The organism is Cupriavidus sp. 01L45 (assembly GCF_056399885.1).
The window spans coordinates 114,185-156,353 of record NZ_JBFTSG010000008.1 but is presented as its reverse complement, the minus strand read 5'-3'; the positions used below and the strand labels follow the sequence as shown (position 1 = coordinate 156,353).

The window sequence follows — 42,169 nt, the reverse complement described above, 5'->3', positions numbered from 1 at the left end:
GCGCGAATTGGGTGCCATGCGGCCCCAAATCGGGCTCAAACCACCCCCGCTCTCCCGCATCGTGAGAGTCGGATGTCAAACAAGCGCTGACGCTCCGCTTAGCGGCTATTGATCAGCGATTCCCTAGATGCGCGGAGCACGCGGAAATTGTAGACATCCTCAATACAGGCCACGCTCTCGGCTTGGCTTTGCGCGCACAGCCGGGGCTAGTCGACCGCCTCGGAAACGTCATCTGTCGCGCCATCCTTACCTGACAGCGCGGCAAATGTCGATTTTGGCTTGGCGCTACGCGCAGGCCGATGCCGTTCTATCGGATGGCGAGGCTGAATGGCTAGAGTTTCGGTTGCAACGAAAGCGTCAAATTCCACGTTAGTCGTCGTCTCCATGGTGGCCATGGTATCCCTGGTGCCTGTGGCCCCAATACTCCGGACGATAGTATCCACCATGGTACCCGCCATCGTACGGAACCACGACGCAACCGCCGAGCAGCGTAGATGCGGCAATCAGCAATGCGAGAAAGGGCTTCATGGCGTTTCCACTAGTGTTGACAAATGCGGAGAGGCCAAGCCGGCATTCCAGCTAACTGGCACTCTCCAAAAAGCTCCTGCACTCGAGCTTCGTCGCGATGGCCTTTGCCTTGGCAACGTACCCCCCCCCGTCCGCTCGATGGGAGCAGCTTACTGCTTCTTCGTCTTGTCTACATTGGCACTGGTTGCAGCCTTCGCAGCGTCGGTCTGTGTTCCCGGCTTCGCAACATCCGCCTTGGCCTTCGCCTTGTCGGAATCACTCGTTGCTTCAGTCTTCGCCATACCAGCCTCTGTATTGGCGGCCTTCATCTTGCTCGGCTTGTAGTGGGTGTCCTTGGCGGCAGACTTGTTGGCGTCAGCTTTTTCGTCAGCCTTCTCCTTGCCGGCGCTGGCTTGAGTCTTTGCCACATCGCCCTGCGCGCTGACACTCTTCTTGTTCTTATCGGCTTTCGCCTGCGTGGCGCTCTTCTCCTTGACGACCTTTACCTGGTCTTTCGTCGCCTCGCCTTGCGGCTGAGTCGCGGAAGCCGGCACACCAGTCTGCGCGAATACAGTACCGACGAGGGCTGCGGAGGCGAGAGCAACGAACAGCTTCTTCATGAGATGAACTCCTAGGGAATTTTAATAGCTCGGCAATGCACCGCGCTTACAGGCAAAAACGGTATTGCCCCAAGCCGAGTTGACCCACAACTCGTGACAATCCGTAAGTTCTGAAACAGGCAAACCTGATTCGCAAGCGTGGCCGAATGTGCCTCCACTCTCAGCGCGGGTTCCTTCGTCCTTTCGGAAGTACTCCGACCCCGGTCCCACGCCGAAAATGCGCGGCTATGTTGTAGCCCGCCCCAATCCGGCTGGACAGCAAGCGCCCCCACATCGCGTTACAGAAAGTAACCGTTGTACGAGTCCGCTAATACACCATTGAACCAAGCCGGCCTAGAGTCTCTGTAAGAGGAAACGGAGTAAACCATGCGAAGGGTCGCAGCACTTTTGATACTTGCCGGGGTGACCGGACTTGCCTCGAACGTTGCTCAAGCGCGGGTGGACGTAGGTATCGGCATCGGCATCCCATTGCCAGCGGTTGTCGCCCCTCCCCCTGTCTACTACGAGCCTGCGCCGGTGGTTGTCGAGCCCCCGCCTGTGGTAGTTGCCCCGGGCTACTATTACGACGACTGGCGGACCCGTGCCTGGCAGGAGCGTGCGTGGCGGGAGCAGCGCTGGCGCGAACGCGAGTGGCGCGAGCGCCGACGCGAATGGCGACGCTGGCATGACGACTACGATGACTAAGATGGGTGCGCGCTATGCTCGTGGTTAACAGCGGGAACGCCAAGGCGTTCGTCATCACTCTTTGGATTCACAAGTAATGCTATGAGGCCGCGCCGTGCGACCAAGGCAGACTTTCGTGATGTGGAAGCATTGCTTCGGTCGTGCTCGCTGTCCGTTGGCGAAATACATAGCGAAGCGGTGCAATTTCATGTCAGCCGAGGCCGGACCGGCCTTCTTGGGTGCGCCGGTATCGAAGATACTTGGCGACCGTGTGGCCGTACCCCCAGAATTGCTGGCTTTTCGTGAATTTTCCGACACCAGTGTCAGCACTGCGGCAGCCATGAGGGTCGAACTCTAGCGTCTGCTTCCGCATGTATCGCCAGCTTTCTCCGTGCCTTCGAGCATTGGCTCACGGCAGGACGTGGCGGATATCCAAGCAATATGTCGCAGGAGTTCAACGGCTGCTATTAGCTAACCAGATGAGTGTTAGTGGCGCCATTTCGAACATAACGTCCGCTGCACTATTCCTCGCCTCGCGCCTGGACCGCTAATATTGAACGCCTTAATTCTGATATAAACGATTCTTAATTCCCACCCTGGACACTCGCCAAGTTCTGAGCCCAGGAAAATGAGACCAGCTCTTGTTCAATCCGCGAGAGGCGCACGCAGAGACCCCCCTCCCTGCATTTCGTCTGTTGCTATTTCACAAAACGATACGCAGGTCGGCAGTTTGTGACGTAGAGTTCAAGCGCTTTCTTAAGATTGTCATGAAGCGTATTGCAGTCAGCGGTTAGCAAGTACCTTAGTCCGAGGTCATGACACTTGTTGGGCCCTATGGAGCGCTGCAGCAATCAAGAACCGGAGTGATGGAGGGAAACATGAAAAGCACGTATGAGCGATAGGTCGAGGATGAGTGCCGAGCGTCTGCGGTGTGAGCGTTCATTGCCGACTCGTCGCAAGCAGACCAAACAGCAATCACCCAACTTAAACTTGAGCGATGAAGAACATGCTTGATGGTACTGGCCTTTCGCTGTGCGTTGCCGAACATGAAATCGTGCCTGCCAATGATAGTGACACCCGTTGCGAGGCAATCGATGAGACGGACGCCATCCCGACCACGAACGCCCCCATGGCCGCTGCGCCAGCATTGTTTGCCACGTACCAGATTTGCTGCCGGGCGTTGAGTCAGGACTCAACCCTGAGCCCGCTCGAACAGCGTGTTGTCTTTCTCGTACTCGCGGTTGCTAGTGGCCGCAACTACGATAGGGCGGCATCTGGCGAGGCCGCCTGCATCGCCAGTGAGACATTTGGAAAGATAGTGGCGGCAATCCGTGCCGGCAAGCCTCTGGCCGATGCCCGGCTTCGCGCCCTCGTCAGCTTTACACGGGCCATGTTCATCCATCGCGGTCGCCCTAGCGAGCATGAGGTCAAGACATTTTTTCATGCTGGCTACTGTGAAAAAAATATTCTGGACATCATTCTGGCAATCGCGGCGAATACGCTAGACAGCTATACCAGCCACGTATTCCATTCGAAAGCCAGCGGACCCGCGTTGTCGGTCGGCTAGCAGGGTCGCTACAGTATCGTCAAAATTTCCTGGCAGGGCCGAAGGCATGTACAGCAAGTTGTAGCCTCAATCACGGCCCTGGAAACAGCTTCGCATGATTACACCGCCCCGGAGTTTGGGAGCGGCTGTGTCGTATAAATGCCAAACAACCTGTTTTGCGTTTGAAGCGGGCGCCTGATAGCATTTTGTCGGCAACCATCGCCGATGGCCGGGACAAGTAAAGTTACACCCGCCTAATCTAATCCAGAGAAAAGAATGAAACGAATCGCAATCATTGGAGCACTTGGCGGTGCACTACTCGTAATCGGTTCCATTGCGCAAGCGCATGTAAACGTGGATATTGGAATCGGCGTTCCTGGCGTCGTCTACGCAGAACCAGCGCCAGTCTATGCGCCCCCGCCGGTGTACGCAGCACCGCGGCCAGTCTACGTTTCTCGCCCTGTGGTCGTGATTCCTGCGCCCGTCTACACCGCCCCCTACTGGCGGAAACGCGATAATGACGACCACCAAGGCGAGCGGCACTGGCACGGGCGGGGCCGCCGTGAGCACGGTGAACACCGCCGGCACGGGCACGACGACTAACAGAAGAAACCGCCCCGCAAGACAGGGACAGACTCGCGCCTATGGGCGAAACGGCAGGGCAAAGAGAGAGACCGCGCTGCAAATACAAGGGCATCAGGATGCCGCTTTCTACCCAGGGATTCCGCGTGAGGCACCGCCTCGCGCGAATGCGGATAGGCTCGGCGCACAATCCGCAACGACAGTTGCGCTGCTTGTCCCACTCTGAAAGAGGTTCTGACGCAAGACAGTGGCCGACCGTTGACCCTTGACGGCTTCGGAGGCACGGCCCTTGCTGAGCCTCTAGGTTGACGCAGCAAATGGCAAGGTACCCTCAAACACGGCCCCATTGAGAACCTTGGCATGTCGGCCATGACGATGTCATTCCCGGTGAAGGATAAAGCGAGCCTCTCCAAGCCGAAGGAAGGCGATAAGGTCAATGCGACCTTCGATAAGGTCAACAGTGGCGCTACAGTTATCCGCATTGAACCAAGGTAAGACCAGGGAGCGCGAGACGCCAGATATCAATGCCGCGCCCACGGCTAAATCGCAAGGCCCATCAACCGGCGTGCGCCGCGCGCCAGCTCCCTCCTTAAACGACACTCTGGCGCAAGGCGCTAGCCTACCTAAGCACTTTACGAGTTCTAAATATTGATTTTTATAGGACTCTTGCTGAGGAAGAAGTTTTTAGCAAACGTAGGTATCGAGTTTAGCCATTTCCCGCCCGAGTTAGCGCTTTCCGGCCTGCCAGTGCCGAGCCCCGCTGCCGCACGACCACATTCCAACGGGGTCTCGCGCCACCTAATCGAAGCTGCTTCAGCCCAGTGCTGCGTCCACCGCTGTGGCAAGTTCAATCGCGGTCCCGTCCAAACTTTCACGGCCTTTCGCCAAGCTGGTGAGCAGCCGCGCGTGCAGCAAGTCGGCCAATGGCACGGGCACCGTGACCCCCTCGCATTGACGGACCCAGGCCTTAGCCTGACTCAACGGCCACCTGGTGGGACGATTCCCAAACTTGTGTCACGTTAGCCATATCCCCGCAGCGAGCGGAACCAGGTACCTGTGGGCGCGCTTAGGCGCGAGCGGCGCCGATGTGACCGCTCTGGGTAGGCTCTCCCAATTGCGCCGTACCCCAATTGAGGTAGTCCGAATGACCGAGGTTGCGACCACGAAACTGGGGGGGGGTGCGTTCATACCCTGCTACCATCCCCGAGATGGGCCCAGCTGCAAGCACGGGGGGAAGCGGCCATCAAATTCCCTAGCAGAGACATCCCCAAGGCGCGCGCAAGATTCGGTGGGCAGTGCGATGCTTAATGCTTTGCGCCACAGCACCACACCAGTAAGCCGAAGTACACGGGTGCGCACCTCCCTGGGCTCGGGGTATCGCGAAACATGCAAGGGAAGTATCTCCATATAAACGCGCCGCCGCACCTCATAGCTGAGCACACCTTTCGTGTCACGGCGAATCAACTCTGCGTGCGCCACCTGTATATGCAGATATAGCGCACGGAAGACCAAGGCAAGAACCAGCGCCGCTGCTATCAGCATCACGATGCTCGTTAGTCGCCATGGGGCTTCAATCGAGTCGACGGCACATGTAATGCGTCCTCGCGCCAAAGCGTCGAAGGAATTCCTTCGATAGCTGCATTTCCTGCGGCATGTCGTCCAAGGCGGTAAGCGTAAACCCGAAACGGGCAAAGAATGTGGGATGCTCAGGCGTGAGCACTGTAGCCTTGGTGCAGCCATTGGCACGGGCGCGCATCAAGATGGCCCTTACAAGGTGGGTGGCAACGCGGTGACCCCGGTACTCACCTAAAACCGCGACGGCTTGGATGATGGCCGTCTCGCCATACATTTCGCCGCAGGCGCAGCCGATTACGTTCTCACCTAGGACGGCCAGACTGCAAAAGCGCCCCGTGGTGTCTATATCGCCGCTCGGCAAACCGCAGGAATGGAACACCTGCGAGATGGCTTGCATATCTGCCGACCTGGCCGCACGAATCCGCATATCTTTTATCATTCTTTTTATCCTGCCTTCCGACACACGTGCAAACCTTGAGGCAGTATGTCGCAAGAATTAGAGGCATGCCATCGGCCAAATGTATGGGTAGCACTGCTTCAACCATAATCTCCGCCTGCGCTATTCTTCGGCTTTCGCCGAGCGCCAGCCAACGTCGAATTAATTAATTCTGATATGAACGATTTTTAATTCCGCATGCGACGGCCAAGTGAAGTCCTGAGTCCACGACAAATGAGGCGAGGTTCCGCTCACACGTCGCGATTGGTTCCATCAGACCCGAGCCTCCTATGCTCAAGTCTTATCCCAAAGGACATCACTCCCACCAGCATCCCACCCTCGCCCGGTTGTCCATCGCCGAAGGTAAACCCGAGCGACGGACCGCTTGGTGCTAGGGAGGCGACACGATATGCTAAGGACACAAAAGCTGCTGGCAGCGAATCCCGCGCCGGAGCTCAGCGTTTTGACAACTTTCCTTGCATGCAAGTTTGCATGCTTTTGGCTTCGAGGATGAGAGGGCAACTGGTATCGTGAAGTGGTTTAACAACGAGAAGGGCTACGGCATTATCACGCCGGACAATGCCGGCAAAGACCTGTTCGCGCATCACTCGGAAATCCAAGGTGCCGGGTTCAAGACGCTCGAGGAAGGCGCGAAAGTAGAGTTCGAAGTCACGCAAGGCCAAAAAGGCCCACAAGCATCAAAGATTCGTAAGCTATAGGCGCTCGTGTCCAGCAGTACAAAATGAGAGCCTTTCTAATAGCGCCACCCATTTCACATAGGTGTTGTAACCGGGGTGATTGCCCAGAATCCTTGCAAACGGTTTGCAGGAATTTTTATTTTCGGAGATTTTTTTCGGAAGCACGCCCCAGCCCTGAACTGAGGTGGCCGCATTCCATCGGGCTCTCGCGCAGCCGAAGTCAAAGTGAGGTTGACTCTCGAGCTCGGGCGGCAGATTGGGCAGGTGTTGCTCGGGCGATACTTCTCTCGTGCACGACTACGTCTTGGCCTCCCCTGACTGACCGCCAGCAGCGCTTGATTGCCGGTCCAAACGTCGAAGACGCACAATCATTTCTTTTTCAGCTTGTTTGTCGCCATGGTCTCTCGCGGCTTCGATTCCCTTCCGAAATGCTACACGCGCATTCGCATCTTGGCCGAGGTCCACGTAGAGAACCCCGAGGGCCCGCCAAGCGCCAGAATAGTGCGGGTCTAACTCGGTAGCTTTGACAAGATGAGGAACGGCAGTGGCCAACTCTCCTTGTTGCTGGTACGCCAGTGCAAGCGTGACTCTGAGCAGAACGGAGTCCTGGCCAGCGGCGAGTCGTTGCTCCAGCGGCGCTATCGAGAAATTTGGCATGGTCATGGCCCTCCTCCCTCTCGCCCGACAAGCGTACTGCGGACCTATACACTGGGCCCGTACCGCGGCTTCGTTTCAAGGCCAACGCGCGAATGAAGGGAACGTGGTCGGCGAGAACGGACACGATGACGAATGTTGCTGGATGGCTTACCGCCAACTTCGTACCAACCACACTTTGCCATGGAACTTGGAGCGGCGCGTCGACGATGCGATTCAGTGGGTGACCGAGACCACCTGCCCGGAAATGTCTTCCAGAATACATTTCTGGTAAACCTGTGCGACCACCGCCGCCTGAACACCCTTTGCAGGGTCGCGTCCCATCGCTTCGAGCGTCTCCGACACCCATCCCGGGCTGACGACATTCACGCGAATCTTGCCTTGCAATTCGAGCGCTGCTGCCCGCCCGAACGCCTCGATGCCGGCGTTCACGGTGCTCACTGCAGCGCCACCGAGCATCGGATGCTGCGCGAGCAGGCCACTGGTGAGCGTAACCGAGCCGCCCTGGGAGATGTATGGAACCCCATACCGGACAAGATTGACTTGCCCCATCAGCTTATTGGCTAGGCTGAATGCGAAGTCATCGTCGGTTAGGGCTGCCAAGGGAGCAAATTTCACGGTGCCGCCTACGCAGACCACCGCGTCAACCGTGCCCACTTGTTTGTACATCGCCAGAATCGACTGCTTGTCGGAGATGTCCACTGAGACCGCCGAACGGTTACGACTGGCCCCTATCAGCTCATGCTCTTCCGAAAGTAAGCCCACAATTTCTTTCCCAAGGAGCCCTGTGGCTCCAACGACCAGTATGCGCATACGCCCTCCTGATGAGAGATGATGGGGTTAGCCAGCGGCCCCACAGTACCCAACTCGTTTTCAAGACGAAATAGCCTGTCGCACAGCATACGCCTTGTCGCAACTGCGCGGAGGCAGTCCGTGGTTGAGCACTGAGCGCCAAGGAATAGCCACACTCGCGCAAGCAATCGCCCTGCCATTCCCGTAGCCAGTGCATTTGCGGTAGCTATCGGGCACAGGAGAAATTGCCCCAGATACGAAAAGTAAGGTCGTCGGGAACACGGTGTCCCCGGCGAACCCCGTCCCAATGCCGTTCTCGCCGTCTTCTATCACTCCGACAACATGGCGCTAGGAAAAGTGCGGGGTGAGACTGGTTTCGACGCGCATCATCAACTGATAGCACTAGGCTTCGTTGATTTCCTTGAGCCACGCGCCTGCATCATTGCATTTGTACTGCAGCACGGTTCGGAACGCGCTCCGTGCCTGCACCAACACAAATTTCCCGGCGCGCGTCTATACGATGCGATGGCGGGAACGTTCACATTGCCAACGAAGAGGTTTCCAGAGTGGAGGCCCGTCAGGGCTTTGACCAGAGCGCCACGAGTGCATAGATAGCGGCTGGTATAAGAAGAAGAGCGGCTAGCCCCAAGTAGTACCTTGCACCGTGATGAGGTGGCTGCGCATGGAAATGGTGAACTATCAGCTTCATATTGTCCTACCCATTGGCTGAGACTATAGAAAGGACGCTTCAAGCATAGGCATTTCTCGCGTACTTGCATTGGCACAAGCAAGCTGTATGCCCGCCGCCGCAAGAAGGAGACCTTCAGTGCGGCAACCACGCCCCAGTCCGGTGTGAACTGCTGCGCGGCAATCTTTGGCCGACCTGAGACCGTTGCGCCCATGCAGGCGGGAAAATCCAACCCAATGCGCGCCTGCGCGCCTGCAGAAGAAGAGGCAATAAGGGAGCTGCATGAGGAGACGAGCACTGATGGGCGGTGCTACTGCCTTTCTGCACCCAGGTTGCGGGCAGGTGCGGGGTGGTAGATACTGAACACGGGTGACCTGCGAGGGTTGCCCGACTTCTTCGTGGACGTTTGGCCCTTGGTCTACCCGGCTGAGGGCATCTTTTTCTGTTGGGTGGTTGCTTGCCGGTATGTGGCCAAGGCGGGCTACCTACGTTGCCACGGTAACCTTGCGAGAGTCTTGAGCAGCCCCACGACGCTGACGTCCTCGTCGATGGCGTCCCAATGCAGACCAGTCGCCGAAATGCGAACAGCTTGACGTTGTTCCGGAGTGACTTTCGCAAGTTGAGGAAGCCACGCTAGCGGAACGCGAAGGCTCCGGCCGTCTGAAAGGTCCACGGTAAAGCTCGCCTCATCACAGTGCACCGCTACTGCGCAGGGGTCCATGGCATTGCTCCAAAGGCGGATGTGGCCAGAAAATCAAACTCCTTCGATGACACGATATCACCCCCTCCACGGCTGAAAACCTATCGGAAACACTGCCCTGTGCAGACAATGCCACCCTGCGCGATTTGGAATCAGGGAGAGCATCGCTCTACGCGCGGCGCGCGAGACCACGAGCCTTCAACGAAACGGGGGACAGGGCCGAGGAGGGATTTCCCGGATTCTCACTCGGATGGCCTTCCTCTTACACTCACGGCCCTCATCATTACCTTCGTTAGAGCTACATAGGGTGCGCGTTCGTCCCCCAAAAAAAGACCCGCGTCGCCGGAAGCTGGTGACGCGGGTGGTAGCAGGACTACATCGCCAGTCTATGAAGAATTAAGAGTTATTAATCTGAGAATTAACCAGACTTTTCCGGCTTATCTCTTGGCCATTGCGGTCTTCACCACCGATGGCATGGTAGGCGGCCCGCAAGTCCCCATAACGCAGCGCTAAGGTTAACCCGCACCCCGGTGATATCAGTCTTATTCGGCACTTGCCTGACACTGAGTTGTCATCTGGGTTCAGTTAAATGCGCGAGCGGTTACTGCAGCGTCATCGGCGAGTTCATCGCCGCTGCCGGCCAGCAACACTCTGGCATGCCTGCCACAACAAAAAAGAACGCCCGTTCGCGAGACACCGCCAAGCGAAACCGGGCATAGCAAAATTTGAAGGTCAATATGCATCAAGCTCTCGTTTCTCCGATGACCACGAACGACGCGTCGCTACCCGGCGCTCGCAGCGGGAGAAGGACTCGCTGGACTGTTTCGTCTGGCATCGAGGCCCTGCGCCACGAAGCGGCAAGGCTGCGGGCAGCGGCTCAGGCAAAGTTGACCCTAGCCGGCACTCTTGCCATGCCCCGAAACCCTACTGACTTGCTTCAGCAGGCCGCGATGCTCGACAGGGGTGCTGACGTGCTGGCGCTGACCAACTGGAATTGATTCAGTTCGCTTTCTCCTTTCTCAAATTAGGATATGCGGTAGCGAGCAGTCGCTCCATTTTCAGCTTGAGCGCCCCCAAGGCGCGCTACAGTGGTAAACCCTAGACCGGCTTGGCTGCAAGGCGTTTCCTCGGATATGCTGGTGACTCGGACGACTTTCCTGCAATCGAGGGCGAGATTCCCATGGTGCAGTATTATGTCTAGATTGGGTTTTTATTTCTGCATGCGGTATGCATGCGCGTTGCTTCGAGGATGAAATGRCGACTGGCATTGTGAAGTGGTTCAACAACGAAAAGGGCTTTGGGTTCATTACGCCCGACGGCGGTGGCTCGGATTTGTTTGCGCACCACACGGAAATCCAGGGTACGGGATATCGGTCCCTGGATGAGGGCGCCAAGGTGGCATTTGAGCCGAAGCAAGGTCCCAAGGGCTTGCAAGCCTCGCAGATTCGCAAGATGTAGTCGCCGTTGCACCTAGGCAGTCGAGATGGAAGAAAGGCCCTTCGCCGTGACGAGGGGCCTTTTTATTTCTGGCAACACTCTGCCGCTCCGGCGCATCCACACGAGCCAGCAGCCAACTGCAACCAATACGCCAATCGCGGCGCCGCAAATAATCTACGAACACGTCGCAGTAAAGGCCCTTCTCCGGCCGTCAAAACCCGTACAAAGCCCAATGCCCCGGACCGGTCTTATCAATCACAATGAGTGACTGAGACAAACTGACCCTGACCTGAACGTTTGCTGCAAGTACATGACTACGACCGGCCTGGTGGAACGCTAACGAAATGGCACGCAAATTGCCTGACCCAAATAAGGGAATCCGTTCTCATTGGGGAGAATCATCGTGCTGACAGTCATGGTTCTGCTGGTATTCGCGCTTGTCATGCGCGCCCTATACTTGCATCTGCACTTCGCGCGCGAAGAGTTGGTTCGACGCGAGGAGAAAGGGATGCTCACCTGTGAGGTCCGGCGGCATGTTGGCATGGAGGTGCTTCCATCGCACGTTTCCGAGTATCCCGTCCCCAGAGAGGTGCGTATTCGCGTCGTCAGGTTCACCGTCATAGTGCTATGGCGCAAGGAGTATCACATTGCCCTGCCTGCCGATGCCTGCACGCACCTTGGAGATATCTCCGCCGACGAAACTGATGAGCGCTTCCCTGCTTGGGTGCAACACCGTCCTTCCTAAGCAGGGGAGGCCTCACTCCTCGCCGCGAGTGGCACGCCCCCGGACTACCCAAAGCTGAGGCCTTACTCCGACCTCGACGCGGAAATGCTCAAAGCTTTCCCCCTGCCGTCACGGCTCTTCGCCGCCAGTCGCGTAACCAATCTGGTCGCCCGCACGTCAGTTTTTCGTATTGGTGGCGCGTCGCGCTACTTCGCAGCACCGACCATGTAGTCCACCGCGGGTTACACCCCCGTCACCCGAGCCCCCCACGTCCGTAGAATGCCCGAATTTTATCGCCGACCGACCGGACGGGATGCGATAAGTTGAAGTCCGCAAGTTGCCGTCACCGCGTCAAAATAACTTTCAAGTCAGATTTGTAAGCCGGCACAGCTTTGTCACTCTGGGTGTTGCCAACAGTAGCATTTGACAACAACCAACGGCTGCGCGATGGGATTCATTGCAACGGTAAGCAATATTGAAGAGTCGCGGCGGGCTTCCTGGAGCCCCGTTTGGCATCGACGGGGACCCCTCAATGCCAACCTACGCTCCGTTCGGCCTCTCAACCCAAATTGGGTCGGATACTTCCTTAGCTGGAAGCTTGCGGCCTCGCCCTCAATGGTCTGGCAGAAGTCAAGTGCCGGTTGGTTACGCGGGTGGTCACAATGACATTGTCGCCAGTACATATTGACTTTGATTTTTTTTACGTCAGAATTAAATAACACTTTAGGCAGATGGGCCGCTCTCCGCGCTTGCAAACGAATTCCAGCAAGGCCGCACGCGTGACGAGCGTCCTGCCATTGTACAAAGTGGACAGACGGCATTGAGTTGAATTCAATAGCATGCAGAAATAGACCGGTGACCCGTACGTCGGACGATGTAAGTGGAGACAGGAATGACGACAGCCCGAGCTGGAACCAAAGGAGAAGCCGTTAGGCTCTTGGCGGCAGAAGGGATAGCACGAGTCGAACTGGATTACGAGTTAGGTTGGCAGGATGCAATTGAACTCGGGCGTTTAGGCCAGAAGGCTGGCATCTGCGTGGAGTATCGCGGGCACGAGAACATTGCTGTGAGGTCCCACACTGCACTTATCGCGGGCCTCATTCGACCGAAGGTCTCCTTCAGACAACGAAATCTCTACTGCCAGTTCGCATTGACCGAACTGACAGCCAAGGACTTGGCGACCTTGGAGACAAAGGCAATGAAGCTGGGAGACTACATCCTGGCTGGGCATCTACTGCGGGAGGTCGATACAGTTTGGGCCTGAGTAGGCTCCGCTTGAGCGGAGCTTCCGTATCGACAACTTGCGCGCCCAGTTCTTGGCGCTAATTGTCGTGCCTCAAGGCAGTCAAGTTCAGCATAGCGCCACAGGGAGAGGCCATAGCGTCCGAGTGCTTCGCGTCTGCACTTCTGGTTGTCGTGACTTGGCTTTCCCGCTATATTCCTTGGCAACGTGACCCATAGACGAGATTTCGCCGTGACCGTCCATGTTGCGCACAATCGAGCCAATGCGCTTGAACAGATATTGTCACAGGTGACTGGAACGGTTGACCTGGACTATGAGGCCGGTTGGGAAGATGCCCTCGAACTTGGAAGGGTTGGGCAAAAGTACGGCGTCGCCGTTCAGTTCAGGACCCTTGAACATATCGCCGTGCGCACTCCAGAAGCCCTGGCTCAGGGACTGCGAGCACCGAAGAATACCTTCAGGCAGCGGCACCTCTATTGCCTCTTCGACCTAACCTTGATGACCGACGCGCTCCTGACGGAGCTGGAGGCACGTGCCATCGAGCATGGTGATTACATCTTGGGTGGCCACCTACTCAAGGAAGCCACGCTTGTCTGGGAGTGAGCGAAGACGCCAGCCGGCGCCACGAGCTGTACCTGCTGGCCATTCCAGTTTCAATGCGCACGCAGAATGCGAGGCCATCTAGTGCCTGACTTTGGTCATGGCATTCAGAGGCAATGCCGCCATCGGCTTCGAAGCCGGCTTGGCTTTGCGTGCCAGCTCGTCGACGTCGTGCAATTTAGCGCGCAGTTTTCCAGCTAGACATTAGCACCGACCTGCGCAACGCTAGTCGGTGGCGATTTTCAGTTTCCTGCACCCGTCGAATCGTCGCATGAACGTCTTGGACAGCCTTACTTCCTCAGGCATCGATTCAAGCTCGGCAAGCGAAAAATCGCAGTGATTACGGAGACCGAGCCGCCCAGCAGTGATGAGCACTGCCTTAGTACAGCCATCTGAGCGAGCACGCGTCAGCACGCTGCCGACAAGATGGGTTGCAATTTGATGACCTCGGTATTCATGGAGCACGCCGACGGACCGCACGACAACTGTCTCTCCGTATTGCTCAGCACAAGCACAACCCACCACCCGTTCGCTTAATACGGCGATATGAAAGAAGCGCGACCCCTGGTCGACGGCGTCGTTAGGCAAGCTACAACACTCGAGAACATCCACGATAGCGGACCGGTCTGCCTCTCCTGCCGCTCGAATCTCCACACCTCTCATCATCTCCGGCATCTCCTCGTGTCATATTGCGAGCTGAATACGGCAGGGAAACACATAGATGTAACACCCAAAAGTGTCGGCTTCTAGGCTAACACTTGCGTCAGGCAAATGGAATGCGCGGGACAATGCGGTGCCAGCGTAGACCAAGAAATCTCTACTTAGCCTACGGATGCCCGCGCTCCCGCTCACGCCTCTGGAATCAGAAACTTGTCGCGATTCTTCCCGAGCCAAGCCGGTGCCCGACCACGTCCAGTCCAGGTGGCGCCAGTCTTGGGGTCCACATACTTTGGCGGCAGCGAGGCCTTCTCCTTAGCCGGAGCCTTAGGCGTGCTACCAGCCGCAGGGCGTCCACGGCGACGTTTCTGTGCAATGTCGTCGGCCGTCAACTCGTACTCTGCCATCAAAGCCTGGATTTTCTCAATGACGCCAGCGACCTCGCTTTGACGAACTTCGGCGAGCTGGGTCTCCAGCTTTTCCTTCTCTGCCAGCAATTGCTTGTAGGTAGCCATGCTGTCTCCTTGGGTTGATATTGGAGCCATCGTACCTGAGGTCGTTAAATATCGCGACTATCAATCGATAGCGGTGACGAAGCTTCGCATCTGACGGCCAAACCGCCGCCTCGCTCTTATAGGACCCCAGAAAGGGGACTACCGGCGCACGTTCGATACCATGAGTGCGCAGATGGCTGATGGACGGTGCCGCCCTAGACGAATGAAATACACTATCCTGACAGCGCCACCGGGCTAACAGGCGGCTCTGGGCGGCTACCGACATGGGATGGCGCGTCAACACGTCTAATGTTGAGGGCATATGGCTAGGCTACATAAGGAACAACATCGTCTCGAAACCATCGGCTGGTTGCGCGCTGCCGTGCTCGGAGCCAATGACGGCATCATATCGACGGCAAGCCTCGTTATCGGCGTGGCATCAGCACACACCGCCCATGGAAATATCGTGCTCACGGCCGTAGCGGGGTTGGTGGCTGGGGCCATGTCGATGGCGACAGGGGAATACGTATCTGTCTCTTCGCAGGCAGATACTGAAGAGGCAGCTTTGATTGAAGAGCAGGCCGAACTCGATGCCGATTTTCCGCGCGAGCAACAAGAATTGATTGCAATCTATATGCGTCGTGGCCTGGATTATCCGCTTGCTAAGCAGGTTGCCGAAAGGCTGATGGCCCACGACGCGCTTGGCACCCATGCACGCGATGAGCTAGGCATCTCGAAAGTGACCTCCGCCAAGCCGTTGCAAGCAGCGTTGGCTTCTGCCTGCAGCTTTTCGGTGGGCGCCGCCCTGCCGGCTGCAGTTGCCGCACTAGCTCCCGAATCGGCCTTGATTCCAGCCATAGTCATCTCTGCCTTGGCATCACTTGCCTTCTTGGGCGGTCTGGCCGCAAAAACGGGCGGCGCGAAAGTCGGCCCAGGCGTTATCCGCGTAGTGTTCTGGAGTGCTTTGGCAATGGGTGTGTCGTCAGGTGTTGGCACGTTGTTTGGCGCCGTAGTCTGAAGCGCCGCAATCGGACAGATGTCCCCGTCGGGTTCACGCAATCCGCGTACGCAGCTCCGGAAATAAAAGCGGGAATGCTTCGTTGAAGTCCCGCTTCAGCGCCAGCAACCGGCTATTCCTCCGCGCCTCAAACATCAGGGAATTTGCGCTAGCGATGGTTCCATCCTGGCCGTAGCTACGCCGGTCTTGATAAGGCCACCAAGTACCGCATCCGGACAATTCACGACAGCATCGACCGTAGCAGGACCCTGCGAGCAGAACGCCCCGATGGCGCAAGTGATGCTTTGAGCAAGCTCTGCGCTCACCCCAAGCTGGGCGGCAAGCTCGGCCGGGAGTTGCGTAACATCCGTGGGCATGTCGTTCTCCTTGCTACGCTGGGAATTCTTGTTGTACGGAGCCTAGAAGTTCCAGGCAAGCTCCGCATCGCCGACTCTGTCCCCATGAACGCCCATCAAATGTCGCCGCAGATTGCCCGCAAGTCGGAACCGGTGAGAAGGCGATTTCTATCTGCAGCGTTTAGTGCGTCCCTGGCTTCAATCATGGGCACGAAACCTCTGTAGCCACTATCTACCAAGTATTTGTCTAAGGCGAGATACATATCGGACTCGTCCGGCTCATCAGTTACCAGTGTTATATGCTGACACTCTGCGAGTTCAAATGCCCCTCTCCATTTCGGACGCAGCAAGTCAGCTACAGTTCCGCGTCCTTGACACCAGGTCAGGGCCGACAGCGCGACTTGACACCAACGCTTCTGCGCAACTGAAGCTGCGCTTGGAATATCCATAAGCCACAGACGCCAGCTCTCCAAGTTTGCTAGCACTCTGGCATACATTTTCTCTGCTGATGGCTCAACATGTCCGTTGTTGAATGAAGCAAGCGCTGGTAGGTGCGGCGGCGTCTCAATAATGCTTAGAGTCTTTCCAGCATGTTTGTCTAGCGCCAGAGCCGGGCCGGATGCGACCTTATCCAGCACTATTTCGGCTCGATGAATATTGTCCGCAAAAGCTCGGCGGACTGCGTAACGGGGTACATCAAGCTCGATATTGATATATGGAAGCAGCTTCTTGCAATCAGAGATAATCGCTTCCACTTCGGCGACGACTTCCTCAAGCGCAGACGTAAGCGGGGCGTGAAAACCTGTTGACAGGTCGAGCACAAAGCTTGGGTCAAAGTCTTTCCCATCCCCCAAAAACGGGTTATTTCTGTATCGCAACTCGCTCTGCTCAACATCCTTGCGCGTCAGTCGGAGACCCAGCCAGCGAGCCTCGGTAATGTCCCTTTCTGTGATTACGCCGAGAGCATAACCGCGAGCGTTCGACGTTACGCGCACGCCTTCCACCAGAAGGTCGGCATGCATGTGAAGATGACCGTGTACCCATGCCGCAATCTTCGTCCTATGCTCTGCAAGTAAGGGCTCGAGAGCGCTTGCGTACGCACCCACCCGAACGAAGTCCGGATGATGCCGCATATCGGACCAATTGCTCGGATTCAATACACCTTCGTCAACCCCGAAACTAGATAAGCATCGTCGGCTAGGCGCGTGGTGGGTGACAACAATAGTTGGCCCCGAAAATGACTCTGATAGCTCATCCTCCAACCATGCAACTGTCTTCTTGTGAATGCAGTAAGCGATTGCCGGTGAGAATGCAATAGTTCCTTCAGTGGACCCTTTGGGTTCAAGGCCTGGCAATTCGGCCGAGGTGAGCAGACCACGAACAGCGTCCGCATTCCCACTTTGCTGATACCACTCCGTCGCGCTTATGTAGCGATAGTCTTGCATATGCGTTGCCGCTGACTGCACCAACGCGGGATGCCATTCACCAAAATCTGTCCACAGGGTCGCACCGAGAAAACGCACACCGCCGATGACTACGGATTCTTGCTCCAACACGTGTACATCCGTGCCGCGCGCCAGATTACGCGCTGCTTCCACAATCGAGCCGATATCGCGGTCCCACGCTTCGTGGTTGCCGAGCACGTAGACAATCGGCACTCCTAGTCCAGCGAGCCACGGGACCGCCAGTTCGACAGGCCCGATGTCCCCGGCTGCCACCAAGATGTCGAATTCAAGTCCATGCGGAATCTGATACGGCCCCGTTTCAAGATGAACATCGGAGAGCACGTGAAGACGTGGAGGTCGCTCGCCCCAGACCAGAGACCATGACGCCACGTCATCGACATCCGCTTGCGCATCACTTCTCAATTGCCTTTCACTCGTCATCACTCTGCTCAACTCCTGGCTGTTTGCCGACAGACCACGCGCGTACACGCTCACGCACGCGTGGCTCCCACACACCGCTCTCCGGATTGCAGAGTACGAGCTGCCGGGGCAGCGGGTAAGGAAATTGACTTGCATGGTCGTCTAGGACAAGCCAATCGTCATCGTTCAGTCCAATCTGATTTACAGCATACTGAATTCCCTGCCACCGGGACATCTCGATATTAGTCACCCCGCAATACCTTCGTGCTAGCGGACCGAGATACTCAAATATTTGAGTCCTCGAAAGAAGAAAGCGCCAGGAGCTAGAAACGACGATGCTCACGTCCGTCTCTTCGAGAATCTCTTCAAGCACCCACGTCCACCGAAAGAGCCGCCCATGCTTGATTGCATCACGCAGCGACATGCGCATGGCGAATCCGGTGAGCGAAGACACCGGATGCAGAACGCCATCAAAGTCTAGAAATAGGACTCTGCGCTTCGGGGTCATCTGCGTACGGAGGACAATACGAGACTCGTGTATCGGTCCTGGAGAACGTCCCATGAGGTGTGCATGCGCTCGAGGAGACGCCGTTGACCCTGTGCATTTTGCCTTAGCCGGCCCTCCAAGCTTTTCAGACTGGAATCGGCGAGTTCCGCCACCAACTGGGCCTCCAGATGATGAAGTTGGCAATCAGTAACCAGCACATCCTGCAACCGCCCTAGATATGCGGGCTGTTCTTCCATTGGGAGCCAAATCAAGTCGAACACGAGCTTCTGTACGTACCAATGTAGTAAATCCACCCGCCACTCGACCTCCCCTGGAAGCTCGTGCGGCGACAACTTGATACGCTCCTTACTAACGCTCGCCTCGAGTGAAACGCCAAAGCGGGCGAGCACTGCTCGCGTTGTCGCAGGGGCATAGGTAACACTTGCACTTCTCACTTTCTGTCCTGTTTGTTCTGTTTGAACTTCTTAGCTTCAGTCGCCCCAATCCATAGGATGGGCGAATGCTGAAACTCCACTCCGCCAAGAAGATTCGGTACCCCTTGGGGGGACGGAGTCGCTCATAAAGGACCGCAGTGTAGATTTAAACTCTGTAGATGTAAACTCTGTAGATTCATACACTGTAGATTCATGTGCTTCATTAGGCCATGCTCCGGTGCGTATGCCCGAACTGACCCAAGCACAGCAGACAGCCCGCAAGCGACTGTCAGAGAATCTAAAACGGTTAAGGAAAGAGAAAAGCATGTCGCAGGAAGACCTGGGCGACCGTGCGGGATTGCATCGCACGTACGTGAGCCAAGTCGAGCGCCTATTGGTCAATGTGTCACTCGACAACCTTGTGTCATTTGCCGTGGCGCTTGGAGTCGACGTCGTAGACGTTCTCGCACCCGTACCAGCTGCGCAGAGCAAGCCCCACGACTAGTACTGTCTGTCCACCGACTCGGATTCGCTCCCAATAGACAGCCAACGTTGCTTTCTAGCAACGAAGCCTTTCGGTTCAGGGAAGCAGGTGCAGGCGCTAGCGGCCAACGGCGCTGGCTTGCGACACAGTCCGGGAGGAGGTCGCGAAATTCCGCCCGCGCTCCACGGGCAACTGGATGCTTCGCACCAGACATATAAACGGCTGCACTACATATGGCATCCCAACTTGCTACGGGTGTCGTCAACCATCTCAGGACACATAACGAATCGTAGAGCAGCTGATTTGTAAACAGCTGCGCTAGATATGACACCCCAACTTGCCACGGGTGTCGTCAACTCAGGAGACATAACGAATCGTCGAGCACCTGCTTCCCAAGCAAAAGGTAGGCGATATCATGAAATTTCACATAGAAATCAATACGTTAGGATTATCACGTTATCGCAAGCATCTGCGTCATAACGTATGTATAGGAAAGATTCGACGATACTCGTGCGCCTCAAACGGTACCACGATGACCTATACGTATGCTGATTTAATCACTTTTCACCGTCGCCGCCTGCACCCCCGCACCCCCTCAGACACGGAAGGTCCCGACGCCACCACCCAGACCTATCGCAATCACCTCTCCACCCTGCACTCGTTTCTGACGTCCTTAGGGAAATCAGCCGATAGTCGTATCGGTCGAGAATTGCGCACACAGTTCGATGCGCACCTGACGTCATATGGGGATTCGCTGCAACTAAGCGCTCATACGAAAGCCGACCGCAGAAGTCATTTGCGCGCTTGGCGGGACAGTTTCAACATGCTGGAGGCTGAACACACCATGGCCTCGACTGCCACGGCAGCCACGGCAGCCGAAACGCCTCCATCCGGCTTTCATCAAACGCTCCGCCTAGCGGTCGCGGCTATACACGAATCGCCTACGAGTATCGCCAAGCGTTGCGGCACATCCGTATCGGCGATTCACCGCTGGCTAAAGGGGGCCGTTCCGAACATCCGAGCGTTGCCATCCGTGCGACGACTCGAGCAAGCGTTGGGACTGGAGCCGGACCGTCTTTGCGGCGCCGTCGCCGAACTGCGCACAGCTGATGCGGGTCAATCAACTGCAACTACCCCAAGCATTGCCTTTCGCGAACGTCAACGGCGCAATACAAAAAATCCTTATCTCTCGCGCTTCGATACGATGACTTCGGACTTTGTGTCGGAATGGACGGCGCTCTTTGACTACAAAGTTACTAAGTTCCCAAAAATCGAGCGCTCGGGCAGGGGCGTATGGCGCCTACTTCCAGCAACCAAGATTGGTGCCAGCTTACCTCAACTGGCCTATCACCATGGACAAGGGTCTCCTGCGGCCGCGATGACGCTGGGGCGACTACGCGCATTCTTCGGATTTCTCGCGCTACCCACCTCCACGGGTGGGTGGGGCCTGGCATCCGCCGAGGCACAGTCACTTGCCTGGTTGGCAGTACCAGAAGCCGTCGATGCGTATTTAGAGTTTATGACGTCACGGTCCGACGGGCTCATCCATTGGGGCCAAAGCCAATTCGCAGCACTTGTCGCTTGTCTGACCCATCCACGCACCGGCTATCTGGCACAGCAACCGGCATTCGCTTGCAAGGTCACTGTCGCTCAGGCGGGGCGTCAGTGGGAAACAATGTGCGAACAGACTTTTAAGCTGTGCGGTGTTTGGAAAAAATCGGCCACACAAGTATCTCGCGACCCCCAGGACCCGCTGCGCGGTCTAATGATGCTGCAAGAGCCATTGGCGCCAGTTCTACGCGCCATCGAAGCCCTAGACCAAGCCGCTGACGCGGCTCCATCTGGCAGCCGCCAGGAGAGCGTATTTAAGCGCGACGCACTACTGCTTTCGATGCTCCTCGCCAACCCGCTGCGAGCACGCAATTTTATGCTGATGCAGTACCGGGATGACCAGTCCGGCAACCTATATCGCCGACAGGATGGTCAATGGCGGTTGCGGTTCATCGCTGCAGATTTCAAAAATGAAAAGGGTGCAGCACACAAGAACTACGATGCTCCGTTGCCGCGCGCAATGGCCAACCGCATTGTCGATTACCTGGACGAATTCCGACCCCGGTTGCTGCACAAACAGCCTCTCGCTGCGTGGGTATTCCCGAGTAGTCAGACCTCAGAAAAATGGGAAGGACTTAACCAGCAAGTCTTGAAGCTAACTCGCCGACTGATTCCGCATTGCCCCGGCTTCGGCCCCCACGCCGTGCGTCACCTTGTCGCCACGGATTACCTGTGCAAGCACCCTCATGATTACCCCACCGTTGCTCAATTGCTGCATGACAAGCTCGAGACCGTGCTAGCGGTGTACGCGCACTTGAGACAGGACGATTCATTCGGGCGCTACGAAGCGCATCTACAAGCCATCACCACCTAGGAGACGCTTTGCACAACGTACGAATGCTCGCCCCTATGTTCCGCAGGCATCAATCGGGGCCTGCGGCTTGTCCTCCGGTGGTGCATCTCAATCGAAATAGGTGAAAAGCTGGGGGCGGCTTCTCTGCGCCCCCAATTCTCCCCCCAGAGCCTAGCCTCTGCCGACGGTACTCGCAACAATACGGGTAAAGAGTCCCTGCCCAGTCTACCAAGTTCTTCTCCATGCCTCACTGCTTCTCGGCATTAAGCTGCCTCCGCCACAATCGGCGACCATGCCATCAGACACTCGTCGAACTCAAAGTTCGTCACCGGATTGGCACCGAGTAGCTCTGCCAGCCGTTGCCGGGTAACCAGTTCAACGTGGTTGGCTTCGGCTTGGCTGACCGCACCGCTGGTAAATGCCTGATTGGTAACGGCTATCTTGCGGAATTTTGTGCCCGCATATTGCGCTTGGTATTTGGCGGCGCCCGCTGTTACCTCTTTGATGGCATCCCATCCGACCTGGTCGTTGATAGAACTCTTGCATTGAAGGAGCACCCCTTCACGCCCTCGCAAGGCTACGACGTCGATACCACCGTCACCACGCCGCTTCGGTGTGACTACTGACTGATATCCAGATTTCCCCCAGAGCAAACAACATAAGACCTCAAAGCTGAAACCGTCCATCCGGTCGACATCGTCCATGGTGAGGTAGCGCTTTGGCACAGCGGCGCCTTCCCCGGCACTGCTTACGAGCTCGCTAAAGGTCGCATCTCCGCCGGTGCCGTTCAACATGGTCACCAGTTCCCCCTGGTCTAGCGTGGAACCCGCGAGTCCCGCTTTCCGCTTCAGCAGTTGGTCAAGGCGAACTTCGAATGTGTCAAAGTCATCCGCCACGACCGTCGGGCAATACACGAAGACATCACGCTCTTGCCCGATACGGAAAGCGCGGTCGGTCGCCTGCGACTCCTTCGCTGGATTCCACGCCCGGGTGAAGTGGAATACATGGTTAGCGGCAGTGACATTCAGGCCGGCCCCCGCCGCCAAAGTCGAAAGAATGATGACGTCGAACCCCCCGGTCTGCGCAAACTTGTTGAGCAAGGCCTGTCTCCCCTGTGAATCACCATTAATGGTGATGGGCTTGATGCCAAAGGATTCACGCAGGAAATAGAACAGGGCCGCTTGAACTTCGCGTAGCTCGGTAAAGACGATTGCCTTCTCGCCGGCCCGCCGGACGCCTTCCAACCGCTCGAGCAACCAACGCAGCTTGGGCGAGTTCCCCAGGTGCGCATCACGACCGCTCTTATCCATCAGGAACTTCGTCCCAGGCAGACAATAGGGTTCGGCGCAAACGGCTTTCATGAGATGAAGTGCACCGAAGGAGAGCCTTGCTCGCTTGCGTCCATCCGATTCCTGGGTCGCATCCTGCAGCTTCTTCAGCCCCCCCTTGTAGAGGATGCGTTGATGCTCAGACATGCCTATATCAAGACGCTCGTGCTCTTCAAGAGTCGATTTGAACTCCACTTCCGTTCCTGTCGCCGCCTTCTTCGCAAAGAACTTACGCGGGAGTTCGTCCGCAATATCGGCCTTGGTTCGTCGGAGCGTCTGCGGCGCAATCGTGGATTGGAGATACCCGAGAGCCTGTGCCTCATCCTCCGTCTTGCACTCAATCGGGCGGCGATAGGTCTTGCCGAACTCCTCCAGCGCCCCCAGGAGGCCGGGCTGAACGAAGTCGAATAGGCACCACAAATCCGCGAGGGAGTTCTCCACCGGCGTGCCGGTACACGCGATGCGGAAATCAGCCTTCAGCTTCTTCGCGGCCAAGGTGACCCGGGTCCCCGGCGTCTTGATACGTTGCGCCTCGTCGCAAATGACCATTGCAAACGGCTGTTTCGCGAACGAAAACTCATACGAGGTCAGCACCTCATACGTGGTGACAATAACCTTTGCGGACCCCGCCCAGTTTGGCTTCAGCAACTCAACAATGCCCTGTTGTTGGAGCTGAACATCGATGAGACCTAGCGGTTGCCGCCTTGCCTTTAGTGCCTCCCCATACAGCACCAGCACCTCGGGGAATGACGGCGTGAAGAACTTTGCCGCCTCATTCGCCCAATTTTCCAGGAGGCTCTTGGGGGCAAAGATGACCGACGGCGCAGACTGAGGTCGCTGTTCGTAATACCAGCCAAGCAGGGACAGGAGCTGCAGCGTCTTTCCCAAGCCCATATCATCCGCCAGAAGGGCCCCGCGGCACTCGTGAGGCGCCTTCGACACAAGGTGCTGGAACCAGGCCACGCCTTTCCTTTGATGTTGCTTCAATCCAACTGTGGGTCGCATTGAGCGCGGGAGTTGCGCCTCGGCGTCCGCCGGAAGTGCCAGGGAGGCCTTGCGCACCTCAACGTAGTCAACACCATGAAAATTGGTCTTAACCAGCAGGGTCTGCCGCGCACCGCGCGTCTCTTTGGCGCCGGTGGCAGCCTCTCCTTTGACTCTCTCCTGAGCCCCAAGCATGCTCTTGAAACTCTCGACCAACGTTCTGGCCTGCGCGGTCGCGACAGCGGTCGGGAGGTCGGGATTGCGCACCGAAGCCTGCCCATCCTTTTCGGCTTCGCCTACCTGCACGTCAAACCCTTCGACCCATTGCTTGCTCAGCGGGATGACGACATCCCCCTCGTGGCCTTGCAACGTCACACGGACCATGGGGGTCAGGTCCGAAGGCGTCCAACCGTCCTCCCCCTCACGCTTGTTCGACGGCGCCTGGAAGACTGGCACGTAAATGGGCTTGGCTTCCCCAATCCCCTCGATGCGGCTGCTGTACCCGTCCAGTTCGTAGACGTCGTCGAACGATATCTGCTCGGCCGGCTGCGTGCGCCACAGGTGCGCCAACTGTTGACCTTGCTCCAACTGAAGCGTCGATTCCGCATCGACGGTGAGGTCATACTCCTCCCAGGCGAAACGCTCGCGGTCGTGCTCGAGGGCTGCACGCAGTGCTGCGTTAAACGCGTCGAGCTCATCTGGCGTGGCAAATGACTGCCGCTCGGTACGGGCCGCGCCCCCGGCAAAATGCTCCGTCACGCAGAGGTCCACGGAATTCAAACGCGCGTCCTCGATGCGGCCCACAATGCCAAATACCGCGGCCAGCGCACCGGCCCCTGCCCGGTCGAGTTCGAAGTCGTCCTCGTTCAGGACTTCATGGGCACTTTCACCAAGGTAAGCCCAAGGGTTATGTATGAATTTCTCTGCTTTGGCGCCGGCCACGCGTCTTCCCGGCATCTCGCGTTTGATGACCTCCAGCACCTGGCGTACCGGGTCCGCGACAACCACGCGCACCCGTCCGGCACCTCGGGTCAGGTCATAATGGGGTTGCACCCCATTGAACCCATCGAAGGCATTCAGCCACCCGTCGGGGGCGCCATCGAACGTCGGCGCTACCGTCAGCACACGGCCAAACGGCGTTTCCGATTTGGCCAATGGGAGCCGTAGTGTCTGTGGCGTCAGCACGTAAGTGGTTTCGAGGTAAGGTGTCGCGTAAAGCGCGCCGGCCTTGTCCGCGCATCCCCGGATACGACCCCACGCGAGCTCATTGTCGTGCTGATTCCGTTTGTCGCCCGGTCGCCGTCGAAAGGCATCGACCTCGGCGACCGTAGCCCACGCGTCCGCTGACAGTAGCTGTGGTACATCGCCAATTTCTACGACGGCGCCTTCGACGCGGTTGGGCTTCACGCCGCGACTCCCATCGGCCCATCCGGTCACCACAATCTCGAATTCCGGCTCCGAGAGTGTCCCGGTACAACCCAGAATGGGTCGCAGCGGACCAATTGGCGGCAGCCCTAACAGTTGAATCGCGCCTTGATGCTCCGCGGAGCGCAGCAGCCCATAGGCGGCCTCCCACCCAATCTGCACGCCATTGATGTCGAGGCTGCACTGCTCCTCGGCTATCAACTGAGCCAAATAGGCCGCGAGAACTGACTCGCCGGGGCCCGCTCGGTCAACCGCAGCCAGCAACGCCTCCAAGGTTGGCTCGTCAAGCGGCTTCGCGAACACAACATTGACGCCATCCTGGGTCCACGTTGTATTGAGTACCGGCCTATCAGGTGTCGAGCCTGAGGTGCGCTTGAAGAAATCGAACAGTCCCATCAACTCTCCGGAAAATACCAGGCTTGGCTCTTATTCGCCCACCGGAAGCCAAACGCCTTGAGTCCGGCAGCGAGCTGGGCATTCTGCAGGTCGTCATTCACCCACAGCCGCCCACCATTTGTACTCCGTCTGTCATCAATCCGTGCCCCCGGGAATCGGCTGACGAGACCACGCACTAGCAACATATCTGGTCCGCCGCGACCACTCCCTGCCGTGGTGCTAGCGGTCTGTGTCCCTCGCGAGGAGGAAGCGCCTGCGCTTCGACTCGACGATGCAGCGGTGGCATGCGGTTGGCTTGCTGGCGCATCGGGCCGGATGCCAATGGTTCTCAATTTGTCGTCCGCACGGGGCTGCCAGCCCGGGGTATGCACAATTCGCGCCGCACACCCCTCGCGATACCCTGCCGCCAAGTCTTCTGTCCCGCCATCATAGTGGTGACTATAGGGCTCGAACGGGAGTGACGTGGCCTCATACACGTAACACGCGTTTGGCTTCTTGCTGAACTCGATAATAAGAAATGAGCCAATCTGCATCATGAACGCATCAACATCCTGCTTGCCCGTGAACCTGGCGTAGGAGCCCTCTTCCCGTGCAATCAGGTCGCGAACTCCAGCATTACTTGACTTGAGCGCCATGGTGTCTGCACTGAAGACTAGTCGCGTCCAGTCAATCTGCTTCATGTATTTGGACCAGAAGGCTAGTCGCCCTTCATCGGCCTTGTTACGCGCAGCCAGAATGTCAAAGAAATCCTTGAGATTGCGCTCGTTGACCCAGCCCAAGACCATCCGCCAGACGGGCTCAGGCACGCGATTCCAGGCCGTGGCAATCCCTGCCGATTTCAGTTTGGGATTCTTCCAGACCGAGGGTTGCACCACAAAGTCGCGCAGACGCTCGTCTTGGGAAGCGCCCTTGCACGCATGGTAACGAACAAGAATCAACTCGACCGCTTCATCCCGAAACACCGGCTTATCGTGAATCAGCTGCAGCAATCTCGGAATCCGCTGCCTGAACTCCGCATCCGTGGTTGCGGTGGCTTGGCGAACGACCCCCAATACCAAGGCGTGCCAAAACCAGCTTGAAGGGGGGATGCCGAGGTCGGCAGCAATTCTCTCGACCGGCCCGGTGTCGCCCATCAGGTAGCTACGTGCGTATTTGTCTGCCGGCTTGTCGGTCAATACCTGTGACTCGCTCCGGAGCACGGCCACCCAATCGGGAACCTGCGAGCTGCCCGTCCCCCTGTCAATGACGGGCCAGCTCCGTTCGAGGAAAAGGCGAAGTTGTTGCCAGCCGGCCTTCGCCGCATCCGACACGCTAGCGCTGGGGTCAAAGGAAAAATATGAGCTCAGCAGGCCATGCCAGGTAAGCCGCCACAGCTCGCCGTTTTGCGCCTCGACCTCATAGGAGGCCAGGAGCGCAGGGAAGTGCTTACAGCCAAGCGCCACGACGCCCGACAACTCACGAATCGGCTCCGCCAGGGCCGACGCCGCGAGGTCGCGCTGCCACGCATTGAGCGTTTGACCGCGAACGAGGGCTCGGGCGGCCGCATAGGCATCCTCTCGGTTCCGTTCCCCTTGGCTGTATCCCTGAAACAACTTCTCCGACTCGGCGGCTTGTTGTTTGACATACTCGGGGAAGCCGAATTTGCCTCCCGAGATGTCCATCGAGGCCAGCGCATCGGCCAACCCGAACCTCAGGCGCTCTAGCGCCACCGTGGCTAGCACTGTCCGAACTCCTTGGTGTTGGTGAGCGCGTTCGCCGGCGGCCCCTTTTCGTCTACCCCCCAGAACTCAATCTTTAGCTCCACGCGGCGGCTGGCCGCCTTGTCCTGGCGAATGGAATTGAAGGAATAACCGCCGACCAGAAAGAGGTCCTGGACTTGCCGGAGCTGAGACGCCGTCAAAATGCGTTCGCCCGTCGCGGGGCGAGCAAACAGCATACATACCACGCTTCGGCTACGATTGAGACTCAGGCCAAGGTTATAGAGGTACGTGCCATCCTGGTCCGTGAACCCTTCCACGACCACCCGACGCATCCATCGCTGCCCTTCCGGGGTCGACTTGGCGTTCAATAGCACTGGAATATAGTCACGCAAGAAGCGTGCAGCGTCCGGCTTGATGGAGTAGTCGCCACTCTCGAACCGTACGACGTCGCCCAAGTCAATACGGTAGGTCGACTCGTCGACGTTGACATTCTTCTGGGCAGAGTCTCGCTTGATTTGCGCCATCACGCCGCGAATATCCTTCTCGCGCTGAATCTTCGCTTCCTCTTCAGCCGTCAGGTTCTTGGTGACGGCGACAAGGGTCACCGCCATCACCACCAGAAACAGCGTCATGAGTGCCGTCATCAGGTCGGAGAACGAAATCCAGAACGGACTTTCGCCCTCCGCCTTGGCGCCACGCTTGAGAATTACCCGGCCGAGCATCTCACGTCTTCCTCATACGATGAACTGCGGTCGCCAGTTCCTGCACGACGCCATTCAAGTGCCCCGTCCCCTGCGAGAGGTGACGGTCAGTCTCTGCGATGGTCTGCTTGACGGAACCGACCAGCTGAATGCCAAACTCATGGAACGCCTTCAGAAGGGCATCATTGACGCTATCCAGATGCGTACGGCTATCGGACTCGGCTCGCCGCAACGCTTCCACGCTGGCCTTAATGCTCTCGACCAGGTCCTTAGAGACGCCCGCCTCCTTCTTCGCCGCTTCGATTAGGCCGGTCAGCGATGCCACCTGCGCGTCGACGGTCCTGCGCGTGGAGTCGTACTGGTCAAATCCACGCTGGACCGCCACTGCCGCCACCTGCAGCGTGTTTGCTGCCGACGTCAGCTGCTCCGACACCCGTGTCGACCGGTCAAACACGCCACTTACAGCACTTCCTGCAGACTCAAAACGCTGGGCTGCGGCACTCAGGGTCAAGGCGCCCTGATTCATGCCGTCGATAGCGCGCAAGGATACGTTGCCCAGGGCATCAATATTGTGTTGCGTCTTGGTGACCTGGTCGGCGACGGACTTGAGCAGACCATCCACCTGCGTTGTGAGCCCCCCGACGAGCTGGTTGGTCTGGTCACTCAGCTGTTGATTGCGACTCGTCTCCTCGGCTGCGGCCGCCTTGCGGAAGCCCTCCATGCGCTCCATGCCGGCGGCAACCTCCCCCAGCACCTTCATGACCGCGTCATCCATCGCGCGCTTCGACTTTTCCTGCTCATCGCTGACCAGGCTCCGGAACTCCTGGACAAACTGCCGCATCTGGTCCGTGAGAACCTGCTGATTATCAGCCGCCTTCTTCATCGCCTCTTCCAGCGTGCCACTCATCTGGCTGGCGGCGTGTTCATTGGTGGTCTTAATATCCGACAAAAGGCTTTGAAGCGATGACTGGACGGCAGTCATTGCGTCCATGGACCGCTGCATTTGCTCATTGATGCCGCGCATCTGGCCGCCGAATGTATCCTCCAGCTTCGCCATAAACCCGGACAGCATGGTCTCCAACATCCCCGTGACCGCTTCGCCGTTGCCGCGGTGGGTCTGCTCCATCGCGTCCGTCATCCGTTGAATCGGCGCAGCCAGAGACCCGGAGATGGTCTCTCCGATACGGTCGCCCAGCAGTCGGGAAGCTTCCTGCTGAGCCTGAATTTGACGGTCGACCAGGTTGTTCATCAACTTGGTCATGTCTTCGACCAACGCATCCTTAAGCTGCGCGGTATGTGCCTCATTGCGCTCGGACGATTGCACCAGCCGAGACAGATATTCTTCCCCCGCCCCCGTCTCATACAACGCATCGATAGCCTGGTTCAGACGCTCGACCAACTGGTAGAGGCAGGCCAGGACAAGCCTGCTGGCGAAGGTCACGCCCATCGCGCAACCGATTGCAGCAGCGGACGCCACAAAGGCGTGCTGCACCCCCGCCATCAACGGCTTCAGCCCCGACACGGCGGCGGCAGTGGAAGAGGGGTCAAATTTCCCCAGCCCATCCAATAGGCCCGCAAAGGTGCCGATGATGCCGAGCCCAGTAAGAACACCCGGCAGATGGCGCGTGAAATCGTCGAACAGGCGACTGTCCACAAGCACTTCCCGGGTGAAGAACGCTTCTGCCGGCACCGTGGCTCGCACCTCCACCACGCTCAACTCCCCGTTCGACGCCTTCTTCAACTCATGAAGCGTGTGGCTGTACTCCGCCCACAAATGCTTGACAGGCGCCCAGCGAAAAATATCGGCAAGGTCATCAGGACGGACGCTGCTGCCAGCCTTGCGCAACAGTTCGATGCGGCGGACGGATGCGCGCAGGCGCCACCACAAGGGTATGCCACGTATCCCGTAGCCGACCAGAAACGCTCCGGTCAGCAGGACAACCAGCACAAAGACGCCGAGGGGTAAGCCGCCCAACTGGCCCAAGGTGGGGCTGRTGCCCGCCAGAAACGTCTGCAGTCCACTCATCGCCCCCTCCCCACTGCCGTCGTTTCTTGGCGAGTTGAAGACTCCCCGCCGATGCCATGGCGCTGACAGTAGTCGGCCAGTACCACCTCGAGCATATTGGTGAGGCTGCGCTTCTCCCGCTGTGCGGCTGCCTCAAGGAGGGCTTTGAAGTGAGGCGTCACGCGGAAGCTGATGCCGACAGATTTCTCTGAACTCATAACGGAATGTGTATGGCGTTTTACAATACACATTACATCACGTGTTACCAAAGGTTACAATGTGTAACCGGAAGCGCAGTGTGTTTCCGCGCACACAGATGGGCGGCAGCGCTGGCACGTATCGACCGTGTACGCACCGTGAACGAACGCCGCGACCCGTGCCGGTAGGCCGCTCCGCCAGACGGCGCGACGAGCCCACGCTCGCCTCGTCGCGGTGCACCCGGCGGGACCCCATGCTGGCCATGACGGCACACTGACTCGAGAGCGCCCCCGCCGTTGCGACGAACCGCATCACCAAACCCTCGCTGGCCCGGGTGTGGCAACGCGCGGTGACGAGCGCCGGACGCCCGTCACCGCTGCGCCGGCTCCCAAATTGGGCCGGCCGGACTGCTACAGAACGCTGCTACAGCGCGCGGCCCCGCGGCGGGCTGGCGCCGCCGCTGCCGGGCCCCTATACTGCCCTTGCAGTCTCCCTGCCACGCGTGCTATGGTGCGGCTTCCAGGAGAATGAGGCGGTCTGGCTACCACCGGATTACCCCCTCTACCGAAGGCGTACCCCTGAAACGCTCAGGTGCAGAAGACTGGAAACCGATAAAACTGGAGAGCGCCGGACCGGACCACCAAGCGTGGCGCGGCATGCGGCCGCCGAAGGGGCAAGCCGGCACCCGTGGTGGGTGCGGCGAATCTCTCAGGCAAAAGGACAGTGGGGGCAGACAGGCCAGATGGCCTGTCTGCCCCTTTTTGCTGTCCGGAGCCTGAAGAATGAAAGTCATCGTGATGGGAGCCGGCGTGATCGGCGTCGCTTCTGCGTGGTACCTGGCCAAGGCCGGGCATGAGGTGGTGGTGCTGGAGCGCAACGCGGGCGCCGCCCGGGAAACCAGTTTTGGCAACGGCGGCCAGATCTCGGTCAGCCATGCCGAGCCGTGGGCCAACCCGGCCGCGCCGCTGAAGATGCTGCGCTGGCTGGGCCGGGAGGATGCGCCCCTGCTGTTCCGCCTGCGCGCCGACCCGGCGCAATGGTCGTGGGGACTGAAGTTCCTGCGCGAGTGCACGGCTAAGCGCTCCACCCACAATATGATCCAGTTGCTCAACCTGGGCACATACAGCCGCGCCAGCCTGCAGGCCCTGCGCGAGGAAACCGGCATCGAGTATGACCACCTGACGCGCGGCATCCTGCATTTCTACACCAGCCAGAAGGAATTCGACGCGGCCATCGAGCCGGCGCGCATCATGCGCGAACTGGGCTGCGAGCGCCGCGTGATCGGGCCCGACGAAGTCGTACGCCTGGAACCGGCGCTGTCCAATATCGCGCCGCGCCTGGCTGGCGCCACCTATACCAGCGAGGACGAATCCGGCGACGTGCACCGCTTCACCACCGAGCTGGCGGCCAAGTGCGAGGCGCTTGGCGTGCGCTTCCGCTACGGCGTGCGGGTGCAGCGCCTGCATGCCGATGGCGGCAGGATGCGCGGCGTGGAGATCGCCGATGAAACCGGCGGCTACCAGATCGAAAGCGCCGATGCCTATGTGCTTGCGCTGGGCAGCTTCAGCCCGATGCTGGCGCGCCCGCTGGGGGTGAAGCTGGATATCTATCCGGCCAAGGGCTACTCGGTGACGCTGCCGGTACTCGACCCCGCGCGCGCGCCCAGCGTGAGCCTGACCGACGACGAGTACAAGCTGGTGTTCTCGCGCTTTGGCGACCGCCTGCGCGTAGCGGGCACCGCCGAGCTCAATGGCTATGCGATGGACCTGAACCCGGTGCGCTGCGACGCCATCGTCAAACGCACGCTGGACGTGTTCCCGGACATGAGCCGTCCTGAACTGGCGCGCTTCTGGACGGGCCTGCGCCCGGCCACGCCGGGCAACGTGCCGTATATCGGTGCCAGCGGGATCGACGGCCTCTACCTCAACACCGGCCACGGCACGCTGGGCTGGACGCACGGCTGCGGCTCGGGCCGCGCCATTGCCGACATCATCAGCGGTTATGTGCCGGAAGTGGACTTTGCCTTCAGCGGCGAGCTGCCGGCGCACAAGGGCCCACGCGCGCTTGCCGCGGCGGCAAGCCCGGCCGGCGTGACGGCACACTGAGCGCGAACTGCGGCGTTCGTTACCGCGCCCGGCCACCTGCGCCGGGCGCTTTGCCTTTAACATGTGCGTCCACGACTCCGCAGGCTCCCCATGAAGCTTAACCAGCTGCGCGCCCTGGCCGCCATCGCCGACACCGGCAGCATCCAGGAAGCCTCCCGCATCCTTCACCTGACGCAGCCCGCGCTGAGCAAGGCCATCAAGGAACTGGAGAGCAGCGTAGGCGCCACCTTGTTCGTGCGTTCGAGCAAGGGCGTGCGCCTTACCCCCCATGGCCAGCGGCTGGTCACGCATGCCCGGCTGATCAGCGAGAACGTGCGGCGCGCGCGCGAGGACCTGGAAGACATGATGGGCAGCGTGGTCAGCGAGATCACGGTTGGCGTGACGCCGGTCACGGCGGTGATGCGGCCGATGGCGGCCTGCCTGAGCACCTTCCGGCGCGAGTTTCCCAACGCGCGCCTGCGCGTGCAGGAGATGCGGCCGACGCAGTTGCTGGAGCACCTGCGCGAGGGCACCATGGACTTTGCCGTGACCTCCCAGTTGCTGCCGGCAGACCGCGGGCTGGATTGCACCCAGGCCTGCCGCCTGCCGACCATCATTGCCGGGCGGCGCGGGCACCCGCTGCGCGCGGCCCGCTCGGTGCGCTTGCTGCAGCAGGCAGACTGGCTGGTGCTGGACCCGCTCTCCGACACCAGTTCGCCCTTTCACCAATTGTTCGCGGGCAATGGCCTGGYGCCCCCCGCGCGCGTGATCGAGTGCACTTCCATGGGACTGGCGCTGGAACTGTGCTGGAAGGCGGATACCCTGATCCTGCTTTCCAGCGAATCGCGCGGCAGCAAGTTCGTCACGGACAATATGGACTTCATCGAGGTGGAAGAGCCGGTGCCCGAGCGCGCCATCTCCCTGGTCACGCGCGACCGGCACGTACTGACCTGGGCCGCGGCTCGCCTGCACGACGCCATGCTGGAAGCGCTTTCCGGCAACTCCCCGGCCCCGGGCGGCGCGGCCGCCCCCTGAACTGGCCTGCGCCTGCGCCGTTGCATGGACGCGCGTAAGCTGCCCCCCGCCGGCTTGCGCGGCACCCCTCCCCCCTTTGAGCATCGCCCGCCATTCCCGATGGCTGGCGCCCATGCCCGCTTGTTCCCGCCCATTTCCGCCTATCCCCGCCTATTCCCGATCCTCATACCCATGAAAAAAAGCGAAGTGCTTATCCGGCGCCTCGCTCTTACCATGCCAGCACACCAGTAGAGACGGCGCCGCGCCGCAGCCGTCCCGAGCCAATCCCACCCGAGGAGGAAAGCATGACCCACGCGCCTACCGCGCTATCCAGCCCCGCCGGCACGGCATCCACCGCCGCCCCTACCGCGGCCCGCCCGCATTCGCGCCGCGCCATCGTCGCCGCCGCGATCGGAAACGGGCTGGAGATCTACGACTTCACCGTCTACAGCTTCTTCGCCGCCACCATCGGAAAGTTGTTCTTTCCGTCGAGCAGCCCGCTGGCTTCGCTGTTGCTGTCCTTTGCCACGTTTGGCGCCGGTTTCGTGATGCGTCCGCTCGGCGCGGTGCTGATCGGTGGCCTTGCCGACCGGCGCGGCCGCAAGACCGCGCTCACGCTCACCATTGCACTGATGACCGCAGGCACGGCGCTGATCGCGTTCACGCCTACCCACGCCAGCATCGGCGTGACGGCGACCGTGCTGGTTGTGCTCGGCCGCTTGCTGCAAGGCTTGTCGGCGGGCGGCGAGGTCGGCGCGGCATCCGCGTTGCTGCTGGAGTCGGCAAGCAAGCGCAACCGCTGCTTCCTGGTTAGCTGGCAGGCCGCCACCCAAGGCGGCGCCGCGCTGCTGGGCGCGCTGACAGGTGCTGCGGTATCGGCCCTGCTCAGCCCGGAAGCCATGCATGACTGGGGCTGGCGCCTGCCGTTCCTGCTAGGCCTGCTGATCGCGCCCGTGGGCATGTATATCCGCCGCCATCTGCAGGAAACGCATGAAGGCGGGCAGCACGGCGGCATCGGCGCGGTGTTCCGCGAGCATGGCCGCACGCTGCTGCTGGGCATGCTGCTGATGACCGGCTCGACTTCGTCGATGTACATCATGGTGTTCTACATGCCCACCTACCTGGTGAACACGCTGCACATGCCGCCCGTCACCGCGTTCCTGGCGGCGTGCATGGCCGGCCTCGCCATGCTGGTGGTGGCGCCCTTGTCCGGCCTGCTGGCCGACCGGCTGCCCCACCGCAAGCCGCTGCTGTTTGCCGGCGGGCTGGCATCGCTGGCGCTGGTGTACCCCAACTTCATGCTGCTCTCGTCGGGGCCGGAGCTGCCGCTCACCATGGCGCTGATCGGCGGCGCCGTGGCGCTGATGTCGGTCAGCAGCGGCGCCGGCGCCGCACTGATGATGGAGGCGCTGCCGCGCCACCATCGCGCCACCGGTATGTCGGTAATGTACAGCCTTGGCGTGACCGTGTTCGGCGGCTTCGCCCCGCTGATCGTCACCTGGCTGATCGCCGCCAGCGGCAGCAACATGGCGCCGGCCTGGTACCTGTTTGCCTCCGCCTGCATCAGCCTGAGCGCGCTGGCGCTGTTCCCCAGCCACCCGGGCCGCGACTGACGCGCGCCAGGATCGTCTTCCCCTCTTTCCCTCTTTCCCGATTCCACAGCACATCCAGGATCGTACTGTCATGACCCAGACTCCAGGCAATGTCCCGTCCGCCCTGAACGAATCCACCGCGCGCTTCGCCGAACTGCGGCACCGCATCCACGCGCATCCCGAGCTTGGCGCCGACGTGCCGCGCACCGCCGGGATGGCCGCCGCCCTGCTGCGCGAGTGGGGCTACGACGTGCACACCGTCGGCGGCCATGGGCTGGTGGCGCAATTGAAGGTGGGCAACGGCACGCGCAGCATCGGCATCCGTGCCGACATGGACGCGCTGCCGCTGCAGGAGCGCACCGGCCTGCCCTATGCCAGCCAGGTGCCCGGCCGCATGCACGCCTGCGGCCACGACGGCCATACCGCCACGCTGCTGGCGGCCGCCGAATACCTGGCCGCCACGCGCAACTTCGACGGCACGCTCAACCTGATCTTCCAGCCGGACGAGGAAGGCATGACCGGCGCGCTCGCCATGATGAACGACGGCCTGTTCGAGCGTTTCCCCTGCGATGCGATCTACGCCTTCCACAATGCGCCGGGCCTGCCGGTGGGCATGGCGGTGGTACAGAGCGGCCCGATGGGCGGCTCGTCGGACCGCGCCACGATCACCTTCCGCGGCAAAGGCGGGCATGGCGCCATGCCCCACCGCGCCGCCGATCCCACGCTGGCGCTGGCGGCTACCGTGGTAGCGCTGCAGGGCATCGTGGCGCGCAACGTGGCGCCGGTCGATGCCGGCGTGATCAGCGTGGGCCAGATGGAAGCCGGCAGCACCTACAACATCATCCCGGAGACCGCGACGCTGAAGCTGAGCGTGCGGGCCACCGTGCCTGAGGTACGCGACCTGCTGGAAAACCGCATCCGCGAGGTGGTGACGCACCAGGCCGCCTCCTGTGGCGTGGCGGTGGACATCGCCTACGAGCGCCTCGCGCCCGCGATCTGCAATACCGTGGAAGCCACCGCCATCGCGCGGCAGGCCGTGGCCAGCGTGCTTGGCAGCGACAAGGTCATCCAGGTGCCGCCATCGATGCAGATGGGCAGCGAGGATTTCGCATGGATGCTGGAGAAGATGCCGGGCTGCTACTTCGCGCTGGGCAATGGCACCGGCGAGTGGGTCGGCTGCTCGATCCACAACGACGGCTACGACTTCAACGACCAGTTGATTCCGCTTGGCGCGGCGTGTTGGGTCGCGCTGGCGGAGGGGTATCTGCGGGCCTGAGCGCCGGAGCGCCGGGAACCCTGGACATCAAGGGGCAACGATGGAAGTTAGCCGGGAAGACTACGACAACTTCGTGAAAGACCCTGACCGCTTGCCTACTGACGTGGGCCCGGAGTGCCACGTGCCGCGACCCGCGGCTCCCGGCCCACGAAGATGCGCGATGGCAGCACGAAGCCCCGCAGGGCCAGCATCTCCAGTGGTCCCTGGCCGACCTCGGTACGCGTCAGGTAGCGCACCGGATAGGTCAAGTCCGCCATAACAGGCACCTTGGCGCTGCGCGCGGTCAGACTGTCGGGATCTTCGGCGAGGGTCTGGCCATGCCCGTCGGCCTGGTTCTTGGCGCCTGGCTCTTCTGGCGCATCTGGCCTCGCCTGCCACGTCAACTGGTAGTTCGCGCTATCGACCGGCTCGATGTGCGCCTGCTCCAGCATCCGCACCAGTCCCCAGCGGCCGCCGAACTCGTAGTTCTTGTTGGTGCCCGCCGTCTCGGTCTGCCACTGCAGCCGGGTACCCGGGTCCTGCAGGTTGTTGCCCGGCCAGGTCATCGCCTGCCAGGTCTCGCGCTGGTTGTAGTAGTGCAGCTTTTGCCCATCCAGCGTCAGCACGGTGTCGGTCAAGCCCGGGGTTGGGATCGGCTTGAACTCGAAGCGGTACCGGGGCTCGCCCTGCGCCAGCAGGTGCGCCGCAATGCGCTGCAAGGTGTTGATCGCGTTGAGGAAGGCGGGATCGAAGGACTGTGCCTGCCCGCCGGTGGCTGCCGGCAGCCACTGATCGCCCTGCAACTCGAGCACGCCCGCCAGTTGCGTGCCGAGGAACGCGCCGATCAGTCCGCTTTGCGGGCGCAGGAAGCGCGCCAGTTCGGGCAGCGACGCATCGTTGGCGCTGTCGGCAAACGGATAGCGTCCGGCGAACGAGCGGCCCCACGTCATCGCGATGCTGTGCCGCCAGGCCTCGTTAAGGCTGGCCTGCGCCGGTTGCAGCACCGTCTGCGTCGCCTGCGAGATGGGCCGCACGAACAGCGTCTCGCCCATGCCCGCCCACTGGCTGCCGAGGCTGGCCGCCATCAGTTGGGCATAGGCCTGGGTGTCGGCGAGTTCCGAGCCCTTGCCCTGGAACAGCGCCTGCGCCATTTGCCGGGCCTGCGCGTCGGCATCGGCGCTGTTGCTGACCTGCTGCAGGCGCAGACGCAGCGCCGTTGCGCGGTCGAGGAACCGTTGCAGGCTCAGCTCACCGCTGGTGCCCGCGTTGGTGCCAGCATTGGCGCCGGCGGCTTGGCCCTGTGCCACCAGCCGCAGCACCGGGCCAAAGGCCGCTCCGAGCGGTCCCGCCGCGTCCGGCTTCGCCACCTCGGGTGCGGCCCCCTTCTTGCCCAGCAGGTCCTGCGCCTTGGCCACCAGCGTATCGGACAGCGTGTCCTTGCGCGCGCCGGCGCCACCCTGGTATTCGAGCGACTTCATCAGCGCGATCACCGGTGACTGGCGCGCGTCGGCCATCAGCTTGAGTTGATCGATCGCAGCCGGCAGGGTCGGCGCCGGTTCCCATTGCAGGCTGTTCATGAAGCCCTGCCAGCGCTCCGCGTAGTCGGCAAAGTACTGCTCGGTCAACGCCGCCTGTAATGCTTCGGCCGAGCGGCTCGCCGTCTGCTGCTGCGGCTTGCCGTCGGTCAGCACCCAGTCATTGGCGATTTCCGTACGCTTGGCGGCCTGCTCGATTGCGGGAACCACGTAGTCCTCATAGGCCTGCCGGGTAAAGACGCCGGGAACGATGGCGGCGGTCCGCACCAGCCCCCGGGTATCGGTGCCGGCGGTCAGGGACGCCAGGGTCTGGTCCGGATACTTGCTGCCACCGTTCTCACCAAAGGCTTGGATCATGCCCTGGTAGACAGTGGCCTCGGCGTTGCGCTCCCCGATCACGGCCAGCAGCGTCTGGCGTGCGCCGGCGACCAGTTCTGGCCGCGGCTCGATGCGCCAGGCCGGGTTGGCCTGCAGGTGCTGCGCATGGAACTTGAGCAGCCGCTCCGAGAGATCCAACTGCTCGCCCGGGGTAATTCGGGCATCGGTGGACCAATGCTGCACCAGTTGCGGGGTCAGGAATGCCGGCTCGGCGCGCTCGGGGTTGGCCAGCATCAGGTAGGACTTGAGCGCCTGGTGGCCACCCAGCGCCACCCGATTGGTTACCTCATCCAGCACCGTGGTCGGCAGTTGCACGAGATCCACCAGGGACGCCTCCAGATCCCGCTGCACGGGCGCGACGAGCAACTCGCGGCTGGCCTGCGTGTATGGCTTCCACAGCGCGGCTAGGACCGCCGGATCGCGATTCAGGCCAAAGCGGGTCAGGGGTACGTGATGCTGGGTGCGGTACTCGTAGCGTTCGATTTGCTGCTGTAAGGCGAGGAGCGCGCGCAGGCGGGCGGCCGGGTTGGGGGCCGACCGGATGTCGTTCACGGATTGTTGGGCGGCTTGCAGGTCCCGCCCGTTCAGCACGCCGGACACCAGCATGCCGGCACCCCACAGGCCGATAGCCGTCAGGCTCAGGATTGAAAACACCGTGACCGGGTGCCAGCCGGTCCGCCGTCCGGGTTGACGGCGGGCCGCATCGCCCAGGTACTGCCAGAGCGGCAGGTCGGCGCTGGTCGGCGCGCTCGCATCGGTGGCGGCAGGCCGTGGATACGGCGCGAAGACAATGCCGCCGACCGGGATGCGCCGGCGCCGCCCGCCGTTCAGGCCGGCAATCCATTCGGCGAGCGCCTTGCCGCGCGTGTCGAGGCACTGGGAAAGCTCGCCCATGTAGCGGTCGCGCTCGTTTTGCATCAGTTGCGCGACGCTGCGCTGCAACAGGCGGTCCCGCACCACAAGCAGCGCCTTCTCGATGGCTGCCTCATCCGCAAGACGCGGCAGTTCGCAACCGATGACCGGCGTATTGCCATTGGCGAGCGCGTCCGTCAGGGCCACATCGAGCAGGTAGACCGGGGCGGACCAGCGCAGCACCTCGGCGATGCGCGCCAGGCCAATACCGTAGGGATGGGTGACACGACGCTGTGCCGGCAGGTCTGCCGTGCCGTCGGTGGTCAGGACCACGGCGTCCACCGGACGGCGGCGGCGTAGTTTGTAGAGTTGCTTGAGCCAGTCGGCGTCCGGCTGGCCATTCTGCCCGCTCTTGCTCCAYAGCAGCACCGCGTCGGGGGTGATCAGCCAACCCTGTTCCGCCAGGTCGGGCAACAGTCGGGCAATGGCAGCATCGTCGCCGGTGATCAACAGCCAGGGCTGGCGATAGCGCCAACGAAAACCGTGTCGCTGCTGCAACTCCTGGCGAAATGGCCCCAGCAGTCTTGGCTCAGATCCCTTCCGGTCACTGATGGCGAGAATGCTCGCTTGCGTCGTGCCAGCCATCTCCGATTTCCGAAGACTTAACCACTTGCTCAATGTATGCAGGGCATCCCACCAGCGGCCCAGACGATCCAACGACGCGACAATCGCCAGCACAATGGCGCCAACAGCGACCACTGATAGCCAGAAGCTCCGCGCTTCTGGCGTCTTGATATCAGCGTACTCGCCCCACATCCAGATGGCACCGGCGAATACCAGTGCGAGAACGAGTATCAAGGTGAGGTCGATCTGCAGCTTCTTCATTGTTCGGGAGATACGTTCATGCCCATGCTCTGAACTCAATCGGGATACTTGATGCCCTCACGCCAGTCGCACGGCGTTCTCAGACATCCATGTAAGACGCGTGCTGCGACGGTATCAGTCGAGGGCTTGGATCACACCGGCAGACACAGAGGTCATCGCTCAATGCGGCTTGTCGCCCGTCAGGCCCCGTCATCGACAGGCGTGGCCCGACACAAACGATCCGTCCCATCGTTTTGCAGGCTGGACACCACACCGGATCGCCCTCATAAGCCTGCTCGCGATCTCCCACCTTGTCGTCCCCATCCCCACCTTCAACGGTTCCACCAGAGGTTGTCGAATCACCCCTCGTGATGTCGTAACGTCTTATCAAAATCAGCTCCTTGTTTGCCATCTCTCGGCCTGTATCGATACAGGAACCCTCTCCAGTTCGTGCCTTGGCGACTCCGTCGCAAAATCAGACGAATACTGTGCGGTCAGACTGGCTCAGTCTCGCGCGATACCGAACGCACGACCGCAGAATCCACACCGTCAGGCTGGCCAGCAAAGACGATCTGACTTTGGACGTCACCGGATAGCGAACCCGCAGCGCAGGCTATCGCGAGCCAGGGTGCCGCAGCGCCAGCATGCCCGACGGTCTGGTCGAGGTCTGTAGGCCGGACGGTCAGCCCAAGACGCATGGCAGCCTCGCGCAACACCCCCGCCTGCGTTGCATCGAGGCCTGTCTGCCAACCACCGGGAATGTCCGCGGCAGTGACATCGCCCCATTTCACGGCATGCGACAAAGCGCCGTCGGACTGGTCGAACGGACCGCGTACCGGGCGATGCAGGGTTGCCTCAGACACCACATGGAGCCGGCCAGCCTGTTCGCCTGGCATGAGAAGAAGAGCGGCTCCCGCTTCCGTCGCGCCGACGGGCGGCGTCTTGCTCAGCACCGGATACAGTTGAATGGCGACAATCAATCYCGCCTCGCGCCCTTCGCCACCAGCAGCCTGATCAAGCCAACTGTCGAGAACATCGAGGCCGGCAGGCTCAGTCTCCTCGGCGAGGCGCATATCTCGAAGTTGACGTTTTCGCCAGCATTCTTGCCAGAGCGCCACATAATCCTTGCGAAGCAATCCTCCCGACACCCATAGACAAACACTAAGATCGACCCGCGAAGGCAAGGACTGGATGCGGTTGGCAAGATCGTCAAGCAGTTCCGAATACAACCATCGCGTCACCTTGCAATGACGGCGATCATCTGCCTCCTTTCCACCAGGATCAAGCGGTACGCCAGGCACCACCAGCCAGCGAGCCTTTGTAGGAGCGCCGTCTCTCGCGATCGGCTTTTGCGTCTCCAGCCTGACAGTACCTGCCCTTATGGCGCCAGTTGCGTTCTCGCTCTGGTCCGACGAAAAACGATGGGCCGCGCCGAGCAAGGCCAAGGGACGCGCAGCCAAGGCGAAGACGCACTCGTTGTACCTGCGGATCACTTCGTTGCGCATCAGAACGTCAAGTCTGTGACCCTCATGATAGCTATACCGGAACAGCAATATCGACGCAGGTATCCCCACCGGGAACAGGATCAGGGTTGCCCAGAATCTCCACGTGTGCGTGGGCAGATGCTTCGGCCATGACAGGAGGATCACGAATGCGCACGCCAGCACCATGACGAGAAACACGATCGCCCAGACTGGCCGCGATGGAGAATTGCCGGGCTCCGGTTCTTCCTTCGGCAAAAGCGAGAAATCAACAGCCATGGCATCCCGCGCAGCGCGGACCGAGATTGGATTTCAGTTCGTTCACTGTTCTGTTCTCCTGTTACGTTACTGGCTTTGAGGGATGTCAGAATCCGTTCGGACGCGGGCGCAAGGTTCGTGAGACCACGTCCCATAGCGCAACGGCCTCGCCCTCGGTCAGCGATGCCTTTTCGATAGGATCGCGTAGCACTCTATTCTCAGATCCAGTATCCATTTCCAAGATGACCAAGGGCGCTTGCGCACTGCCGATCCTGGAATTCGCCTCCAGCGCCAGATGGTGTCCAGGCACACCTCGCGTGGTTATCCCCGCCATCAGCCATTCCTCTGCCGGCAAGCCAGGCAAGTCCACCGGCCCCATTCGAATCGTGCGGCCCTCTCTTTCCTTGAGCGCCGCGTTGATGCTGTCGCCACGTTGCAGCAGCGTGGTTTGCTCTCGAATATCGGAATTCGTCTCC

34 protein-coding genes and 1 riboswitch (1 of these 35 only partly in view) are annotated in these 42,169 nt (G+C 60.1%); of the genes, 16 read left to right on the top strand and 18 right to left on the bottom strand.

Annotated elements, in window-relative coordinates; genetic code table 11:
* Window positions 1-677 precede the first annotated feature (677 nt).
* Complete coding sequence (locus AC1DT6_RS07905; protein ID WP_441632288.1) at window positions 678-1,127, bottom strand: hypothetical protein; 450 nt, start codon at window positions 1,125-1,127, stop codon at window positions 678-680.
* Window positions 1,128-1,493: 366 nt separating this feature from the next.
* On the opposite strand from AC1DT6_RS07905, the gene AC1DT6_RS07900 reads away from it, so the two are divergent.
* The 4 genes from AC1DT6_RS07900 to AC1DT6_RS07885 all read left to right on the top strand — a co-directional run bounded on the left by AC1DT6_RS07900 (window position 1,494) and on the right by AC1DT6_RS07885 (window position 4,413).
* Window positions 1,494-1,811, top strand: coding sequence for a hypothetical protein (locus AC1DT6_RS07900; protein WP_441632287.1), 318 nt, complete (start codon window positions 1,494-1,496; stop codon window positions 1,809-1,811).
* Window positions 1,812-2,787: 976 nt separating this feature from the next.
* Complete coding sequence (locus AC1DT6_RS07895) at window positions 2,788-3,357, top strand: carboxymuconolactone decarboxylase family protein (protein ID WP_441632285.1); 570 nt, start codon at window positions 2,788-2,790, stop codon at window positions 3,355-3,357.
* A 255-nt stretch (window positions 3,358-3,612) separates the two neighbouring features.
* Window positions 3,613-3,939: a hypothetical protein gene (locus AC1DT6_RS07890; RefSeq protein WP_441632283.1), complete on the top strand. Its 327-nt coding sequence runs from the start codon at window positions 3,613-3,615 to the stop codon at window positions 3,937-3,939.
* Between the two features lie 339 nt (window positions 3,940-4,278).
* Window positions 4,279-4,413, top strand: a complete 135-nt coding sequence (locus AC1DT6_RS07885; protein ID WP_441632281.1) for a copper-binding protein — start codon at window positions 4,279-4,281, stop codon at window positions 4,411-4,413.
* A 1,075-nt stretch (window positions 4,414-5,488) separates the two neighbouring features.
* Here the strand turns inward: AC1DT6_RS07885 and AC1DT6_RS07880 are convergent.
* Window positions 5,489-5,932, bottom strand: coding sequence for a GNAT family N-acetyltransferase (locus AC1DT6_RS07880; protein WP_441632279.1), 444 nt, complete (start codon window positions 5,930-5,932; stop codon window positions 5,489-5,491).
* 527 nt (window positions 5,933-6,459) lie between these two features.
* Between AC1DT6_RS07880 and AC1DT6_RS07875 the strand changes: the two genes are divergently transcribed.
* Window positions 6,460-6,648 (top strand): cold-shock protein, encoded by a 189-nt coding sequence (locus AC1DT6_RS07875; protein WP_441632277.1) that lies wholly within the window; start codon window positions 6,460-6,462, stop codon window positions 6,646-6,648.
* Window positions 6,649-6,924: 276 nt separating this feature from the next.
* On the opposite strand, the gene AC1DT6_RS07870 is transcribed toward AC1DT6_RS07875, so the two are convergent.
* The 4 genes from AC1DT6_RS07870 to AC1DT6_RS07855 form a co-directional block, all read right to left on the bottom strand.
* Window positions 6,925-7,290: a tetratricopeptide repeat protein gene (locus AC1DT6_RS07870; RefSeq protein ID WP_441632275.1), complete on the bottom strand. Its 366-nt coding sequence runs from the start codon at window positions 7,288-7,290 to the stop codon at window positions 6,925-6,927.
* A 207-nt stretch (window positions 7,291-7,497) separates the two neighbouring features.
* Window positions 7,498-8,094, bottom strand: coding sequence for a short chain dehydrogenase (locus AC1DT6_RS07865; RefSeq protein WP_441629783.1), 597 nt, complete (start codon window positions 8,092-8,094; stop codon window positions 7,498-7,500).
* 1,148 nt (window positions 8,095-9,242) lie between these two features.
* Window positions 9,243-9,482, bottom strand: coding sequence for a DUF2442 domain-containing protein (locus tag AC1DT6_RS07860; protein ID WP_441629781.1), 240 nt, complete (start codon window positions 9,480-9,482; stop codon window positions 9,243-9,245).
* Window positions 9,483-10,042: 560 nt separating this feature from the next.
* Entirely contained in the window at window positions 10,043-10,204 is a 162-nt protein-coding gene (locus tag AC1DT6_RS07855; protein WP_441629779.1) for a hypothetical protein, read from the bottom strand.
* Window positions 10,205-10,715: 511 nt separating this feature from the next.
* Between AC1DT6_RS07855 and AC1DT6_RS07850 the strand changes: the two genes are divergently transcribed.
* From AC1DT6_RS07850 to AC1DT6_RS07835, 4 genes are all read left to right on the top strand, one after another.
* Window positions 10,716-10,919 (top strand): cold-shock protein, encoded by a 204-nt coding sequence (locus tag AC1DT6_RS07850; protein WP_477114584.1) that lies wholly within the window; start codon window positions 10,716-10,718, stop codon window positions 10,917-10,919.
* 382 nt (window positions 10,920-11,301) lie between these two features.
* Window positions 11,302-11,643: a hypothetical protein gene (locus tag AC1DT6_RS07845; RefSeq protein WP_441629775.1), complete on the top strand. Its 342-nt coding sequence runs from the start codon at window positions 11,302-11,304 to the stop codon at window positions 11,641-11,643.
* An 871-nt stretch (window positions 11,644-12,514) separates the two neighbouring features.
* On the top strand, window positions 12,515-12,886 hold the full coding sequence (locus AC1DT6_RS07840; protein ID WP_441629773.1) for a PHA-granule associated protein 4: 372 nt from the start codon (window positions 12,515-12,517) through the stop codon (window positions 12,884-12,886).
* Window positions 12,887-13,096: 210 nt separating this feature from the next.
* Window positions 13,097-13,468: a PHA-granule associated protein 4 gene (locus AC1DT6_RS07835; protein ID WP_441629771.1), complete on the top strand. Its 372-nt coding sequence runs from the start codon at window positions 13,097-13,099 to the stop codon at window positions 13,466-13,468.
* Window positions 13,469-13,690: 222 nt separating this feature from the next.
* On the opposite strand, the gene AC1DT6_RS07830 is transcribed toward AC1DT6_RS07835, so the two are convergent.
* Together AC1DT6_RS07830 and AC1DT6_RS07825 are read right to left on the bottom strand one after the other, a co-directional pair.
* Window positions 13,691-14,131 (bottom strand): GNAT family N-acetyltransferase, encoded by a 441-nt coding sequence (locus tag AC1DT6_RS07830; RefSeq protein WP_477102888.1) that lies wholly within the window; start codon window positions 14,129-14,131, stop codon window positions 13,691-13,693.
* A 182-nt stretch (window positions 14,132-14,313) separates the two neighbouring features.
* Complete coding sequence (locus AC1DT6_RS07825) at window positions 14,314-14,637, bottom strand: H-NS histone family protein (RefSeq protein WP_441629767.1); 324 nt, start codon at window positions 14,635-14,637, stop codon at window positions 14,314-14,316.
* A gap of 301 nt (window positions 14,638-14,938) precedes the next feature.
* Between AC1DT6_RS07825 and AC1DT6_RS07820 the strand changes: the two genes are divergently transcribed.
* Window positions 14,939-15,634, top strand: a complete 696-nt coding sequence (locus AC1DT6_RS07820; protein ID WP_441629766.1) for a VIT1/CCC1 transporter family protein — start codon at window positions 14,939-14,941, stop codon at window positions 15,632-15,634.
* A 451-nt stretch (window positions 15,635-16,085) separates the two neighbouring features.
* On the opposite strand, the gene AC1DT6_RS07815 is transcribed toward AC1DT6_RS07820, so the two are convergent.
* Both AC1DT6_RS07815 and AC1DT6_RS07810 read right to left on the bottom strand, forming a co-directional pair.
* Window positions 16,086-17,858 (bottom strand): metallophosphoesterase family protein, encoded by a 1,773-nt coding sequence (locus AC1DT6_RS07815; protein WP_441629765.1) that lies wholly within the window; start codon window positions 17,856-17,858, stop codon window positions 16,086-16,088.
* Window positions 17,845-18,342 carry an HAD domain-containing protein gene (locus tag AC1DT6_RS07810; protein WP_441629764.1) on the bottom strand — a complete coding sequence of 166 codons (498 nt, stop codon included), beginning with the start codon at window positions 18,340-18,342 and terminating at the stop codon, window positions 17,845-17,847. Before AC1DT6_RS07810 ends, AC1DT6_RS07815 begins: the two co-directional genes overlap by 14 nt.
* Before the next feature lie 657 nt (window positions 18,343-18,999).
* Between AC1DT6_RS07810 and AC1DT6_RS07805 the strand changes: the two genes are divergently transcribed.
* Together AC1DT6_RS07805 and AC1DT6_RS07800 are read left to right on the top strand one after the other, a co-directional pair.
* On the top strand, window positions 19,000-19,260 hold the full coding sequence (locus AC1DT6_RS07805; protein ID WP_441629763.1) for a helix-turn-helix domain-containing protein: 261 nt from the start codon (window positions 19,000-19,002) through the stop codon (window positions 19,258-19,260).
* Between the two features lie 394 nt (window positions 19,261-19,654).
* The gene (locus AC1DT6_RS07800; protein ID WP_441629762.1) at window positions 19,655-21,664 is read left to right on the top strand and encodes a hypothetical protein; all 2,010 of its coding nucleotides are present in this window, start codon (window positions 19,655-19,657) and stop codon (window positions 21,662-21,664) included.
* Between the two features lie 242 nt (window positions 21,665-21,906).
* Here the strand turns inward: AC1DT6_RS07800 and AC1DT6_RS07795 are convergent, their stop codons facing one another.
* The 4 genes from AC1DT6_RS07795 to zorA are packed head-to-tail and all read right to left on the bottom strand — an operon-like array spanning window position 21,907 to window position 30,203.
* A complete protein-coding gene (locus tag AC1DT6_RS07795) occupies window positions 21,907-25,776 on the bottom strand; it encodes an SNF2-related protein (protein ID WP_441629761.1) in 3,870 nt (1,289 codons plus the stop codon).
* Entirely contained in the window at window positions 25,776-27,497 is a 1,722-nt protein-coding gene (locus AC1DT6_RS07790; RefSeq protein WP_441629760.1) for an EH signature domain-containing protein, read from the bottom strand. Before AC1DT6_RS07790 ends, AC1DT6_RS07795 begins: the two co-directional genes overlap by 1 nt.
* Window positions 27,491-28,198, bottom strand: a complete 708-nt coding sequence (locus AC1DT6_RS07785; RefSeq protein ID WP_441629759.1) for an OmpA/MotB family protein — start codon at window positions 28,196-28,198, stop codon at window positions 27,491-27,493. The genes AC1DT6_RS07790 and AC1DT6_RS07785 overlap by 7 nt, the downstream gene beginning before the upstream one ends.
* A gap of 1 nt (window position 28,199) precedes the next feature.
* Window positions 28,200-30,203 (bottom strand): anti-phage ZorAB system protein ZorA, encoded by a 2,004-nt coding sequence (gene zorA / locus AC1DT6_RS07780; RefSeq protein ID WP_477114583.1) that lies wholly within the window; start codon window positions 30,201-30,203, stop codon window positions 28,200-28,202.
* A gap of 784 nt (window positions 30,204-30,987) precedes the next feature.
* A riboswitch (glycine riboswitch) is annotated at window positions 30,988-31,114 on the top strand.
* Between the two features lie 48 nt (window positions 31,115-31,162).
* Between zorA and AC1DT6_RS07775 the strand changes: the two genes are divergently transcribed.
* The 4 genes from AC1DT6_RS07775 to AC1DT6_RS07760 all read left to right on the top strand — a co-directional run bounded on the left by AC1DT6_RS07775 (window position 31,163) and on the right by AC1DT6_RS07760 (window position 36,346).
* The gene (locus AC1DT6_RS07775) at window positions 31,163-32,485 is read left to right on the top strand and encodes a D-amino acid dehydrogenase (RefSeq protein ID WP_441629757.1); all 1,323 of its coding nucleotides are present in this window, start codon (window positions 31,163-31,165) and stop codon (window positions 32,483-32,485) included.
* 90 nt (window positions 32,486-32,575) lie between these two features.
* On the top strand, window positions 32,576-33,499 hold the full coding sequence (locus AC1DT6_RS07770; RefSeq protein ID WP_477114582.1) for a LysR substrate-binding domain-containing protein: 924 nt from the start codon (window positions 32,576-32,578) through the stop codon (window positions 33,497-33,499).
* A 284-nt stretch (window positions 33,500-33,783) separates the two neighbouring features.
* Window positions 33,784-35,091 (top strand): MFS transporter, encoded by a 1,308-nt coding sequence (locus AC1DT6_RS07765; protein WP_441629755.1) that lies wholly within the window; start codon window positions 33,784-33,786, stop codon window positions 35,089-35,091.
* 70 nt (window positions 35,092-35,161) lie between these two features.
* Complete coding sequence (locus AC1DT6_RS07760; RefSeq protein WP_441629754.1) at window positions 35,162-36,346, top strand: M20 aminoacylase family protein; 1,185 nt, start codon at window positions 35,162-35,164, stop codon at window positions 36,344-36,346.
* A gap of 95 nt (window positions 36,347-36,441) precedes the next feature.
* On the opposite strand, the gene AC1DT6_RS07755 is transcribed toward AC1DT6_RS07760, so the two are convergent.
* From AC1DT6_RS07755 to AC1DT6_RS07740, 4 genes are all read right to left on the bottom strand, one after another.
* A complete protein-coding gene (locus tag AC1DT6_RS07755) occupies window positions 36,442-39,975 on the bottom strand; it encodes an ImcF-related family protein (protein ID WP_441629753.1) in 3,534 nt (1,177 codons plus the stop codon).
* A 79-nt stretch (window positions 39,976-40,054) separates the two neighbouring features.
* Window positions 40,055-40,342: a PAAR domain-containing protein gene (locus AC1DT6_RS07750; protein WP_441629787.1), complete on the bottom strand. Its 288-nt coding sequence runs from the start codon at window positions 40,340-40,342 to the stop codon at window positions 40,055-40,057.
* Between the two features lie 106 nt (window positions 40,343-40,448).
* On the bottom strand, window positions 40,449-41,714 hold the full coding sequence (locus AC1DT6_RS07745; protein ID WP_477114581.1) for a hypothetical protein: 1,266 nt from the start codon (window positions 41,712-41,714) through the stop codon (window positions 40,449-40,451).
* 85 nt (window positions 41,715-41,799) lie between these two features.
* A protein-coding gene (locus tag AC1DT6_RS07740; protein ID WP_441629751.1) for a T6SS immunity protein Tli4 family protein crosses the window boundary here: on the bottom strand, window positions 41,800-42,169 show its 3' end. It continues 695 nt past the right edge of the window; 370 of the gene's 1,065 nt are visible here — the last part of the coding sequence; its start codon lies beyond the right edge, outside the window — the gene reads right to left on this strand; its stop codon occupies window positions 41,800-41,802.

Bases quoted from the DNA above. Each gene is read 5' to 3' on its own strand.
- AC1DT6_RS07900 (WP_441632287.1), top strand. From the start codon at position 1,494: ATGCGAAGGGTCGCAGCACTTTTGATACTTGCCGGGGTGACCGGACTT.
- AC1DT6_RS07840 (WP_441629773.1), top strand. From the start codon at position 12,515: ATGACGACAGCCCGAGCTGGAACCAAAGGAGAAGCCGTTAGGCTCTTG.
- AC1DT6_RS07825 (WP_441629767.1), bottom strand. From the start codon at position 14,637: ATGGCTACCTACAAGCAATTGCTGGCAGAGAAGGAAAAGCTGGAGACC.
- AC1DT6_RS07800 (WP_441629762.1), top strand. From the start codon at position 19,655: ATGAAATTTCACATAGAAATCAATACGTTAGGATTATCACGTTATCGC.
- AC1DT6_RS07760 (WP_441629754.1), top strand. From the start codon at position 35,162: ATGACCCAGACTCCAGGCAATGTCCCGTCCGCCCTGAACGAATCCACC.
- AC1DT6_RS07810 (WP_441629764.1), bottom strand. From the start codon at position 18,342: ATGACCCCGAAGCGCAGAGTCCTATTTCTAGACTTTGATGGCGTTCTG.
- AC1DT6_RS07830 (WP_477102888.1), bottom strand. From the start codon at position 14,131: ATGATGAGAGGTGTGGAGATTCGAGCGGCAGGAGAGGCAGACCGGTCC.
- AC1DT6_RS07860 (WP_441629781.1), bottom strand. From the start codon at position 9,482: ATGGACCCCTGCGCAGTAGCGGTGCACTGTGATGAGGCGAGCTTTACC.
- AC1DT6_RS07890 (WP_441632283.1), top strand. From the start codon at position 3,613: ATGAAACGAATCGCAATCATTGGAGCACTTGGCGGTGCACTACTCGTA.
- AC1DT6_RS07870 (WP_441632275.1), bottom strand. From the start codon at position 7,290: ATGACCATGCCAAATTTCTCGATAGCGCCGCTGGAGCAACGACTCGCC.
- AC1DT6_RS07885 (WP_441632281.1), top strand. From the start codon at position 4,279: ATGTCGGCCATGACGATGTCATTCCCGGTGAAGGATAAAGCGAGCCTC.
- AC1DT6_RS07805 (WP_441629763.1), top strand. From the start codon at position 19,000: ATGCCCGAACTGACCCAAGCACAGCAGACAGCCCGCAAGCGACTGTCA.
- AC1DT6_RS07895 (WP_441632285.1), top strand. From the start codon at position 2,788: ATGAAGAACATGCTTGATGGTACTGGCCTTTCGCTGTGCGTTGCCGAA.
- AC1DT6_RS07865 (WP_441629783.1), bottom strand. From the start codon at position 8,094: ATGCGCATACTGGTCGTTGGAGCCACAGGGCTCCTTGGGAAAGAAATT.
- AC1DT6_RS07785 (WP_441629759.1), bottom strand. From the start codon at position 28,198: ATGCTCGGCCGGGTAATTCTCAAGCGTGGCGCCAAGGCGGAGGGCGAA.
- AC1DT6_RS07855 (WP_441629779.1), bottom strand. From the start codon at position 10,204: ATGCATATTGACCTTCAAATTTTGCTATGCCCGGTTTCGCTTGGCGGT.
- AC1DT6_RS07775 (WP_441629757.1), top strand. From the start codon at position 31,163: ATGAAAGTCATCGTGATGGGAGCCGGCGTGATCGGCGTCGCTTCTGCG.
- AC1DT6_RS07905 (WP_441632288.1), bottom strand. From the start codon at position 1,127: ATGAAGAAGCTGTTCGTTGCTCTCGCCTCCGCAGCCCTCGTCGGTACT.
- AC1DT6_RS07765 (WP_441629755.1), top strand. From the start codon at position 33,784: ATGACCCACGCGCCTACCGCGCTATCCAGCCCCGCCGGCACGGCATCC.
- AC1DT6_RS07820 (WP_441629766.1), top strand. From the start codon at position 14,939: ATGGCTAGGCTACATAAGGAACAACATCGTCTCGAAACCATCGGCTGG.
- AC1DT6_RS07795 (WP_441629761.1), bottom strand. From the start codon at position 25,776: ATGGGACTGTTCGATTTCTTCAAGCGCACCTCAGGCTCGACACCTGAT.
- AC1DT6_RS07880 (WP_441632279.1), bottom strand. From the start codon at position 5,932: ATGATAAAAGATATGCGGATTCGTGCGGCCAGGTCGGCAGATATGCAA.